The sequence below is a fragment of the Couchioplanes caeruleus genome (genome assembly GCF_003751945.1).
GTDB lineage: Bacteria > Actinomycetota > Actinomycetes > Mycobacteriales > Micromonosporaceae > Actinoplanes > Actinoplanes caeruleus.
In genome coordinates this window covers 4,909,587-4,965,855 of sequence record NZ_RJKL01000001.1, presented here as the reverse complement: position 1 = coordinate 4,965,855, position 56,269 = coordinate 4,909,587, and the positions used below count along the sequence as shown (strand labels likewise).

At 71.4% G+C, this 56,269-nt stretch carries 55 protein-coding genes (2 of these 55 only partly in view); 19 read left to right on the top strand and 36 right to left on the bottom strand.

Annotated features, from left to right (window positions below):
- Window positions 1–352, bottom strand: partial view of an acyl-CoA dehydrogenase family protein gene (locus EDD30_RS22035; RefSeq protein WP_071802754.1) — the start only. It extends 806 nt beyond the left edge of the window; only the first 352 of its 1,158 coding nucleotides appear in the window; the start codon lies at window positions 350–352; its stop codon lies beyond the left edge, outside the window.
- A complete protein-coding gene (locus EDD30_RS22030) occupies window positions 349–1,086 on the bottom strand; it encodes a methyltransferase domain-containing protein (RefSeq protein WP_123678845.1) in 738 nt (245 codons plus the stop codon). Before EDD30_RS22030 ends, EDD30_RS22035 begins: the two co-directional genes overlap by 4 nt.
- Window positions 1,087–1,132: 46 nt before the next feature.
- Here EDD30_RS22030 and EDD30_RS22025 point away from each other — a divergent pair, with 46 nt between their 5' ends.
- The 4 genes from EDD30_RS22025 (at window position 1,133) to disA (ending at window position 5,604) form a co-directional block, all read left to right on the top strand.
- On the top strand, window positions 1,133–1,969 hold the full coding sequence (locus EDD30_RS22025; RefSeq protein WP_071802836.1) for a UbiA family prenyltransferase: 837 nt from the start codon (window positions 1,133–1,135) through the stop codon (window positions 1,967–1,969).
- Window positions 1,970–2,068: 99 nt separating this feature from the next.
- Complete coding sequence (locus EDD30_RS22020; protein ID WP_123678457.1) at window positions 2,069–2,842, top strand: hypothetical protein; 774 nt, start codon at window positions 2,069–2,071, stop codon at window positions 2,840–2,842.
- A 37-nt stretch (window positions 2,843–2,879) separates the two neighbouring features.
- Complete coding sequence (radA, locus tag EDD30_RS22015) at window positions 2,880–4,289, top strand: DNA repair protein RadA (RefSeq protein WP_244945356.1); 1,410 nt, start codon at window positions 2,880–2,882, stop codon at window positions 4,287–4,289.
- A gap of 130 nt (window positions 4,290–4,419) precedes the next feature.
- Entirely contained in the window at window positions 4,420–5,604 is a 1,185-nt protein-coding gene (gene disA / locus EDD30_RS22010; protein ID WP_071807166.1) for a DNA integrity scanning diadenylate cyclase DisA, read from the top strand.
- Here disA and EDD30_RS22005 read toward each other — a convergent pair.
- From EDD30_RS22005 to EDD30_RS21985, 5 genes are all read right to left on the bottom strand, one after another.
- Window positions 5,581–6,288: an MOSC domain-containing protein gene (locus tag EDD30_RS22005; RefSeq protein ID WP_071807170.1), complete on the bottom strand. Its 708-nt coding sequence runs from the start codon at window positions 6,286–6,288 to the stop codon at window positions 5,581–5,583. The two genes, disA and EDD30_RS22005, sit on opposite strands and share 24 nt — an antisense overlap.
- Window positions 6,289–6,320: 32 nt before the next feature.
- Complete coding sequence (locus EDD30_RS22000) at window positions 6,321–7,208, bottom strand: phosphotransferase family protein (RefSeq protein WP_071807165.1); 888 nt, start codon at window positions 7,206–7,208, stop codon at window positions 6,321–6,323.
- Between the two features lie 19 nt (window positions 7,209–7,227).
- A complete protein-coding gene (locus EDD30_RS21995; RefSeq protein WP_071807164.1) occupies window positions 7,228–7,968 on the bottom strand; it encodes an RAD23 family protein in 741 nt (246 codons plus the stop codon).
- A gap of 81 nt (window positions 7,969–8,049) precedes the next feature.
- Window positions 8,050–8,601 carry a peptide deformylase gene (locus EDD30_RS21990; protein WP_071807163.1) on the bottom strand — a complete coding sequence of 184 codons (552 nt, stop codon included), beginning with the start codon at window positions 8,599–8,601 and terminating at the stop codon, window positions 8,050–8,052.
- A complete protein-coding gene (locus EDD30_RS21985) occupies window positions 8,598–9,101 on the bottom strand; it encodes a glycine cleavage system transcriptional repressor (RefSeq protein WP_071807162.1) in 504 nt (167 codons plus the stop codon). Before EDD30_RS21985 ends, EDD30_RS21990 begins: the two co-directional genes overlap by 4 nt.
- Window positions 9,102–9,126: 25 nt before the next feature.
- On the opposite strand from EDD30_RS21985, the gene EDD30_RS21980 reads away from it, so the two are divergent.
- The gene (locus EDD30_RS21980; protein ID WP_071807161.1) at window positions 9,127–10,029 is read left to right on the top strand and encodes an HhH-GPD family protein; all 903 of its coding nucleotides are present in this window, start codon (window positions 9,127–9,129) and stop codon (window positions 10,027–10,029) included.
- Here EDD30_RS21980 and EDD30_RS21975 read toward each other — a convergent pair.
- The 10 genes from EDD30_RS21975 to EDD30_RS21930 form a co-directional block, all read right to left on the bottom strand.
- Window positions 10,011–10,559, bottom strand: coding sequence for a DUF4291 domain-containing protein (locus tag EDD30_RS21975; protein WP_071807160.1), 549 nt, complete (start codon window positions 10,557–10,559; stop codon window positions 10,011–10,013). The two genes, EDD30_RS21980 and EDD30_RS21975, sit on opposite strands and share 19 nt — an antisense overlap.
- A gap of 104 nt (window positions 10,560–10,663) precedes the next feature.
- On the bottom strand, window positions 10,664–13,186 hold the full coding sequence (locus EDD30_RS21970; RefSeq protein ID WP_071807159.1) for an ATP-dependent Clp protease ATP-binding subunit: 2,523 nt from the start codon (window positions 13,184–13,186) through the stop codon (window positions 10,664–10,666).
- A gap of 464 nt (window positions 13,187–13,650) precedes the next feature.
- The gene (locus tag EDD30_RS21965) at window positions 13,651–14,004 is read right to left on the bottom strand and encodes a histone-like nucleoid-structuring protein Lsr2 (RefSeq protein ID WP_071807158.1); all 354 of its coding nucleotides are present in this window, start codon (window positions 14,002–14,004) and stop codon (window positions 13,651–13,653) included.
- Window positions 14,005–14,775: 771 nt separating this feature from the next.
- The gene (locus tag EDD30_RS21960; RefSeq protein WP_071807169.1) at window positions 14,776–15,537 is read right to left on the bottom strand and encodes a type III pantothenate kinase; all 762 of its coding nucleotides are present in this window, start codon (window positions 15,535–15,537) and stop codon (window positions 14,776–14,778) included.
- 378 nt (window positions 15,538–15,915) lie between these two features.
- Window positions 15,916–16,797, bottom strand: coding sequence for a carboxylating nicotinate-nucleotide diphosphorylase (gene nadC / locus EDD30_RS21955; RefSeq protein ID WP_071807157.1), 882 nt, complete (start codon window positions 16,795–16,797; stop codon window positions 15,916–15,918).
- Window positions 16,794–18,440, bottom strand: a complete 1,647-nt coding sequence (locus tag EDD30_RS21950) for an L-aspartate oxidase (RefSeq protein WP_071807156.1) — start codon at window positions 18,438–18,440, stop codon at window positions 16,794–16,796. The genes nadC and EDD30_RS21950 overlap by 4 nt, the downstream gene beginning before the upstream one ends.
- A 62-nt stretch (window positions 18,441–18,502) precedes the next feature.
- On the bottom strand, window positions 18,503–19,456 hold the full coding sequence (locus EDD30_RS21945; protein WP_084556627.1) for a septum formation family protein: 954 nt from the start codon (window positions 19,454–19,456) through the stop codon (window positions 18,503–18,505).
- A 279-nt stretch (window positions 19,457–19,735) separates the two neighbouring features.
- A complete protein-coding gene (panD, locus tag EDD30_RS21940) occupies window positions 19,736–20,164 on the bottom strand; it encodes an aspartate 1-decarboxylase (RefSeq protein ID WP_071807155.1) in 429 nt (142 codons plus the stop codon).
- Window positions 20,164–20,997, bottom strand: coding sequence for a pantoate--beta-alanine ligase (gene panC / locus EDD30_RS21935; protein ID WP_071807154.1), 834 nt, complete (start codon window positions 20,995–20,997; stop codon window positions 20,164–20,166). Before panC ends, panD begins: the two co-directional genes overlap by 1 nt.
- Window positions 20,994–21,887 carry a Rossmann-like and DUF2520 domain-containing protein gene (locus EDD30_RS21930; RefSeq protein WP_123678455.1) on the bottom strand — a complete coding sequence of 298 codons (894 nt, stop codon included), beginning with the start codon at window positions 21,885–21,887 and terminating at the stop codon, window positions 20,994–20,996. The genes panC and EDD30_RS21930 overlap by 4 nt, the downstream gene beginning before the upstream one ends.
- Window positions 21,888–22,025: 138 nt before the next feature.
- Between EDD30_RS21930 and EDD30_RS21925 the strand changes: the two genes are divergently transcribed.
- Together EDD30_RS21925 and EDD30_RS21920 are read left to right on the top strand one after the other, a co-directional pair.
- Window positions 22,026–22,988, top strand: a complete 963-nt coding sequence (locus EDD30_RS21925; RefSeq protein WP_071810238.1) for an SAM-dependent methyltransferase — start codon at window positions 22,026–22,028, stop codon at window positions 22,986–22,988.
- Window positions 22,989–23,117: 129 nt separating this feature from the next.
- Window positions 23,118–24,242: an NADH-quinone oxidoreductase subunit D gene (locus EDD30_RS21920; RefSeq protein WP_071810237.1), complete on the top strand. Its 1,125-nt coding sequence runs from the start codon at window positions 23,118–23,120 to the stop codon at window positions 24,240–24,242.
- A 13-nt stretch (window positions 24,243–24,255) separates the two neighbouring features.
- Here the strand turns inward: EDD30_RS21920 and EDD30_RS21915 are convergent, their stop codons facing one another.
- The 4 genes from EDD30_RS21915 to EDD30_RS21900 form a co-directional block, all read right to left on the bottom strand.
- Complete coding sequence (locus tag EDD30_RS21915; protein ID WP_148088157.1) at window positions 24,256–25,791, bottom strand: hypothetical protein; 1,536 nt, start codon at window positions 25,789–25,791, stop codon at window positions 24,256–24,258.
- Between the two features lie 115 nt (window positions 25,792–25,906).
- Window positions 25,907–26,905, bottom strand: coding sequence for a glycine betaine ABC transporter substrate-binding protein (locus tag EDD30_RS21910; RefSeq protein ID WP_071810235.1), 999 nt, complete (start codon window positions 26,903–26,905; stop codon window positions 25,907–25,909).
- A gap of 193 nt (window positions 26,906–27,098) precedes the next feature.
- The gene (locus tag EDD30_RS21905) at window positions 27,099–27,815 is read right to left on the bottom strand and encodes an ABC transporter permease (RefSeq protein WP_071810234.1); all 717 of its coding nucleotides are present in this window, start codon (window positions 27,813–27,815) and stop codon (window positions 27,099–27,101) included.
- Window positions 27,812–28,534, bottom strand: a complete 723-nt coding sequence (locus tag EDD30_RS21900) for an ABC transporter permease (protein WP_071810233.1) — start codon at window positions 28,532–28,534, stop codon at window positions 27,812–27,814. Before EDD30_RS21900 ends, EDD30_RS21905 begins: the two co-directional genes overlap by 4 nt.
- Window positions 28,535–28,536: 2 nt before the next feature.
- On the opposite strand from EDD30_RS21900, the gene EDD30_RS21895 reads away from it, so the two are divergent.
- Window positions 28,537–29,550: an ABC transporter ATP-binding protein gene (locus EDD30_RS21895; RefSeq protein WP_071810232.1), complete on the top strand. Its 1,014-nt coding sequence runs from the start codon at window positions 28,537–28,539 to the stop codon at window positions 29,548–29,550.
- Between the two features lie 175 nt (window positions 29,551–29,725).
- Here EDD30_RS21895 and EDD30_RS21890 read toward each other — a convergent pair whose 3' ends face one another.
- From EDD30_RS21890 to folP, 7 genes are all read right to left on the bottom strand, one after another.
- Window positions 29,726–30,217, bottom strand: coding sequence for a hypothetical protein (locus EDD30_RS21890; protein WP_071810231.1), 492 nt, complete (start codon window positions 30,215–30,217; stop codon window positions 29,726–29,728).
- Window positions 30,218–30,269: 52 nt separating this feature from the next.
- Window positions 30,270–30,554, bottom strand: coding sequence for a hypothetical protein (locus EDD30_RS21885; RefSeq protein ID WP_071810230.1), 285 nt, complete (start codon window positions 30,552–30,554; stop codon window positions 30,270–30,272).
- A 96-nt stretch (window positions 30,555–30,650) separates the two neighbouring features.
- Window positions 30,651–31,910 (bottom strand): ABC transporter permease, encoded by a 1,260-nt coding sequence (locus EDD30_RS21880; RefSeq protein ID WP_123678844.1) that lies wholly within the window; start codon window positions 31,908–31,910, stop codon window positions 30,651–30,653.
- A gap of 76 nt (window positions 31,911–31,986) precedes the next feature.
- Window positions 31,987–32,466, bottom strand: a complete 480-nt coding sequence (locus EDD30_RS21875; protein WP_071805453.1) for a DUF3180 domain-containing protein — start codon at window positions 32,464–32,466, stop codon at window positions 31,987–31,989.
- Window positions 32,467–32,501: 35 nt separating this feature from the next.
- On the bottom strand, window positions 32,502–33,029 hold the full coding sequence (gene folK, locus EDD30_RS21870; protein ID WP_071805416.1) for a 2-amino-4-hydroxy-6-hydroxymethyldihydropteridine diphosphokinase: 528 nt from the start codon (window positions 33,027–33,029) through the stop codon (window positions 32,502–32,504).
- A complete protein-coding gene (folB, locus tag EDD30_RS21865; protein WP_071805418.1) occupies window positions 33,026–33,385 on the bottom strand; it encodes a dihydroneopterin aldolase in 360 nt (119 codons plus the stop codon). Before folB ends, folK begins: the two co-directional genes overlap by 4 nt.
- Entirely contained in the window at window positions 33,382–34,197 is an 816-nt protein-coding gene (gene folP, locus EDD30_RS21860) for a dihydropteroate synthase (protein WP_211277784.1), read from the bottom strand. The genes folB and folP overlap by 4 nt, the downstream gene beginning before the upstream one ends.
- A gap of 393 nt (window positions 34,198–34,590) precedes the next feature.
- Between folP and EDD30_RS21855 the strand changes: the two genes are divergently transcribed.
- Complete coding sequence (locus EDD30_RS21855) at window positions 34,591–34,890, top strand: hypothetical protein (protein WP_071805422.1); 300 nt, start codon at window positions 34,591–34,593, stop codon at window positions 34,888–34,890.
- A 12-nt stretch (window positions 34,891–34,902) separates the two neighbouring features.
- Entirely contained in the window at window positions 34,903–35,265 is a 363-nt protein-coding gene (locus EDD30_RS21850; RefSeq protein WP_071805424.1) for a hypothetical protein, read from the top strand.
- Between the two features lie 300 nt (window positions 35,266–35,565).
- Here EDD30_RS21850 and EDD30_RS40770 read toward each other — a convergent pair whose 3' ends face one another.
- Window positions 35,566–35,868 (bottom strand): hypothetical protein, encoded by a 303-nt coding sequence (locus EDD30_RS40770; protein WP_084556392.1) that lies wholly within the window; start codon window positions 35,866–35,868, stop codon window positions 35,566–35,568.
- Window positions 35,869–36,172: 304 nt separating this feature from the next.
- Here EDD30_RS40770 and EDD30_RS21845 point away from each other — a divergent pair, with 304 nt between their 5' ends.
- Genes EDD30_RS21845 through EDD30_RS21825 form a run of 5 tightly spaced genes read left to right on the top strand, consistent with a single transcriptional unit; the run spans window position 36,173 to window position 43,588 of the window.
- Window positions 36,173–39,322 (top strand): ATP-binding protein, encoded by a 3,150-nt coding sequence (locus EDD30_RS21845; RefSeq protein WP_244945355.1) that lies wholly within the window; start codon window positions 36,173–36,175, stop codon window positions 39,320–39,322.
- 2 nt (window positions 39,323–39,324) lie between these two features.
- Window positions 39,325–41,292 (top strand): MFS transporter, encoded by a 1,968-nt coding sequence (locus EDD30_RS21840; RefSeq protein ID WP_071805429.1) that lies wholly within the window; start codon window positions 39,325–39,327, stop codon window positions 41,290–41,292.
- 6 nt (window positions 41,293–41,298) lie between these two features.
- Window positions 41,299–41,853 (top strand): hypothetical protein, encoded by a 555-nt coding sequence (locus EDD30_RS21835; protein WP_071805431.1) that lies wholly within the window; start codon window positions 41,299–41,301, stop codon window positions 41,851–41,853.
- On the top strand, window positions 41,850–42,986 hold the full coding sequence (locus EDD30_RS21830; protein WP_071805433.1) for a M23 family metallopeptidase: 1,137 nt from the start codon (window positions 41,850–41,852) through the stop codon (window positions 42,984–42,986). Before EDD30_RS21835 ends, EDD30_RS21830 begins: the two co-directional genes overlap by 4 nt.
- A complete protein-coding gene (locus EDD30_RS21825) occupies window positions 42,986–43,588 on the top strand; it encodes a hypothetical protein (protein ID WP_071805455.1) in 603 nt (200 codons plus the stop codon). Before EDD30_RS21830 ends, EDD30_RS21825 begins: the two co-directional genes overlap by 1 nt.
- 2 nt (window positions 43,589–43,590) lie before the next feature.
- On the opposite strand, the gene EDD30_RS21820 is transcribed toward EDD30_RS21825, so the two are convergent.
- Window positions 43,591–44,124 (bottom strand): hypothetical protein, encoded by a 534-nt coding sequence (locus EDD30_RS21820; RefSeq protein WP_071805434.1) that lies wholly within the window; start codon window positions 44,122–44,124, stop codon window positions 43,591–43,593.
- Window positions 44,125–44,440: 316 nt separating this feature from the next.
- Here EDD30_RS21820 and EDD30_RS21815 point away from each other — a divergent pair, with 316 nt between their 5' ends.
- From EDD30_RS21815 to EDD30_RS21805, 3 genes are read left to right on the top strand one after another with little or no spacing between them, the layout of a single operon-like run.
- Window positions 44,441–47,023: an FtsK/SpoIIIE domain-containing protein gene (locus tag EDD30_RS21815; protein ID WP_071805436.1), complete on the top strand. Its 2,583-nt coding sequence runs from the start codon at window positions 44,441–44,443 to the stop codon at window positions 47,021–47,023.
- A gap of 25 nt (window positions 47,024–47,048) precedes the next feature.
- On the top strand, window positions 47,049–47,687 hold the full coding sequence (locus tag EDD30_RS21810) for a hypothetical protein (RefSeq protein WP_123678453.1): 639 nt from the start codon (window positions 47,049–47,051) through the stop codon (window positions 47,685–47,687).
- Window positions 47,688–47,709: 22 nt separating this feature from the next.
- Entirely contained in the window at window positions 47,710–47,970 is a 261-nt protein-coding gene (locus EDD30_RS21805) for a hypothetical protein (RefSeq protein ID WP_071805439.1), read from the top strand.
- A gap of 70 nt (window positions 47,971–48,040) precedes the next feature.
- Here EDD30_RS21805 and folE read toward each other — a convergent pair whose 3' ends face one another.
- From folE to dacB, 6 genes are all read right to left on the bottom strand, one after another.
- Window positions 48,041–48,706: a GTP cyclohydrolase I FolE gene (gene folE / locus EDD30_RS21800; RefSeq protein WP_071805441.1), complete on the bottom strand. Its 666-nt coding sequence runs from the start codon at window positions 48,704–48,706 to the stop codon at window positions 48,041–48,043.
- A gap of 5 nt (window positions 48,707–48,711) precedes the next feature.
- Window positions 48,712–50,748 (bottom strand): ATP-dependent zinc metalloprotease FtsH, encoded by a 2,037-nt coding sequence (gene ftsH / locus EDD30_RS21795; protein WP_071805443.1) that lies wholly within the window; start codon window positions 50,746–50,748, stop codon window positions 48,712–48,714.
- A 381-nt stretch (window positions 50,749–51,129) separates the two neighbouring features.
- On the bottom strand, window positions 51,130–51,705 hold the full coding sequence (gene hpt / locus EDD30_RS21790; protein ID WP_071805445.1) for a hypoxanthine phosphoribosyltransferase: 576 nt from the start codon (window positions 51,703–51,705) through the stop codon (window positions 51,130–51,132).
- A 127-nt stretch (window positions 51,706–51,832) separates the two neighbouring features.
- Window positions 51,833–52,795, bottom strand: a complete 963-nt coding sequence (gene tilS / locus EDD30_RS21785; protein WP_071805447.1) for a tRNA lysidine(34) synthetase TilS — start codon at window positions 52,793–52,795, stop codon at window positions 51,833–51,835.
- Between the two features lie 10 nt (window positions 52,796–52,805).
- Window positions 52,806–53,864, bottom strand: a complete 1,059-nt coding sequence (locus tag EDD30_RS21780) for a zinc-dependent metalloprotease (protein ID WP_071805449.1) — start codon at window positions 53,862–53,864, stop codon at window positions 52,806–52,808.
- 49 nt (window positions 53,865–53,913) lie between these two features.
- On the bottom strand, window positions 53,914–55,317 hold the full coding sequence (dacB, locus tag EDD30_RS21775) for a D-alanyl-D-alanine carboxypeptidase/D-alanyl-D-alanine endopeptidase (RefSeq protein WP_280526165.1): 1,404 nt from the start codon (window positions 55,315–55,317) through the stop codon (window positions 53,914–53,916).
- Between the two features lie 462 nt (window positions 55,318–55,779).
- Here dacB and EDD30_RS21770 point away from each other — a divergent pair, with 462 nt between their 5' ends.
- A protein-coding gene (locus tag EDD30_RS21770; protein ID WP_071805768.1) for an inorganic diphosphatase crosses the window boundary here: on the top strand, window positions 55,780–56,269 show its 5' portion. It continues 11 nt past the right edge of the window; 490 of the gene's 501 nt are visible here — the first part of the coding sequence; the start codon lies at window positions 55,780–55,782; its stop codon lies beyond the right edge, outside the window.

Here is a 56,269-nt window from a genome sequence, read left to right as displayed (position 1 = left end):
TGCCCTCGGCGGCGGCGCGCAGATAGCTGTCCCGAGCCTCGAGGGCCTCCGGCGGTAGGCCCAGGGCGTCGGCGAGCTCGTCCGTCACGCCGCTGAGCGCGCCGGTGACCGAGGCGTGCATGTTGAAGACGAGAGCGGTGGCGCCGTTGCCGCGGGCCAGCTCGTACGCGACCGCCGCATAGTCGGCGAAGCCCGCGCCCATGCCGCCGAGGCGGGTCGGCACCATCAGGCCGAACAGCCCGGACCGGCGCAGGTCGGCGAAGTCCTCGACGGGAAAGGAACCGGTCCGGTCGTACTCGGTGGCCCGGGCCACGAACCGGGGTGCCAGTCGCCGAGCCTCGTCGGCGGTCACACCTGCACCTCCCCGCGCGAACCCTGTTTGCGGCCGATCCCCTGATAGAGCACCTGCGTGGAGCGGGTCGGCACCATCCGGCCCAGCCGACGCGGCGCGGTGCCGGTCGGCAGCGCCAGCCAGCGGATCAGGCCCGGAACGCTCGGCCGGACCCCACGGACCCGCAGTCGTACGCCGTGCTTGGCGCAGTGCATCGTCAGCTCTCCCGGGTCGACGAACAGCTCGGGATCGTGGATGCCCACCGGCGCGGCGCCGAACCGCTCGCCGAGTGTGATAGAGATCAATCGACCGAGCCGGGTGTCGTTGATCGTGTCCAGGACGAGCAGGCCGCCCGGACGTAGCACCCGGCACAGCTCCGCCACGGTGGCCGGCAGGTCGGGCACGTGCTCGAGGATCTCGCCCGCCACCACCACGTCCGCGGACTCGTCGGCCAGCGGCAGGGCGGCGACGTCGCCGGCGAGCACCGCCACGCCGCGGGACGCCGCCTGCTCCAGGCCCGAGCGCCGTAGGTCGACGCCGACATGGCGGTAGCCGAGGTGTTCCACGTGCGGGGCCAGCAGGCCGCCGCCGCAGCCGGCGTCCACCAGGACCGCGCCGGGCCGGGACGCGGCGGGCACGAGCGCCCCGCGCGCCGCCGCCAGCCAGTGCAGCAGCTCGAAGCCGCCGCCCGGGCGCCACCACTCGCCGGCGAGGTCGTCGTACTGGCGGGGGTCGTTGCGCGCGAGGCGGGACATGTGATCGAGCGTGGCACGTACGGAGCGCAACCACCACACTGCACTCATGGCCGATCTTGCCGCGCTCCTCAGGGCGTCCCACGCCGAACCGGGTGGCGCCGTCACGCTCGCCATGACCCTGCTCGCCGTCGGCGCCGGACATCGCGGGTGGGCGGTGGCCGGGGTCGCCGCGGCGATCGGCGCGACCCAGCTCTCGGTGGGATGGGTCAACGACTGGCTGGACGCGGACCGGGACCGGGCCACGGGACGCCGCGACAAGCCCGTGGTGTCGGGCGCGGTCTCCCGCCGTACGGTCGGCATCGCAGGGTTGATCGCTTCCCTGGCCATCCCGGTGCTGGGCCTGCCCTTCGGGCCCGCGGCGACGGCCTGCATCACGCTGGTCGGCGTCTTCGCGCTGCTCTACGACTGGCCGCTCAAGTCGACCCCTTTCTCGATCGTGCCGTACCTGGTGGCGTTCGGCCTGATGCCGGCCTTCGTGGTCCTGGCCCTGCCGGGTCACCCGTGGCCGCCGGCCTGGCTGGTCGCGGCGGGTGCGCTCCTCGGCGGCGGCGCGCACTTCGCCAACGTGCTGCCGGACCTGGCCGACGACGCCGCGACCGGCGTGGTGGGGCTGCCGCATCGCCTCGGCGCCGCCTGGTCGCAGGTCGCGGCCGGAGGACTGCTGCTGGCCGCGACGCTCACGCTGGTCTTCGGACCGCCCGGGCCGCCGTCGTGGCCGGGCATCGCGGCCGCCGCGGCCGCCGTCGTGGTCCTTCCGCTCGGTTGGTACGCGGGAAGGCGCGAACTCCGGCAAGGCGCTCGTCAGGTGGCCATGTTCCGCTCCGTCATCGTGGTGGCGCTGCTCGACGTCGCACTGCTGGTCTTCAGCGGAAATGTCGTCTGAGCCGGGCCCCGGGGCCGGATGGACGGGTCGGCGTACGCGCCGGATCTCGGCCCTCTAGGCTGATCGGCGGAGGATTCTCGATTATCTTGGAGGACTGTGATGCGCTCGCTGGGAACCCGCCGCGCCTTCCTGGCCACGGGTGTCGCCACGGTGGCCGCGATCGCGCTCACCGGCTGCAGCGCCGGTCAGGTCGCTGAGACCGCCCTCAAGAGGGCCTCCACTCCGGGCGTCAACATCGACAACTCCGACCGGACCGTCCTCATCCGCAACCTCTCGGTGCAGTATCCGGGCACCGCCGGCTACGCGGCGGGTGCGAACGCGCCGCTGGAGCTGGGCATCTACAACCAGACCAAGCAGCCCGTCACGGTGATGGTGAGCAGCCGGCCCAGCGACGACCAGGCGAACCGCAAGGACCTCGTCGCCGCCCGGCAGATGGGTCTCGTCGGCGGCGGCGCCGCGAAGCCGGCCGCGCCGTCCACCGCGATCCCGGAGCCGTCGGGCAGCCGCCCGCCGGCGGACGCGCACGAGGGCGAGCAGGTCCCGTCGGCGCACGCGAGCGCGCCGGCAGCCGGCCAGGCGCCCAGCACCGCACCGGCGGCGCCCGCCGCGGCGGCCCGCCCGGCGCGCATCGAGATCGGCCCGCTCGGTTCGGTGACCTTCCGGCCGGGCGACGCGGAGCAGCTCACCGCCCTCGGCCTCACCGGCAAGCTCATGCCGGGCAACGCGCTCAACCTGGTGTTCGAGTTCAGCAACGGCGCGCAGCCGCTCGTCGTCCAGGCTCCGATCAGCGTCCCGCTCACGCCTGCCTCCCGGGGACCGGCCGTCCCGGGCGAGCACGCCGAGAGTGAGGAGCAGGACAACACCCACGGATAGTCCGGGATTGTCATACGGTCGGGCTAGCGTGGCGCCTGTGACGACTTCCCGCACCCGTTCGGAACCGCGCCCGGCCTACCAGTGCGATGCGTGCGGCCACCAGCCGCCGAAGTGGCTGGGGCGCTGCCCGGAGTGCAACGAGTGGGGCTCGATCATCGAGTCCACGATGACCGGTCCGGTGGTATCGGGCCGGGTGGTCAGCTCGCGGCTGCCGTCCGAGCCGGCGCGTCCGATCGCGACGATCAGCGCCGCCCCCGCCAAGGCCGTGCCCAGCGGCGTCACGGAGCTGGACCGGGTGCTCGGCGGCGGCCTGGTGCCGGGGGCGGTGGTGCTGCTCGCGGGCGAGCCGGGGGTCGGCAAGTCCACCCTGCTGCTCGATGTGGCCCAGCAGTGGGCGGCGGGCGCCGGCACCCCCTCCCTCGTGGTCAGCGGCGAGGAGTCGGTCAGCCAGGTGCGGCTGCGCGCCGAGCGGCTCGGCGCCCTGCACGACCGGCTCTACCTCGCCTCGGAGAGCGATCTCGGCGCGGTGATCGGGCACCTCGACGCGGTCAAGCCCGGCTTGCTCATCATCGACTCGGTGCAGACGATCTCGGCGCCGGGCACCGAGGGCGTGCCCGGCGGTGTCACCCAGGTGCGCGCGGTCACGGCCGCCCTCGTCAGCGTCGCCAAGGAGCGGGGCGTCGCCACCGTCCTCGTCGGCCACGTCACCAAGGACGGCTCGGTCGCCGGTCCCCGCGTGCTGGAGCACCTCGTCGACGTCGTGCTGCACTTCGAGGGCGACAAACATTCGTCGCTGCGCCTGGTGCGCGGCGTGAAGAACCGCTTCGGCGCGGCCGACGAGGTGGGGTGCTTCGAGATGCACGAGAGCGGCATCGTCAGCCTCGCCGACCCCTCGGGGCTGTTCCTGACCCGATACAACGAGCCGGTGCCCGGCACCTGCGTCACGGTCGCGATGGAGGGCCGCCGGGCGATGGTGACCGAGGTGCAGGCGCTGATCGGGGCCCAGGTGCAGGGCTCGCCGCGGCGCACGGTCTCCGGCCTCGACAGCGCCCGGCTGGCCATGGTGCTGGCCGTGCTCCAGCGCAGGATGGAGAAGATCAAACTCCACGATCGCGAGGTCTTCGCCGCGACGGTCGGCGGCATCCGCGTCACCGAGCCGTCGGCCGACCTGGCGATGGCCCTGGCGGTGGCCTCCGGCGCGCTCAACCTGGCGATGGCACCGCATCTCGTCGCCATCGGCGAGGTCGGCCTGACCGGCGAGGTGCGGCGGGTCGGCGCGGTCGGTCGGCGGCTCGCCGAGGCGGCCCGGCTGGGCTTCCGTTTCGCGCTGGTCCCGCCCGGCTGCGGTCCCGGCGAGGGCGACAGCCCGCCCAAAGGAATGCGCGTCGTCGAGGTGGGCGACCTGCAGACGGCGGTGCAGTGGGCGGCCCGGGCGTCGGCGGAATGACGATCCCCGGGCCCCGCGCCGCCACGGCAGGGACGCAGCATCAATCACCGAGAGTGAGCACCGATCACGCTATGGAGCATCGGCCGAACCGCGGGTCGTTGAGCTGGATGACGGTCCGTAGAATGTACAGGTGCCGCTCGACCGCGATGCCTCCACCAACCGTCATGCCAACGGGGCTGCCCCGGGCGTCAACGGATCGGCAGCCCGTCCGATGACCCCCACCGCGCCCGGCCTGACCGGCGGCGGGCTCAGCGGCGACCCGCTCCGCGCCAACCTCGCCCTGATGGCCCCGGGCACCGCGTTGCGCGACGGCCTCGAGCGCATCCTGCGCGGCCGGACCGGCGCCCTCATCGTGCTGGGCCACGACGAGGTCGTGGAGCGCATCTGCACCGGCGGCTTTCCGCTCGACGTCGAGTTCTCGGCCACCCGTCTGCGCGAGCTGTGCAAGATGGACGGCGCCGTGGTCCTCTCCAGCGACGGCACCCGCATCGTCCGCGCGGCCGTGCACCTCATGCCCGATCCCGGCATCCCCTCGGAGGAATCGGGCACCCGGCACCGCACCGCGGAACGGGTCGCCAAGCAGTCCGGCTTCCCGGTGATCTCGGTGAGCCAGTCGATGCGGATCATCGGCCTCTACGTCAACGGCCAGCGTCACGTCCTCGACGACTCGGCCGCCATCCTCTCCCGCGCCAACCAGGCCCTCGCCACGCTCGAGCGTTACAAGCTGCGCCTCGACGAGGTGTCGGGCACGCTGTCGGCGCTGGAGATAGAAGATCTCGTGACCGTCCGTGACGCGGTGGCCGTCGTGCAGCGCCTCGAGATGGTGCGCCGCATCGCCGACGAGATCTCCGGATATGTGGTGGAGCTCGGCACCGACGGCCGGCTGCTGGCGCTGCAGCTCGACGAGCTGATGGCCGGCGTCGACTCCGACCGCACCCTGGTCATCCGCGACTACCTGCCCACCGGCCGCAAGGCGCGCACCCTCGACGAGGCCCTGGTCGAGCTCGACCTGCTCACCGCGACCGAGATGATCGACCTGGTCGCCGTCGCCAAGGCCATCGGCTACGCCGGCGCCTCCGACGCGCTGGACGCGGCGGTCAGCCCCCGCGGCTTCCGGCTGCTGGCCAAGGTGCCCCGGCTTCCCGCCCAGATCGTCGAGCGGCTCGTCGACCACTTCGGCAGCCTGCAACGCCTGTTGGGCGCCACGGTCGAGGACCTGCAGGCGGTCGAGGGCGTGGGCGACGCCCGGGCCCGCGGGGTCCGCGAGGGCCTGTCCCGCCTCGCCGAGGCGTCAATCCTCGAACGCTACGTCTGATCCGACGGCGACCCGGCCGGGCCGTTCCACGGTGGCGAACACGCCGAAAGTCATCTCTCGCCGCTCCGCCAGTGCCTTGAGCAGGTCGTTCCGGCCGACAGCGGGAGCCTGCGCCATATCGATCATCACGCACCGGGTGAGCGGCCGGACCACCCGCAGCACGACATCGCGGCCGACGCGCAGCCGGCGCCCGAACCAGTCGTCCTCCGGAAACCCGCTCCCGGGGACGTCGACGAGAAAGTTGGCCCGGAACCGCAGCGGGTCGACGTCCCCGCCGCCCGGCTCGCCGCCGCACATCCCGGTCAGCGCGCGGAGCGCGGCCGTGGAGATCAGGCTGACCGGCCCCTCGTCGTGATGCGGAATCGTCGTCTCCGCGACGAGCGTCACCGGGCGGCCCAGCACCTCGCTGACGGCCCGGTGCCCCGCGGACTCGTCGGCGGCGAAGCACCGGCCGTCGGGCAACTCCACGATGGGTACCGGCTCGCCCGCGTGGGCCCGGAGCCGGAACAGGCCCGGCATCCGCCGGAACCGCCGGGTGTTCTTGCCGCTGCCGAGCTTGCCGTCCGCGTCGCACACCGCCCACAACCGGTCGCCCACCAGGCCGCGGTGATCGACCCAGGCGTCCGGCACCGCGTCGCCGAGCATGGATTTCACCGGAAAACGACGGACTTCGGCGATCTGCACGAACCGACAGTAGTAGGTGGGCGCAGCCGCCATCACCGCTCTCGATGCTGCTCGAGACGGTCGCGGGTCCACGCCGTGTGACGTGCACGCAGGTCGGTGGCGGTCAGGTCGGTGCGGCCGAGGCCGTGGTAGTTGTCCCGCCAGCTCTCGACGGTGTGATGGGAATTCGTCAACGCGAACAGGTCCCACAGGACGACGTCCGGCACCGCTTCTCCGGCCGCCCGCTGATAGGCGGCCAGAAAGACGTCTGCCGTCGCCGGGCCGTACAGAAGAACCAGATCCAGCCGACACCAGCTCACGTCGAGGCCACGCGGTGCCCGGGACGCCCCGGACCAGTCGACGATGCCGGTGATCGACCGCCGCTGCCACAGCACGTTGCCGGACCAGTAGTCGAAGTGCGTCAGGACCGATTCCTCGGCGCGAAGACGATGACCGTCGGCCGCCAGGACCGCCGCTCCCGGGGCGTACCGCGTGGCCGGTGACGATGTCGCTGCCATGCCGTCGCGTAGCCCGTCGAACCGGGCGAGCGGCACGGCATGAATGCGCGCCAGAACTCGTCCGAGCTGTTCCGCCGCGTCGTCCGGCGGCACCGAGGTGATGTCGGCACGACCGGGAAGACGAGTGATCAGCACTGCGGGCTCACCGAACCGCCTTCCGATGGCATCGACGTCCACAAGGCGCGGCGCCCACCCGTCCAGGCCGTCCAGTGCCTTCAGGACGGCTGCCTCCCGCTCGGCCGCGTTGTCGCCGGGCGGATATCGCCGCAGCACGATCTGCCTTGTCGGCTGCCCGGTCTCCAGCAGGTGGGTGACGGCGTGCGTGCCACCGGCGAGGCGCTGGACGACACGCGCCGACGCCTCGGGGCCGGCGTTTCCCGCGGCCCACCGTAAGGCCGCGGGAGGCGGGTCGGTCGGGATCATGGGCACCGGGCCCACGGGGTCACGGGGTGAGGGTCAGGATGACCGGGGCGCTGACCTTGGCGCCGAGGCGGCCGCGGACCTGGTACTGACCCGCGGGAGGGGCCGTACCCGCGGCCAGGCCGGCCGCGCACTTGTTCGACTGGCGGCCGTTCCAGGTCACGTTGTATTCGCGTTCGCCGTTCGACGGGAACTCGCGGACGTCGGAGCCCTTCGCGTTGCTGCACGTGTCCGACGACCAGACCTTCTGCGCGCCCGACTCGATGTAAAGCTCCTGGAGGTCCGCGCCCACATCGCGCGAGCACGTACGGGCCGACACGTTCTTGATCTTCAGGCGAATCTCGATCGGGACGCCGCGGCGTGCGGTGGTGCCGGCCGGGATCGGGGTCACCGAGATCTCCTGGTCGGTGCAGGAGCCGTCGGCCGGCACGGTCACGTTCGTGTCCGTCCCGGGCTGCGCGCCGTCGCCCGTATCCGGCTCACCGGCCGGGGCTTCGGACCGCAGCTCCTCCGGGCTCGGCCGGGAGGGGGTGCCCGCGCCGGGAGGCGCGTCCTCGAAGGACGGCTCGGTCTCCGGCGTCGCGGAGGCCGGCGTCGAAGCGGGGCCCCGGGCGGCGCCGGTGGCCTGCTTGCCGCCGCTGTCGTCGCCGCCGCCGAAGCAGGAGACGAAGAGCACGATGACGCCGAGCAGCAGTGCACCCAGCACCACAGCTCGACGCCGCCAGTACACGGCGGCGGGAAGCGGACCAACCGTCGTACGCATGATGGGAGCACCGTATCGTCGTCCGCGCGCCGACGGGGCCGCGACGCGCCGGTTATGCGACACCGACTCGTTTACTGATCGTTAGAGATACACCTTGCGCTGGTAGACGGCGTGCGCACCGGCCACCCGATCGAGAAAGAGTTTTCCCGCGCAGTGGTCGATCTCGTGTTGCAGGGCGCGGGCCTCGAAGGCGTCGGTGGCCAGGCGGACGGCTTCGCCCGTACCCGGAAGGACGGCCTCGACCACGACGCGGCCGGCGCGTTTCACGTCGCCGGTCAGGTCCGGCACGGACATGCAGCCCTCCCGGCCGGGCCGCCAACGGCTGGCCTCCACCACCCGGGCGTTGCACAGCACGAACGTGCCGTGCGAGGTGGCGGTCTTGGGATGCTCGGTGACGTCCACGACGAAGACCTGGGCACCCACCCCGACCTGGGGCGCGGCGAGACCCACGCAGCCGGGCGACACCCGCATCGTGGCGACCAGGTCCGCCGCGAGCTGGACCACCTCCGGGTCCGCGGGGTCCACCTCGGCACCCGGGCGGCTCAGCACCTCGGCCGGGGCGGTGACGACCGGCAACACCCGGCCGTCGACGCCGAGCAGGTCGGGCTTCCAGCCGGCCAGAGCGTCGCTCACAGGACGTCCGTCTCGGCGCGGCGCAGGGTCACGTCGACGCCCAGCTCGTCGGCCGCGGTGGCGAGCCGTACGGCCAGGTCCTCGGCGCTGCCCCGGGGCAGGTCCACCTCGGCGATCAGCACATACAGCGGGCCGCTGAGCCGGGTCGTCAGGTCGGTGATGTTGCCGCCTGCCGCCGCCACCACCCGGGTGACCGCGGCGACGATGCCGAGCCGGTCCGCGCCGTGCACGCTCACCAGGTAGGGCTCGCCGGCCGCGTCCGCCTCCGCCTCCGGCTCGACCGCCCGTACCGTGGCCAGCAGCCCGCTGAGCGGCTCCAGCGCCTTCTCCACGTCCTCCGCGGACGGTCCTGTGCAGATCAGCGTCATGGCGAAGTGTCCGCGAAGCCGGGTCATCGTGGAGTCGGAGAGGTTGGCTCCGACTCCGGCGAGGGCCTCGGAGACGTCGGCGATGATGCCGGTGCGGTCCGGGCCTATGACGGTGATGGCGAGCTCGTTCATCCCGGCATCTTAAGCTTGCCCGGTTATGACGCTCGCCGACTCAGCCATCCAGTGGTACGACCGCAACGCCCGCGACCTGCCCTGGCGCGTCCCCGGCACCAGCGCCTGGGCGGTGCTGGTCAGCGAGGTGATGCTGCAGCAGACCCCGGTCATCCGCGTGGAGCCCGCCTGGCACGCCTGGATGAACCGCTGGCCCACCCCCGCCGACCTGGCCCAGGACCCGCCGTCCGAGGCGATCCGGATGTGGGGCCGGCTGGGATACCCGCGCCGGGCGATGCGGCTGCACGCGTGCGCGGTCGCGCTCGTCGAGCGGCATGACGGGCGGGTGCCGGACGACCTCGACCAGTTGCTCGCGCTACCGGGCGTCGGGACCTACACCGCGCGGGCCGTGGCCACCTTCGCGTACGGGCAGCGTCACCCGGTCGTGGACACCAACGTGCGCCGCGTCGTCTCCCGGGCGGTGGCCGGGGACCCGGACGCCGGCCCGGCCACCACGGCCGCCGACCTCACCGCCATGGCCGAGTTGCTGCCCGAGGAGCCGGCCCGCGCCGCCCGGGCCAGCATCGCCTTCATGGAGCTCGGTGCCATCGTCTGCACGGCCCGGTCGCCGCGGTGCACCGAGTGCCCCTTCGAGCAGGTCTGCGCGTGGCGCCTGAGCGGTGCCCCGGCGCCGTCCGGCCCGACGCGCCGGCCGCAGCGGTACGCGGGCACCGACCGCCAGGTCCGCGGCCTGATCCTCGAGGTGCTGCGCCACGCCACCGGGCCGGTGCCGCGGCAGCGCATCGACGTCGTCTGGGCGGACGACGTGCAGCGCGCCCGCGCCCTCGCCGGACTGGTCACGGACGGTCTGGTGGAGCCCCTGGACTCCGACGCGGACCGCTTCGTGCTGGCAGGTGACCACCCGCCTCGCTATCCGGCGCTGGAATAGGGGCGTTCCACCGGCAGCAGGGCCGGGTCCCGCTTCGCGGCGATCTCCCTGACCATCGGCGTCACGTCCGTGATCGACACCGTCCAGTCGTCGACGTATCGCCGGACCGCGTCTGCGCCGATGCCGAGCTGCAAGGACCGGTACGGCAGGGCGTTCAGCGCCAGCGACCGTTCGGGGTCCCACTGCACCCGTACGGGGCTGGTGCGCAGCCGCCGCGCCCACTCCTCCCGGCTTTCCCCGCTCGCCCGGTCGTGGTGGCTCGAGCAGGCGTGGGCGAGCGCCCAGTCGAAGCCCGCACGGGTGATCCGCACGGCGAGGACGCGTTCCTGGCCGGGCTTGGTGGCCCATCCGCAGCGGTACATCATCCACAGGAAGGACGGCTTGATCCAGGTCATCCGCTCGCGCTTGAACGGGTCCACGAACCGTCCGGCGCGCACGGCAGGACCGGCGATCGCCTCCGGGTACGCCTGGTAGACGGTGATGGTGTGCTCGTCGTACACGGCTCGGATCTGCCGCTGGGGAACTTCCATGAGCCGATGATCGAGGGTGGCGCGGAATGCCGCGACCGAGTTATCCCGCGGAACAGCACAACGGCCCGGCGCTTTCCGCGCCGGGCCGTGGTGTTTGTGCTCGATTACTCGTCGGCAGCGGCCGCACCGAGGTCGGCGGGCACCGCGTCCGGAACCACGGATCCGCGGTCGGCTCCCTTGAACACCAGCTTGGACTTGTCGGTGTTCTCCGGGTCGCCTTCGCAGTCCACGACGACGATCTGGCCGGGGCGCAGTTCGTTGAACAGGATCTGCTCGCTGAGGGTGTCCTCCAGGTCCCGCTGGATCGTGCGGCGCAGCGGCCGGGCGCCCAGGACCGGGTCGAAGCCCTTCTTCGCCAGGTACTTCTTGGCGTTGTCGGTCAGCTCGAGGCCCATGTCCTTGTTCCTGAGCTGGGACTCGATCCGCGCCGTGAAGATGTCGACGATCTCGAGGATCTCGTTCTGGCGCAGTTGGTGGAAGACGATCGTGTCGTCGATACGGTTGAGGAACTCCGGGCGGAAGTGCTGCTTCAGCTCGTCGTTGACCTTGACCTTCATCCGCTCGTAGTTGGACTCCTCGGCCTCGGAGGCCTGGAAGCCCAGCGACACCGCCTTGGCCACGTCACGCGTGCCCAGGTTGGTGGTCAGGATGATCACCGTGTTCTTGAAGTCCACGATGCGGCCCTGACCGTCGGTGAGGCGGCCGTCCTCGAGGATCTGCAGCAGCGTGTTGAAGACGTCCGGGTGGGCCTTCTCGATCTCGTCGAACAGCACCACCGAGAACGGCTTGCGGCGCACCTTCTCGGTCAACTGGCCACCCTCGTCGTAGCCGACGTATCCGGGAGGCGCACCGACCAGGCGCGACACCGTGTACCGGTCGTGGAACTCCGACATGTCGAGCTGGATCAGCGCGTCCTCGGAGCCGAACAGGAACTCGGCGAGGGCCTTGGACAGCTCGGTCTTACCGACACCCGAGGGGCCGGCGAAGATGAACGAGCCCGAGGGCCGCTTCGGGTCCTTCAGGCCGGCGCGGGTACGCCGGATCGCCTTCGAGACCGCCTTGACCGCGTCCTCCTGGCCGATGACCCGCTTGTGGAGCTCGTCCTCCATGCGCAGCAGCCGGGAGGTCTCCTCCTCGGTGAGCTTGTAGACCGGGATGCCGGTCCAGTTGCCCAGCACCTCGGCGATCTGCTCGTCGTCGACCTCGGACACGACGTCGAGGTCGCCGGCCTTCCACTCCTTCTCCCGCTGCGCCTTCTGGCCCAGGAGCTGCTTCTCCTTGTCGCGCAACTGCGCGGCCCGCTCGAAGTCCTGCGCGTCGATCGCGGACTCCTTGTCCCGGCGGACCTGGGCGATGCGCTCGTCGAAGTCCCGCAGGTCCGGCGGCGCGGTCATCCGGCGGATGCGCATCCGCGCACCGGCCTCGTCGATGAGATCGATCGCCTTGTCCGGCAGGAACCGATCCGAGATGTACCGGTCGGCCAGCGTCGCCGCCGCCACCAGGGCGGCGTCGGTGATGCTGATCCGGTGGTGCGCCTCGTAACGGTCGCGCAGGCCCTTGAGGATCTCGATGGTGTGCGCCAGCGACGGCTCGCCCACCTGAATCGGCTGGAAGCGGCGCTCGAGCGCGGCGTCCTTCTCGAGGTGCTTGCGGTACTCGTCCAGGGTGGTCGCGCCGATGGTCTGGAGCTCGCCACGCGCCAGCATGGGCTTCAGGATGGACGCGGCGTCGATCGCGCCCTCGGCCGCACCGGCACCGACCAGGGTGTGGATCTCGTCGATGAACAGGATGATGTCGCCCCGGGTGCGGATCTCCTTGAGCACCTTCTTGAGGCGCTCCTCGAAGTCACCGCGGTAACGGGAACCGGCGACCAGCGCGCCGAGGTCGAGGGTGTAGAGCTGCTTGTCCTTCAACGTCTCGGGCACCTCACCCTTGACGATGGACTGCGACAGCCCCTCCACGACCGCGGTCTTGCCGACACCCGGCTCGCCGATGAGCACCGGGTTGTTCTTGGTCCGGCGCGAGAGCACCTGCATGACCCGCTCGATTTCCTTCTCCCGGCCGATGACCGGGTCGAGCTTGCCCTCCCGGGCGGCCTGGGTCAGGTTGCGACCGAACTGGTCGAGCACCAGCGACGTCGACGGCGCGGCCTCGCCCGCCGCCGCACCGGCCGCGGCCGGCTCCTTGCCCTGGTAGCCCGAGAGCAGTTGGATGACCTGCTGGCGAACCCGGTTGAGGTCGGCGCCGAGCTTGACCAGCACCTGGGCGGCGACGCCCTCACCCTCACGGATCAGCCCGAGCAGGATGTGCTCCGTGCCGATGTAGTTGTGGCCGAGCTGCAGCGCCTCGCGCAGCGAGAGCTCCAGCACCTTCTTGGCCCGCGGCGTGAACGGGATGTGCCCGCTCGGCGCCTGCTGGCCCTGGCCGATGATCTCCTCGACCTGCTGGCGGACACCCTCGAGGGAGATGCCGAGGCTCTCCAGAGCCTTGGCGGCGACGCCTTCGCCCTCGTGGATCAGGCCGAGCAGGATGTGCTCCGTCCCGATGTAGTTGTGGTTGAGCATCCGGGCCTCTTCTTGGGCCAGGACGACAACCCGTCGCGCTCGGTCGGTGAACCGCTCGAACATGCCCTCGTGCTCCTCACGTGCCGTGCGCCAATGAACTGGCGGGGCCAGCGCACGGGCATCGGTGATACCCGTGCTGTAACTCTATCGCCGCCGGGTGACTCTGCTGGGCCCTCGAGCCCTCTCGGGACGTCCTGCGCCGATGATTTCCCCAACTTCGCACGCTCAACGGCTGTTCCCCACCCCTGCGGAGTACGCGCACAGCGAAATCCAAGGCGCGATCATCAGCGGCGGCGACGCCGTCCACAGCCTGTGGACAACGCCGTACACCCCTGTGGATAACTTACGCACGCCGAGCACGGAAGGAGCGAAAAGCAGCAGGGTCCGCAGCGCCGAAGCGCTACGAACCCTGTGGAAACCCCAGTGTGCCGGGCGACAGCCCCGGCGGCCGGACCTATCTCGATGCGCTCGGACCCACCCCGATGGGTTCCGGCGGCCGAGCTGGACCCGGCCCGGAGCGGCGAGCCTCAGCGGCCCGGCCCCTTGGCGTGGAACTCGTCCACGATCTCCTGGGGGATGCGGCCCCGGTCGGAGATCTCCTTGCCGTTCTTCTTGGCCCACTCCCGGATGGCCTTGTTCTGCTCCCGGTCGGCGGTGGCACCGCCCCGGCCCCGGGCAGCCCGGCCGCCCACGACCACCCCGCCACGGGCGACCTTCGATCCGGCGGCGACGTACTGCGCGAAGACTTCCCGCAATTTCGTCGCGTTCTTGTCGGACAGGTCGATCTCATACTGAATGCCGTCGAGGGCGAACTTGACGGTCTCGTCGGCATCACCGCCGTCGAGATCGTCGACCAGCTTGTGAATGATCTGCTTGGCCACGCGCCGTTATCCTTCCGAACACAGGTTCTCAGACAAAGCCCTGCGGAGAACAATAACGCTATGCCCGCGTGTTCCGTCAATGCGGGCCTCGATATCGACTTGAACGCGTACCGGCATCGAACGGAGTGTTTCGTGGAATGCCCGCCCCGGTGACGGGCACGTTTCCCCATTCCGGCGGGGCCCGGAGCGCCGATTCCCAAGCGGAACCACGGAAATCGCGCCGAGTGCGACCCGGACGGGCCGGCTCATCGGCGAGCGCCGCACGCCGCCCATCCCACCGCGTTGCCACCGGCTTTCGGCCCGGCGCCGTCGCTACCGGCAGACTGCTTTCGACCATCCGCTCACGACCGCGCGATGCTGCCGACCAGCCACCGTGCGGCGCTGCCGACCAGCCACCGTGCGGCGAGTAGCGGGCCGCGACCGAGGTAAACGGCCTGGTCCTAATCCGCCGAAGTCACCGGCGCTGCCCGCGGGCCCCGGCGAAAGCAGGTGGCCGGCGTAGGCCCGATCCCGCGCCGGGAAATCGGCAAGTCGCCGACCGGCGATCCGCGCCCGCCATGCCGCAGGTAGCGGAATTGCAACGATGATCAACCGGGCGGCCGCCAAGCCCGGAAAAGATAGAGATCCGTGAACAAAGCGTCGCTGTGCGTCACAAACGCAGGCTGGAGGATCTGTTCCGGACCGCAATTAATACACCGCGCGGTCGGGCCCCGCCGGGTGACCGGGGCCGCCGATCGGGACGATCAACGCGATCGCGTGCGGAACAGCCGATCAACCGACATTGCGCTCATAGACCATGCGCAGACCGATGAGTGTGATCATCGGTTCGTGCGCGGTGATGGTCCGGCACTCGTCCTTGACGAGCCAGGCCAGTCCGCCGGTGGCGATGACCGACCGCACGGTGCCCAGTTCGGCCGTCATCAGCTCGACGATGCGGTCGACCTGCCCGGCGACGCCGTAGTAGAGGCCGGACTGCAGGCATTCGACCGTGTTCTTGCCGATGACCGACCGCGGCTTGGTCGGCTCCACCTTGCGCAACTGCGCCGCCCGCGCGGCGAGGGCGTCGAAGGAGATCTCGATCCCGGGCGCGAACGCACCGCCGAGGAACTCCCCCTTGGCGCTGATCACGTCGAAGTTGGTGGTCGTGCCGAAGTCCACGACGATCGAGGGCCCGCCGTAGAGGGCGTGCGCGGCCAGGGTGTTCACCACCCGGTCGGCGCCGACCTCCTTGGGGTTGTCGATCGCGAGCTGCACGCCGGTCTTCACGCCGGGCTCGACGATCACATTCGGCAGATCGCCGTAGTAGCGCGCCAGCATCGTCCGCAACGACCGCAGCGCGGCGGGCACGGTCGAGCAGGCCGCCACCCCGGTGATCTCCACCGCGTCGCCGGCCAGCAGCCCGCGAAACATCAGACCGAGCTCGTCGGCGGTCGACCGCGCGTCGGTCTTGATCCGCCAACTGTGCACCAGCTTGTCGCCGTCGAAGGTGGCGAGGACGGTGTTGGTGTTACCGATGTCGATGCAGAGAAGCACGATCAACCTTAGGTGGGACGATCAGTCGATGCGGGGACGATCAAAACCTTAAACCGTTTCCGGGTACGGGCGTTGGCGCCCACAACCGCAACACCGCCCCAGCAACACACGGGACCGAGCCCCCGAGCCACCCACCCCGCTGCCGGGCCCCAGCTCCGTGCCACTGCCGAAGAAACCCCGCCGCCGAGGCCTCGCCGAGGCCGCACAACCGCCCCCAGCCCGAGCCGCCCCGACGCGCCCGCCGCAAGGCTCGACCGACGTCCGGCCGCGACCGCGCCGGGCGCCGGCAGCCGGCGAACATGGGCGCCGCCGCCCTCGCGGTGGCCGCCGCGCCACGAGCCGGGCATCGTCGGCCCGGCGACCCGACCGAGCGGTCGGTCAGTTCACCCGCAGGTCCAGCGCGATGTCGAGGATCGGGGAGGAATGGGTCAAACCACCCACCGAGAGGTAATCCACCCCGGTCGCCGCGTAGGCGGTCGCCGTTTCGAGGGTCAGGTTGCCGGTCGCCTCCAGCTCGGCGCGTTCGCCGACGCGGTCCACGACCGAGCGGAGCAGCTCCGGCGTCATATTGTCGCAGAGCAGGAAGTCGGCGCCGGCCTCGACGGCCTCCTCCGCCTCGGCGAGGGTCGTCACCTCGACCTGCACCGGGACGTCCGGGAACCGCTCGCGGACCAGCCGGTACGCCGCCGAGATGCTGCCCGCCGCCAGCTTGTGGTTGTCCTTGATCATCGCGACGTCGTAGAGGCCCATGCGCTTGTTGGTGCCGCCGGCGACCCGGACCGCGTACTTCTCCAGGGCGCGCAGGCCCGGGGTCGTCTTGCGGGTGTCCAGGACGGTCGCCGTCGTCCCGGCGAGGGCGTCGGCCCACCGGCGGGTGTGCGTGGCCACGCCGGACATGCGGCACAGCAGGTTCAGGGCCGTACGCTCCGCCGTCAGCAGCGAGCGGGTCGGCCCGGTGACCACCGCGAGCACGTCGCCGCGGGTGACGCGGGCACCCTCGGGCACCCGCTGGTCGAAGATCGCCGTGCCGCCCGAGGTCACCGCGAAGACCTCGGCGGCGACCGGCAGCCCGGCCACGACCCCGGCGGCGCGGGCCACCAGCTCGGCCGTGCTGGTCTGCTCCGCGCCGATGGTGGCCTCGCTGGTCACGTCCCGCGGCGGATCGCCGAGGTCCTCCGCGAGCGCCGTGTAGACGACGCGCTCCACCTCGGCGAGGTTGAGCCCCTCGATCGCCTGCACCTGCGGGGTTTCGTCTGTCATGCCATCTCCTCGAAGGTCTGGGCCAGCATGCCGTGCCGGTCCATCGAGTCCAGCAGGTGCCCGCGCCACTCGTCGGCGGCGTTCGGGTGGTCCTCACGCCAGTGGCAGCCCCGGGTCTCGCGACGGGCGTGCGCCGAGGCCACCAGGGCGGTGGCCACGGTCAGCAGGTTGGTCGACTCCCACGCGGCGTTGCGGGGCTCGCCGCGCTGCTCACCGAGGCGGCCGAGCTCTTGCGCCGTGCTCTCCAGGGACTCCGCCGAACGCAGCACGCCCGCACCGCGGGTCATCGCGCGCCGGAGCTGGGCGCGGATCTCCGGAGCGGCCACCCAGCCCGGCTCGCCGGTCCGCGGGGCCGGGTCGGCCTGCGCCGGCAGGTCGCGGGCGATGTCGTCGGCGATGCGGCGGGAGAAGACCAGCCCCTCGAGGAGGGAGTTGCTGGCCAGCCGGTTGGCACCGTGCACGCCGGTGCAGGCGACCTCGCCGCAGGCGTACAGGCCCGGGATGGAGGTGCGGCCGTGGAGGTCGGTGCGGACGCCGCCGGAGGCGTAGTGGGCCGCGGGCGCCACCGGGATGAGCTCGGTGGCCGGGTCGACGCCGGCCGCGCGGGTCGACGCCACGATGGTCGGGAAGCGCCGCTCGAGGAAGTCCTTGCCGAGATGGCGCGCGTCCAGATAGACGTGGTCGTCGCCGGTGGCGCGCAGTACGCGGTGGATGCCCTTGGCGACGACGTCGCGGGGTGCGAGCTCGGCCAGTTCGTGCTGGCCGACCATGAACCGCTTGCCGGCGTCGTCGACGAGGTGGGCGCCCTCGCCCCGCAGGGCCTCGGAGATCAGCGGCCGCTGCACCGAGGTCACGCTCGCGGTGACGAAGGAGGTCGGGTGGAACTGGACGAACTCCACGTCGGTGACGCTCGCCCCGGCGCGCAGCGCGAGCGCGACGCCGTCGCCGGTGGAGACGGCCGGGTTGGTGGTGGACGCGAAGATCTGGCCCATGCCACCGGTGGCCAGCACGACCGCGCGCGCCAGGATCGCGCCGACGCCGTCCTCGCTGCCCTCGCCGAGCACGTGCAGGGTGAGGCCGCAGGCCCGGCCGTCGGCGGAGCGCAGCAGGTCGAGCACGAGGGCGTGCTCGACCAGGCGGATCCACGGATCGCGGCGCACGGCCGCGTGCAGGGCCCGCTGGACCTCGGCCCCGGTCGCGTCGCCGCCGGCGTGCACGATGCGGTCGGCGCGGTGGCCGCCCTCGCGGGTCAGCATGAGCGAGCCGTCGGCGTTGCGGTCGAACTCCGCACCCAGCCGCATCAGCTCCTTGATCCGGGTGGGACCCTCCTCGACCAGCACCCGCACCGCCGCGGGGTCGCAGAGGCCCACGCCGGCGATCTCGGTGTCGAAGGCGTGCGCCTCGGGGGTGTCGAGGGGGTCCAGCACGGCGGCGATGCCGCCCTGCGCCCAGCGGGTCGAGCCGTCGTCGATGTTGACCTTCGTGACCACCGTGACGTGCAGGCCCTGCTCCCGCAGGTGCAGCGCGGCGGTCAGACCCGCGATTCCCGAGCCGACCACCAGCACGTCGGTGGATTCGCTCCAGCCCGGCTCGGGGGCGGCCAGGCGGCGGGGTAGCGCCGGCAGGCCGGCGAGATGCGACATGTGATCAGTCAACCGCGCCGGTACGACGAAATCACGGCCGGGGCGCCAAGAAGTGCTCAGCGTTACTGGTACTGGACCGGCAGCGCCTTCTGGCCCTTGCCCTTCAGCGAACCCTTCAGCTTGTTGGTGTCCACCCACAGGTAGCAGCGCACGCCCCGGTCGCCGAGCTCCCACACGTCATCTCCGCCCGGCAGCGACACCACGCCGGCCCGGTACTGCAGGTCGGCATCGTCGGGTACGCCGACGTACGAGGCGATCAGGCCGCGGCACCCGTCGTGGTACGCGTCCCACTGCTTGGTGGTCTTCGGGTACGCCCGGTCGCCGGCGTCCCAGACCCCGACGAACTCGGCGTTGTGCGGGGCGGAGCACGGCGCGGCGGGCATCGTGCCGATCTCGCCGTCCTTGTCGAGCAGCACCCTGTAGCAGGTGAGCAGCAGCGGCGACGCGGCCTCCTGCAACGCCCCCCGCAGGGTCCCGACCCGCTGGACGAGCCCGCCGTCGTCCTCGACCGAGCTGCTGACCACGACCTCGCAGCGGAACCAGCGGGCACCCCCGGCCCAGGCGGCCCGGGTCGGCTGGGTCACCCCGATCCACAGGCGGGCTGTGCGCCAGGGTCCGCCGACGTACTCGGTGGTCTTCTTGTCGCAGGTCGCGTACGCCGCGCGCGCCGCCGCGGACGCGTTCGCCGGAGGCTCGGGCGCCTCGGCCGCCGGGCTCGGGTATTCGCCGACGTGGACGGTTTCGGTGCGGTGCACGAGCTGGCAGTCGACCTCTTCGTACGAGGCCCGCGGACCGAACTGGGAGAAGTTCGCGAGGTGGCAGGTCCCGGCCGTCGGGGTGAAACCGGTCGGCACGCCGAGCGCGGCCCACTGGTCGGTGAGGTCGCCGTCAACTCCACCGGGTTTGGCGCATCCGGCGAGGGATACGGCGACCAGCACGCTCAGCGCGGCGGCGACACCACAGCGGCTCAGCCGCCGGGAGTGCCGCCGGAGGAGCCGCCGGGAGAAGTGACGCATGAACCGAGCCCCCCGAGCGCCGCGCGATGTCCGATTTGCCGATGATATGGCAATCGACCCGGACCTCAGGCGTCGTTCGTCAGACCGGCCGGTCCCCCGGAGGAAGACTGGGACCGCCGGCCCCAGAGGGGGGATAAGACCGCCGGCCCCCAGAGCGGGATGAGACCGCCTGCCCCCACGCAGGGAGTAAGGACTCGCTGCCCCGCAGGGAGATGAGACCACTGGCCCCCGCAGAGAGTAGGGACTCGCTGACTCCCAGAAAGATGAGATCCATCGGCCTCAGCGCGCGGACAGCGTGAGATCACCCCGTACCAGATCGTCGGCCATGCCCTCGACGGCGGCCGCCGGGTCCGCGCCCAGCTCAATGATCTTGTTGTCCGCGTCCACGTGCACGATCCGGGGCTGGTACGAGCGCGCCTCGGCCGAGTCCATCTGCCCGTAGGAGATCAGGATGACCAGGTCGCCGGGGTGCACCAGGTGGGCCGCCGCGCCGTTGATGCCGATCACGCCGGTGCCGCGCTCGCCCGGGATCACGTACGTCTCCAGGCGCGCGCCGTTGGTCACGTCCACGATCGCGACCTGCTCGCCCGGCAGCAGGTCCGCCGCCTCCAGCAGGTCCAGGTCGACGGTCACCGACCCCACGTAGTGCAGGTCGGCCTGCGTCACGGTGGCCCGGTGGATCTTGGACTTGAGCATGGTGCGGAGCATCAGGCGACCTCTCCCAGGAGCAGCGGAACGTTGTCGATCAGGCGGGTGGTGCCGACCTTCGCCGCCACGAGCAGGCGGGCGGGGCCCGTCGTGGGCGCGGGCCCGAGCAGCGGGTCGGTGAGCGCAAGATAGTCGACCGCGACGCCCCGCTCGTCGTCGAGGATCTTCCTCGCCGCCTCCAGGACGCGAGCGCCGTCGTCCTGCAACGCCCCCTCGCGCAGCGCCTGCGAGAGCGCGAGAGCGGCCCCGCGCTGCTCGGCCGAGAGGTACCGGTTGCGGCTCGACATCGCCAGGCCGTCGGGCTCGCGTACGGTCGGCACGCCCACGATCTCGGCGCCGATCTCCAGGTCGGTGACCATGCGCTTGATCAGCGCGAGCTGCTGGTAGTCCTTCTCGCCGAAGAACGCGATGTCGGCGCGGGTGAGCTGGAGCAGCTTGGCGACCACGGTCAGCATGCCGGAGAAGTGGCCGGGCCGGCTGGCGCCCTCCAGGATCGTCCCGAGGGCACCCGCGTCGAGGGTCACCGACGGCGTGCCGCCCGGGTACATCTCGTCGCGGTCCGGGGCGAACACCAGGTCGGCCCGCTCGGCCGTGCACGCCTCGACGTCCGCGGCCAGCGTGCGCGGGTACTTGTCGAAGTCCTCGTTCGGGCCGAACTGCAGCGGGTTCACGAAGACCGTGACGATCACAAAGTCGGCCCGCTCGCGGGCTTCCCGCATGAGCCGGCGGTGCCCCTCGTGCAGGGCGCCCATGGTCATCACCACCGCGACCCGACCCGGTGCGGCGGCGCGGGCGGCGGCGAGCTCGGCCCGGGTGTGGACGAGAACGGTCATGAGGGGCTCCCAACGGTCGCGTGGGCGGAGGCCAGGACATCCAGCAACAGCGCCGCGTCCTGCGGGCGCAGGCGTCCGGCGGCGATGGCCCGGTCGGCGGTGCGCCGGGCCAGGGCGAGATAGGCCGGCGCAGACTCCGGCGCCAGCCGGTCGAGATGCTTGCGTACGGTGCCCGCATCGCCCCGCGACACCGGCCCGGTCAGCGCGGCGTCGCCGAGCTCCAGGGCGTTGCCGAGGGCCGCGTGCAACAGCGGCGAGAGCACGGTGGCCGGGCGCTGCACACCGGCGGCGCGCAGGAGGTCGGCCGCCTCGTTGACGAGCGTGACCAGGTGGTTGGCCCCGTGCGCCAGCGCCGCGTGGTACAGCGGCCGGGCATCCTCGGCGATCCACTCCGGGACGCCGCCGAGGTCGGTGACCAGGCGGGCGGCAAAGGCCCGGTCGCGGGCGGTCACGCCCCACGCGATGCCGGGCAGGCGGTCGAGGTCGCCGTCCGCGCCGGTGAAGGTCATCGCCGGGTGCAGCGCGATGCCGTCGACGTCCCCCAGGATCGCGAGGCCGTGGGCACCGGAGGTGTGGGCGACCACCGCGCCGTCGGCGAGCGCCCCGGTCGCGGCCAGCCCGGACACGACGCCGCCGAGCGCATCGTCGGGTACGGCGAGGAGCAGCAGATCGGTGGCGGCGCGGGCGACCTCGTCGGCGGGGAGGATCTCGGCCCGCGGCAGCAGTCGGCGGGCTCGTTCCCGGGAGGCGGCGGAGACGGCCGCGGCGGCGACCACGTCGTGCCCGGCCGCGGCGAGGGCGGCCCCGAGAACGGCACCCACCCGGCCCGCACCGACAACGCCGACGACCAGCGGGTACGCGCGCGAGGCGGCACGCGGCACTGCGCTCATATGCAGATCCAGTCCTCGACAAGGGGGTACCGGTCGAGGGAAAGTATGCGCCCCCGTAACACACCCGTGACAAGGGCGTGTGAACAACTGCACCGCCGTAGATTGCTTCCTGTGACGAGGGTGGGTTGGCGGTTCGCCATGCAACACGCGCTGTACGGCGCCGAGGGGTTCTTCACGAGCGCGGCCACAGGCCCGGCCGACCACTTCCGGACCAGCGTGCACGCCTCCCCGCTCTTCGCGGGCGCTCTGCTGCGGCTGATCGAGGCGGTGGACGCCCGGCTCGGCCGGCCGCCGGTCCTGCAGGTGGTGGACGTGGGCGCGGGACGCGGGGAACTGCTCGCCGCCCTGGCCGCCTCGGCCGCCGGGACGGCACTCGAGGGACGCCTCCGGTTCACCGGCGTCGAGCTGGCGCCCCGGCCCGGGGGACTGCCCGCCACGACGGCCTGGCGATCCGACATTCCGGCGGACATCGTGGGCGTGCTGCTCGCCACCGAGTGGCTGGACAACGTCCCGCTCGACGTGGCCGAGATCGACTCGGACGGGCGCGCCCGCCGGCTGCTCGTCGACCTCGCCACCGGCACGGAGTCGCTGGGCGCCGACGTGAACCCCGCCGACCGGTTCTGGATCGCCCGGTGGTGGCCACGGGCCGGGCTGGGCGACCGGATCGAGATCGGCTGGCCCCGCGACGTGGCCTGGGCCGACGCGGTCGCCTCGGTGCGCCGGGGCTGCGCCCTGGCGGTCGACTACGGGCATCTGCGCGGCGCCCGACCGGCGTTCGGCACGCTCACCGGATACCGGGGCGGGCGGCAGGTCGATCCCGTACCGGACGGGAGCTGTGATGTGACCGCGCACGTGGCCCTCGACTCGGCCGCGGCCGCCGGCGGGACGCCGTACCGGATCATGACGCAGCGGACGGCGCTCCACGCCCTGGGTGTGGACGGTGGCCGGCCACCGTTGGATCTTGCCCGCACGGACCCGACGGGCTATCTGCGCGCACTGGGCGCGGCGGGTGCGGCGGCGGAGCTGACCGACCCGGGCGGGCTCGGCGGTCACTGGTGGCTGCTGCACGAGGTGGGCGTCGAGCTTCGTGGGGCGATGTGAGCCGCTCGGCGGCCGCCGCACGAGGCCGGCGATGAGCTTCGTGGGGCGATGTGAGCCGCTCGGCGGCCGCCGCACGAGGCGGGCGTCGAGCTTCGTGGGACGATCTGAGCCGTGAGTGACTTGCGGGAGATGACGGTCGGGACCGGAGCCGGGCTCGACACCGCCGACATGGTGCTCAACATCGGTCCGCAGCACCCGTCCACCCACGGCGTGCTCCGGCTCAGGCTGAAGCTCGACGGCGAACGGGTCGTCGAATGCGAGCCGATCGTCGGCTATATGCACCGCGGCGCCGAAAAGCTTTTCGAGGTCCGTGACTACCGGCAGATCATCGTGCTCGCCAACCGGCACGACTGGCTGTCGGCGTTCTCCAGCGAGCTCGGCGTCGTCCTCGCCGTGGAACGGCTGATGGGCATCGAGGTGCCGGAGCGGGCGACCTGGCTGCGGACGGCGCTCGCCGAGCTCAACCGGGTGCTGAACCACCTGATGTTCCTCGGGTCCTACCCGCTGGAGATCGGGGCGATCACCCCGATGTTCTATGCCTTCCGCGAGCGGGAGACGCTGCAGGCCGTCATGGAGGAGGTGTCCGGCGGGCGCATCCATTACATGTTCAACCGGGTCGGCGGCCTCAAGGAGGAGGTGCCTGCCGGCTGGACGCGCCGGGCCCGGGAGGCCATCGCGCTGGTTCGCAGCCGGATGCCCGACATCGACCGCCTGATCCGCAGGAACGACATCTTTCTGGCGCGTACGGTCGGCGTCGGCGTGCTGACCGCCGAGCAGGCGGCGGCGTACGGCGCCTCGGGACCCGTCGCCCGAGCCAGCGGCCTGGACCTCGACCTGCGGCGCGACGAGCCGTACCTGGCGTACGGCGAGCTCGACGTGCCCGTGGTGACCCGGAGCGCGGGCGACTGCCATGCCCGGTTCGAGGTGCTGCTGGAGCAGGTCTACGTGTCGCTGGACCTGGCCGAGCAGTGCCTGGACCGGGTGGACGGTATCGGCGGACCGGTCAACGTGCGACTGCCCAAGGTGGTCAAGGCTCCCGAGGGCCACACGTACGCCTGGACGGAGAACCCGCTCGGCATCAACGGGTACTACCTGGTGTCCCGCGGCGAGAAGACACCGTGGCGCCTCAAACTGCGCACGGCGTCGTACGCGAACGTCCAGGCGCTGGCGACGCTGATTCCCGGCTGTCTCGTGCCGGACCTGATCGCCATTCTCGGCTCGATGTTCTTCGTGGTCGGCGACATCGACAAGTAGGACCCGCGGCGGGTCACCAGCCGCGGCGGTGCCGATCCCGGTCCGGAGCGGGGCGCCGGTCGAGACCGTCGGCGCTACCGCGCACCCGACCCTGCCCCCGCCCATAGCCGTAGCCCGCCGCGCCGTTGCCCGCCACGCGGTTGCCTGCCGCGCGGTTGCCTGCCGCGCGGGAGCCCGCGCCACCACCCCGGTAGCCCGCGCCACCGTCATAGCCCGCGCCACCGTCATAGCCCGCGCCACCCTCGTAGCCCGCGCCACCGTCATAGCCCGCGCCACCGTCATAGCCCGCGCCACCGTCATAGCCCGCGCCACCGTCATAGCCCGCGCCACCCTCGTAGCCCGCGCCACCGTCATAGCCCGCGCCACCCTCGTAGCCCGTGCCACCGGCATAGCCCGCGCCACCGTCATAGCCCGCGCCACCGTCTCGGTAGCTCGCGCCGCCGTTGAAACCCGCGCCACCGTCGTAGCTCGCGTCGCCGTCGTAGCCGGTGCTGTCCTTGTGGCCCGCGCTGCGGTCGTCGTAGCCCGTGCCGTATTCCACGCCGCCGCCGTCGTAGCGTCCGGCCGGGTAGCCACCGTCGTAACCGTTCGACGCCCCGGCGGCGTCGTCTGCCGAGCCGCTGAGGGCACCGGTGGTGAGGCCGTAGGCAGCCTGCGCTTCGAAGCCGGCCGGCTCCGGAGTCGAGAAGCCGCCCGGCTCCGGAGTGGAATGGTCCGGCCACACCTGTCCGGAACGGGACCAGAGCGGGTCCGGCTCGAATCCGTCTCCGGCGGTGTGGGACCAGTCCGGCTCGGCGTCGGGCCCGTAGCCGGAGCCGGCGATGTCCGTGCCGGTGTCCGGGGCCGCATGCCTTCGCCGCCGTTCGGGAGCCGCGGCGTGCAGAAGATGGTCACGGTACGACCCCGCCCGAGGCGCCGGCACCGAGGCCGCACCCCGCTCCCGGGGAGATGCCGCAGGCCGGGTCGCCGCCGCCCTGACCGGCACCGAGGCGGGCTTCGGCGGGAGAGGCGCCACGCCGGGGACGGCAGCCGCGGCGAGAGGCGGACGAGGCGCAGCGCCAGCGACCGCGGACGAAGCGACAGACGAACGAGAAGCAGTACCGGCCACCGCGGCCGTGGCGAAAGGCGGAGGAGGCGCGGTGCCGGCGACGGCCGGGGACACCGAGGCGGAGGCGGTCACGCGTCGTGCCGACCCCATGGCCGCGCCGACGGGTGCACGACCCTCCACGCCGGGTCCTTCGGCCGTCCCGGCTGCGACGGCCGGGCGCGGACCGGCCTTGCGCACCTCGTCGCGCAGCTCACGGCGCAACGCTTCGACCTTTGTGGTCACCCGCTCGTCGACGTCCGTCGCCGGCTCGCGGCGGACCAGGAGAGACGTGCCGATCAGCAGCACGCACAGCGCGACCAGCAGGACCGCGAACTTCACCGAGCCACCGGCGCCGCCGGTCAGCACCACGACAGCCGCCAGCGGGGCCAGGCCGATGCCGGCCCAGATCAGCGCGCGAGGAAGATGGTCGCTGTGCCGCATATCGGGATCCCGGTCAGGCATGGTCGCAGATGCTACCGAGAGCGGCGTCCGTCGCGGAACGGGCAGGCGCCGCTCCGCACCGAAAGTGGCGGCGTCCCGCCCACCGGGCGCAAGGCTCGGCGGGCGGGACCACAGATCAGCCGGCCGCCAGGGCACCGTCCGAACTGAACACCAGGCCGACGCTGATCGTGCCCTGCTTGAGACCGGTCTTGGTCAGCGGGCCGCCCGCGTCCAGAGAGCTGAACTTGCCCGCCTGGAAGCCGTACTTTTCGACGAGGCCCTGCTGGCACTTCGGCCGCTGCGGGCACTCCGGCGGACCACCGAGGACAGTGGCCGCACCCGAGCACTTGGCGGCGAGGTCGGACAGGGTCTTGACGCCGTACTTGGTCGCGAAGGCGTCGGTGACGGCGAAGGCGTTCTGGTTCTGTGCCGGCGACGGCGTGCCGAGGACGAGGCCGGACTTCTCGCCCAGCGCCGTCAGGTTGGTCATCGTCGTGGTGAGGTCCGGCGAGGACGGGTCCTTGGCGTCCTTGCCCTCCACCTTGCCGGCGAGGAAGGTGGCCAGGGTGGCCGCGTACTCCGGGACCACGTCGATCTCGCCCTTCTCGAGGGCGGGCTCGTACAGCTCGCGGTTGCCGATCTGCTGGACCTCGACGGTGTAGCCGGCGGCGGTCAGCACGATGTTGTAGAGCTCGCCGAGCGTCTTGCTCTCGGCGAAGTTCGCGGCGCCGACGGTCAGGTCGCCGCCGGGGCCCTTGGCGATGCCGGCCGTGAGGTTGCCGGCCGTGGCGAACTCCTGCGCCACCGCCTTGGACGACTTGCGGTCGATGTCGACGGCCTTGTTCAGCTCGATGAGCTTGGCGGTGTCGAGGGCCGCGGAAACCTTGTCCAGCGCCGCGACGAGCTGCGGCGAGGAGGACTTCTTGTTGATCGCCGGGACGATGTTGTCGGTGTTCTGCAGGTTCTTGTCGTCGGTGAGCACGACGAGCGTGTCACCCGCGACCGGGGCGCACCCGGCGCCGGAGGCGGAACTGGGCGGGGCCGCGGTGCCCGACGAGCCGGATTCGCCGCAGCCGGTGAGGATGACGGCGGCGGTCATGAGGGTGCCGGCCGTCAGGAGCAGGTGTCGATGCATACTGCCGCCTTCTGTGTCCCGGCACGACCGGTCGGCCGCGCCGCGTGTCCGACGGGCAGTCGAAGTTCCGATGCCCGCATCTTCGGTTGTGCACGCCGCCCTGGCGCAGGAACGGCACCTCCGTTCCTAACCTGGGGGTACGACAACCTATGCCGCTCGCGGTCCTACGTTGCCCATTCGTTACCTGTGACCATCACCCGGCCGGAGCCGCGGCGGTCGGCCGGCGTCGCCGCTGCCCGCGCAGGGCCGGCGGGGTGACCAGACGCTGCACACCCGCCAGCAGAGCCTCCACGAGCAGTGCCAGCAGCGCGACGACGATGCCGCCCGCGACGATCTGTCCACCGCCGCCGTTGCTCATCCCGACGCCGAAACCCGCGGCGATGATCTGGCCCAGCCCGCCGCCGTTGACGAACGCCGCCAGCGCGGCCGTGGCGACGACCTGCAGTGCCGCCGTACGCAATCCGGCCGCGAGATAGGGCACGGCCAGTGGCAACTCCACCCGCCGCAGCAACTGACCGCCGGACAGGCCCATCCCCCGGGCCGCGTCGCGGGTCTCCGGGTCGATCTGCCGCAGCCCGGTGTACGCGTTGGCCAGCAACGGCGGCACGGCGAAGACGGCGAGTGCCACCACCACCGGCGGCTTGCCGAAGCCGAGCGGGGTCAGCGGCAGGATGGTCAGCAGGGCCAGCGTCGGGATGGCCAGGGTGAGGTTGGCGACGGTGACGACCGCTCCCCCGCCGCGGCCGCGATGGCCGAGCCAGATGCCGAGCGGCCAGCCGACGACGCAGCCCAGCAGCACCGCCCAGCCGCTGATGAGCAGGTGCTCCTCGAGCCGCTCCAGCAGGCCACCGGGGTTGGTCCAGTTCAGCGGGTCGTTGAGCCAGATGAAGCCCTCGCGGAAGTAGTTCACGCGCGCCGCTCCCTGCTCCAGGGCGTCAGCAAGCGACCCAGCCCGGCCAGCGCGAGGTCGAGGACGAGGGCGAGGGCGACGCAGAGGATCGCGCCGGTCATGATCTTGGCCTTGTAGAAGTTGTCCCCGAAGCCGCCGAGGATCAGATCGCCGAGGCCACCCTTGCCGATCATCGCACCGACCGTCACCAGCGCCACGGTCGAGACCGTGGCCAGGCGCAGGCCGGTGAGGATGCCCGGCAGGGCCAGGGGCAGCTCGATCCGCAGCAGGAGCCCGAGCCGGCCGTAGCCCATGCCGGAGGCGGCGTCGCGAACCTCGGCCGGCACCTGGGTCAGCCCGGCGAGGGTGTTGCGGACCAGCACGAGCAGGGCGTACAGGACCAGGGCGATCAGGACCGACGCATCGCTCGTGGTGCCCACGGCCGGAGCGACCATGGCGAGAAGCGCGAGCGACGGAATCGTGTAGAGGACGCCCGAGAGTGCAAGAATCGGCCCGGTCAGCGGTCGCCACCAGTAGGCGACGATCGCCAGCGGCAGGGCGACGACCAACGCGATGATCACCGCGCGCGCGGTGAGACTCGAGTGGAACTGCACGGCGGAGAGGATGTCGTCCGCGTTGTCGTGGACATAGCGCCAGGAGAACCACGGATTGCCCGGACCCTCGTCAGCGGGGGCGGCCAGGGGCCACGCGGGCGCCGGGGCCCTCGACAGGAAGGACATACGTGGACGCTACCGCGATCAACGACTCCGGTGCTGGCCGGACCGCGGCGTCTATCACGCTCGAGAACGTGGGAAAGGTCTATCCCGACGGCACCGTGGCCGTCGGCGACATCAGCATGGAGGTGCGGGCCGGCGAGCTGGCCGTCCTCATCGGGCCGTCCGGCTGTGGCAAGTCGACCGTGCTCCGCATGCTCAACCGGCTGATCGAGCCGTCGAAGGGCCGGATCCTCATCGACGGTGAGGACATCGCGGCGCAGGACCCCGTCGAGCTGCGCCGGCACATCGGGTACGTGATTCAGAATGTGGGACTCTTCCCGCACCAGACGATCCGCGCCAACGTCGGCACCGTCCCCCGGCTGCTCGGCTGGAACCGGAAGAAGACCCGGGCACGCGCGGAGGAACTGCTCGAGCTCGTCGGCCTGGACCCCGCCCGGTACGGCGGCCGCTACCCGCACGAGCTCTCGGGCGGGCAGCGTCAGCGGGTCGGTGTGGCCCGGGCGCTCGCCGCGGACCCGCTGGTGCTGCTCATGGACGAGCCGTTCTCGGCGGTCGACCCGATCGTCCGCGGCCGCCTCCAGGAGGAATTCCTCCGGCTCCAGGCCGCGGTCCGCAAGACCATCGTGCTGGTCACCCACGACATCGACGAGGCCGTACGGCTCGGCGACCGGATCGCGGTCCTCGCCGAAGGCGGCCGGCTGCTGCAGTACGCCTCCCCGGCCGACCTGCTGAGCGAGCCGGCGTCGGCGGCGGTCGGCGAGTTCGTCGGCAACGACCGGGGCGTCCGCCGGCTCACGGTCACCAAGGTGCGCGACGCGATGCGCCCGATGGGACAGATCGAGGACATCGAGCGGCTGCCGACGGTCGACGCGGGCGGCACGCTCTACGACGCCCTGTCGGTGATGCTGACCAGCGATGCGCTGAACGTGGTGGCCATGCAGGACGGGAAGCCGGTCGGGACCATCTCGCGGTCGCTGCTCTTCGACGTACCGAATCGTCAGGCCGCGGCCCGGACCTGAGCGGGCACCGCACCGCGGACCTGAGCGGGCACCGCAGCCCGGACCCGGCACGGTCCGGGCTGCCGCCCACCGGGCGGGGGAGCGGCGGGCGCTTCGGCGACCTGGGACATTGTCGGTCGCCTAGGGATGTCTCGACCGCCTGGCGATAGGCCTGGCGGTGGGTGGCCTCGGTCGTTCAGCGGGTGCCTCGGCGGCCGCCGAGGGTGGCCAGGCCGATGATCCAGCCGACGAAGAGGCCGTAGGCGGCGCCCTCGCCGGCCGCGCGGAACGCGCCGAGCAGCGACGGGTTCGCCAGCAACAGGGCGGTGAGCAGGGCGGCGAAGCCACCCGCGAAGACGTAGGACGCCCAGCCGGCGAAGAGCTGGCTGATCGTCCCGCGGGCCCGGGCAAGCTGCGAGCCGGGCAGCAGGTAGAGGAAGAGCAGGGTCAGCACCACGACCAGGATCGCTCTGAGGTCGGCGAGAATGATCGAGCGCAGGGAGTCGTCGGAGTCGAAGCGCCAGTGCGGCCACGCCAGCAGGCGCAGCCACCAGCCTCCGGCCGTGTCGGGGTCGGTGTTGTCGGCGGCCCAGTCGGCGTACCAGGGACTGCCGAAGATCAAGACCAGGATGAGTGCGGCCAGCGTGCCCGCACCCGGCGCGGATCTGTAGCGGTTGGTGAGAGCCATGACCCGCTAGTTCCCAGCGGGCGCTCAGTTTCAAACGACACGCGTGGATGCGCTAGTGCTTCTGCAGATAGTCGATGAACGCGGCCCGCAGCAGCGGCTCCTGCTCGCCGTACCCGTGACCGGTCAGCTCCCGCCACAACGCCACGGCCTCGTCGATCGTGGGGCCCACCGTGTGCGGCGCGCCGTCGAGGGCGGCGGCGTCGTCCGAGTCGGGCAGGTGCTTGAACACCGACCAGAAGAAGCCCAGGTCGCGACGTTCGCGCGCCCGCGCGAAGGCCCGCTCGCGCAGCTCCTCGGTGGTCAGGGCGTCCAGCTCGGCGAAGGTGGCATCGGTCATGACGTCAGCATAGGGCCGCAACCGGACGCCACCGTGCCGGTCACGCCATCAGCCTCCGCCGCTCCACGACCATCAGCCTCCGCCGCTCCACGACCATCAGCGTCCGCCGCCCCAGGGTCCGAGGTCCCACTGCTCGGACGAGCGGCTCTGCGCCGAGGTGGCCGACGACGACGACCAGGTCTCCGGCACGGCCGGCGACCACTCGCCGGTGTCCGGAGCGCCGTTCCAGTCCTCGTCGACGCCGGTCGGCGGCAGCGGCCGTCCGTACGTCTCCACCAGCCGCGTCACCAGCAGGCCCGCGCCGATCGCGGCGGCGCCGACCGCGAACAGGGCGATGTCGAAGTCGCGGCGGTCGGCGTAGTCGAGGAACAGCGTCAGCCCGGCCGTCGCGAGCAGGGTGCCGAAGATGCCGCCGCGGCGGCCGTACGCGCTCGTGCCCGCCAGCAGTGCCACGCCGAACGCGACCCCGGTCCACTCCAGCCCGGTGCCGGGCACGATCGGCGCCGTCGACCGGGCCGCCAGAAGGGTGCCGGCGCCGACCGCGAACACCGACGACAGCACGAGTGCGGCCACGACCGGCAGCACCGCCTGGCCGCCGCGCCGGTCGGCCGGGTCGCCGACCGGGCGCATCCGGCCGATCATCCGGCGGATCGGCTGGACCGTGCCCAGCGCGCCGCCGATCACGGCCACCAGAGCGAAGCCGCCGAAGAGGTAGAACGCCTGGTCGGAGAGGTCATAGGTGCGCTGGATCGGGGCCGGGGCGGTGCGCAACTGGTCGTACACGATGACGCCCATGGCCGCGGCCAGCGAGGTCAGCCAGCCCGGCACGTGCAGCACGAGCACGAGGACCGCGGCCACCAGGCCGCCGGCGGCGGCGACGATCAGCGCCGGGACCACCGCCCGGACCAGACCGTCGTCGCCGTTCTCGGCGAAGTGCAGCGCCGCGGCGAGGGCGATCGGGCCGACCGCGAGATTCGGTACGCCGGCGCGCAGCGTGAGCCCGGCGCCGAGGGCGAGCAGCCCGATCGCGGCACCCGAGGTGAGCAGCGTGTCCAGCGCGGGCCGGCGCAGGGCGGCGGGATCGAGCCGGTAGAGGAGGAAGGCGACGGCCGCGACGGCCAGCAGCAGCACGATCTCCCAGCCGATGTGGACGCCGAGCCGGTCGCGCCCGAGGTCGGCACGGCGGCCGGCGGCGGGCAACGGCTCGGTGATCCGGGTCCCGGCGTCGTCCGCCTCCGGATCACGGCGCCAGGAGCGGGGGTCGGTGGCCGCCGAGCCGGTCCGGTATGCCGCCGGGTCGGCCGGCGTCTGCGCGTCGCCGACGTTGCGACGGTACGGGGTCTCGTCGTAGGCCATCTCGTCCACCTCCTCCGGCGCGGCTCAGCATACGGAAGCGAGGGGGCCTGAGTTCAAGCCTTGAGGCGAGGTCAGCTCACGGATGTCCGGCGCGCCTGCCCGAATCGTCCCCATCCTTGCGGTCCGGCTCGTCGGGCACCCGGCAGGAGCGTTCCAGCCACAGCCCCGCGCCGACGAGCGCGAGCGACGCCACGACCCCTCCGATGGCGGCCGGCACGTCGTCGGTGGCGGCTTTTGTCGGCTCGAGGGCGAGCCAGGCCAGCAGGCCCGCGGAGAACCCGGCGAAGATCGCCCCGGCCAGCGAGGACGCCTTGGCGAGGACCGCGTAGCGGGCGACGGCGAGCGGGTCGACCCGCGGCGCGCCGGGCTTGCGCTCGATGCGGGCGCTGGTGTTCTGCGCCAGGACCGCCTCCGCGATCGCCAGCGTGGCCAGCACGATGATCGGCAGCCAGGGCAGCCGGGGCATCCGCGCGTAGAAGGAACTGAGCAGTAGCCAGCCGGCCGCGGCGGCCGCCAGCCCGGCGATCACCAGCGCGGAGAGGCTGGTCGGCCGCATCGACGGATCGGGCGCGGCGCCGCCGGGAACGCTACTCACCCTCCAGACTCTAACGTCAGATCCGGCCGGGGGGTCATCGCGTTCGCGTCGGCGGCGAGCGCCGGCAGGTTCAGCAGATCGGTCACCCATCCATGGCCGGGAAGCTGGGCGTACGGCTGGATGTCGAGCCACGGCTTGAGCACGAAGGCCCGCTCGTGCACACGCGGGTGCGGCAGCGTCAGCTCCGGGTCGTCGCTGATCACGGGATCGCCGTCGTCCGCCCAGACCGCGATGACGTCCACGTCGAGCGTGCGCGGGCCGAACCGGCGCCCGGGATCGCGGACCCGTCCGGCTCCGGCCTCCAGGTTCCGGGCCTTCTCCAGCCAGGCCCGGGCGTCGGCCGCCGGGTCGACGGCCAGCAGGACCGCGTTCAGGTACGCCGGCTGCGCGGTGTCACCCCAGGGTGGTGTCTCGTACACCCCCGAGACCAGCACGACGCTCTCGCCCAGTCCCTCGACGGCGCCCTTGAGATGGGCGTACCGGTCGCCGAGGTTGGCGCCGATCGACAGAACGGCCCGGGTCATCGGGTACGCCGCAGGGTGACGGCCACGTCGGCGAACTCCTGTGGAATGGGCGCCTGGGGCTTGTGCACGGTGACCGTGGCCGCGGCGACCCGCTCGTCGTCGAGGCACACCGCGACGAGCCGGTCGGCCAGGGTCTCGATCAGGTTCACCGGTTCACCGGCCACCACCTGGGCGAGGCGCTCGGCCAGTTCCCCGTAGTGCACGGTGTCGTCGACGTGGTCGCTGGCGGCCGCCGGGGCGAGGTCGAGCTCCAGCTCCACGTCGATCACGAAGTCCTGGCCGTCGCGGCGTTCGAAGTCGAAGACGCCGTGATTGCCGCGTACGCGAAGCCCGCGCAGCGAGATCCGGTCTGTCATGGGTGTGTCCTTTCCAAGCGGGGGCTTCCGGTGGCCCGCCAGACGGCCAGCGCGTCCACGGTGGCGCGGACGTCGTGCACCCGCACGCCCCACGCTCCCGCCGCCACCGCGAGGACGGACGTCGCGATCGTCGCCGGCTCCCGGCCGTCCACGGGGCGCGGCTCGCCGCCGGCGTCCGCGAGCAGCCGGCCGAGATAGGTCTTGCGCGACGCGGCGAACAGCACCGGATGGCCCAGGGCGATCAGTCGATCGAGATGGGCACTCAGGGCCCAGTTGTGTTCCGGCCGTTTGGCGAAGCCGAGGCCGGGGTCGAGGATCAGCCGGCCCGGATCCACTCCGGCGTCGACCGCGGCGTCCACGCGGTGCCGGAGCTCGTCACGGACCTCGGCGACGACGTCGGCGTACACGGCGAGGTCCTGCATGCGGCGCGAGTGGCCGCGCCAGTGCATCAAGATCCAGGGACAGCCGGCGTCGGCGACGACCGCGGCCATGCCGGGGTCGGCGAGTCCACCGGAGACGTCGTTCACGATCGCGGCGCCCGCCTCGAGCGCGGCGGCGGCGACAGCGGCCCGGGTGGTGTCCACGCTGAGCGGCACGCCCGCCGCGACCAACTCCCGGATCACCGGCAGCACCCGGGCGATCTCGGTCGGCGCATCGACCCGATCGGCGCCCGGACGGGTGGATTCCCCACCGATGTCGACGATGTCGGCTCCCGCGCGGTGCAGGGCGATCCCGTGGGCGACGGCAGCCTCGAGACCGGCGTACCGCCCGCCGTCGGAGAACGAGTCCGGCGTCACGTTGAGAACCCCCATCACGACCGGGTGATCTTGATGAAGCAGCAGGTCGCCCGCGACGTGCCGGGTCGTTGCGCTACCGGTCGGCTCACTCACGGGAAGACGGTACCCGGCAGACATCCTTCGAACACATGTACGATCGGGAATGAGTCACGTTCAGTCACGCCTTCATCTTGGGTAACGAATCAGTCAGCTTGTAGGTAGGAAGTACGGCCCGTACGCTTCGGAGCTAGGCATCATTAATGAACCGAAGAGAGCAGACGGGCGTGGGTAGGACAGCAGGGCCCTTAAGCATCGACTCCGCGCACTCGACGTGGTGAGCGGGAAGTAGCACCATATGGGCGTTGCCACCAGGCTTAACAACTGCAGCGTGTCCGGCACCCTCACGTCGGGCACCCGGGAGGTTTACCGATGATCGCCACAGAGCTCGCCGCGCGGGTCGCGACGGCAATGCACCATGGCGCCACCCTTGCTGCCCCCGACCAGCCCAAGGGCATCAACACCGAAGGCGTCGTCTCCTTCTTCGCCAGCAACATCGCCCCGATCCTGCTTGCCGTGCTCGGTGTCATCTTCATCGGCCGGGCCAGCCGCGGCGAGATCTCCAAAGTGCTGACCAGCAGCGCGATCGCGATCGTCGGCCTGGCCTTCATCGCCGGCGCCGCGACCCTGTTCTTCGTCGGCGACTACCTCATCAACCTCATCTTCAGCTGAGGCCGAGCTCCCATGCGGCTGCGCACCGACGACGACATCTACCGGGCCCGCCTGGTCTACCTGGGTCCGCCCGGATACACGCTGCCCATGCACCTTCCGTACGCGCAGTACGGGATGTTCGTCGTCCTCGTTCCGGTCTTCGTGTTCCTGCACTACCTCATCACGTGGGAGTTCGACGCGTTTCCCGCGTGGGAGATCGCGCTGGCCATGGTGACCACGTCCTACGTCTTCCGGCACGTCGACCCCGACCGGCCGGCCCGGATGGTCATCCGCACCGCGCTCACCGACTGGAAGCGCACCCGCGAACCGGCCGTCGAGCAGCGAGACCCGCGACTAGTCGCCACGCGCATCCGGGTACGGGAGGAGTTGGTATGACCAGTCTCGCCCCTCTTGCCGCATGCCCGAACGGGGTCGGCGCATGACCGCTTCCCCACCGCCCGGGCATCCCCGTGCGGAGTCGTCTCCGGCGGGCAGGCCGAGTAACGGTGCGCGACCGAAGGACTACTCTTCGGAGGACGCGGCGCCGGAGCAGGTGCCGGGGCCGGGACACGGCGCGGTAGCCGTCTTCCAGGCCCCTCAACCGATCCGCCCGCGCACCAACGGCACCCCGCCGCCGGTCGACCCGATGGACATCGACTCTCCGTTCCTCGACCTGTTCGGCGGCACGACGCCACGTCAGCCACCGACGGTCGAGCCCCCGCCGGACGACCCGGACGCCGACTTCGACTTCGGCTTCGACTTCGACGGCGAAGACGCCCGCCGTTCCTCCTCCCCGCCGCCCGCAGCCCACCCGACCTCCGCCCCGCCGATGTCCACACAGCCGGTCTCGGCCCAGCCGGTCTCGGCCCAGCCGGTCTCGGCCCAGCCGGTCTCGGCCCAGCCGGTCTCGGCCCAGCCGGTCTCGGCCGCACCGGCCCCGATTCCACCGGCCTCGGCGCCACCGGCCGTCGGGCCGGTCTCCGGAGCGCCTGCCGTCATATCCGAGCCGGTCTCGGGGCCGCCTGCCGACACCAGCCCCGTCTCCGGGCCGCCTGCCGCTGCCGTCCCGGTCTCCGGGGCGCCCGCCGCTGTCGACCCGGTGTCCGGACCACCTACCGTCCGACCGGTGTCGGGGCCGCCGCCGGTCCGGCCTGTGTCGGGCTCACCCTCGGCCGCGCCCGTATCGGGGCCTGCGACTCCGCCCGTCGCGCCACCGCCCATCGCGCCGCCGTCTGCCGCGCCACCGTCTGCCGCGCCGCTTTCAGAGGCGCTGCCGACCTCCGGGGGGCCGGCCGATCCGCCGGTGCCGCCCTTCACCCGGGCTCCGGTCGGGCCGCAGGCCGACTACTTCGACGAGCGCGAGCCATCCGACCTCGGCCTGGGCGACTGGCCGGACGACATCCGGTCCGGCGAAACGCCCGCACCTCAGACAACGCCCGCACCTCAGACGCCGCCGTTGTGGCAGCAGGCCGCCGGAGCTACCACGGCTCCCGGCGTGTACCCGGTCGGCCAACCCGATGGTCCACTGCCGACGACCATGCCCGGCGTGCACCCCGTCGGCGCCCCCGGACCGCACCCGGCCGAAGCCGCCACCACGCCGTATCCGATGAATTCGGCCGGCACGCCAGAACCTCACCCGACTGACGCGGTCGGCGCCGTGGGGGCGTACCCGATGAATGCGGCCGGTGCGCCGGGGACGTACCCGGTGAATGCGGGGGCCGAGCCGGAGCGGCACGCCGAGCTGGCGCCCATGCCGGAGAAGGCCCCCTCGCCGCGGCGCGAGAAGGCGCCCGCCAAGCGCAGGGGTCGCCGGAAGCGGGACGAGCCCGCCAACCTGCCGGCCGTCCGCAAGCCGGCCAAGGACGTCAAGCCGGCGCCGCTGCGCCCGCACAAGCTCAAGTTCAGCGACCGCGACCCGGCCATCGAGCTGGAGATCAGTGAGATCGCCGGGCACCTCACGTTCACCCAGAGCACCGTCACGGCGTGGTACTACCTGCCCGAGGTGCGCTGGGCCTTCCGCCCCGACGCCGAGCGCGAGGCACTGCTCTCCGCGATCTCCGAGCAGTACGCCGGCCTGGCCGGGTTCCGCCTGCACCTGCGCCGGACCAACCGGCCGTTCCCCGCGGACGAATGGGCCCGAACGGTCGACTCCCTGACCGCCAAGCCGCTGCCCGACGTCACCGGCGGGACGTCCTGGTCGGACCATCTGGTCGCCGCCCAGCGGCACCTGCTCTCGGTCAACCACGCCGAGGGACAGACCTACCTCGGCGTGACCTTCGCGCGGCGCTCGCTCGGCGACACGTTCTCCGAGCGCATCCTGCGCATGTTCGGCCGGGGCACCTCCGACAGCGAGCGGCGCAAGCTGGGCCGGACGGTCGAGCAGTTCGACGAGGTTCTCAACGCCTTCGGCATGCGCGGACGGCGGGTCACGCCGCAGGAGCTGGAATGGCTGCTGTTCCGCTCGGTCGCGCTCTGCATGGCACCGCCGGGACCGCTCTCCCCCGTCTCGCACGGGCACTGGGAACGCGGCGACCTGCTCGCGCTCACCGAGCAGGTGGAGCGCTACCGGACCCCGTACGGTTCCACCGTCAAGCTGGTCAACCGCATGACCGGCGAGGAACGGCACGTGGCGGTCCTCTCCGTCGGACGCATGGAACCGCTGGAGATCCCGGAAAAGCACGAACCGTGGATGCACTTCCACGAGCGCCTGCCGTGGCCGATGGAGCTCTCCTCACGCCTCGACATCCTCGGATCGAACAGCTCGTTCAAGAACCTCGAGCACCGGCTCCGCATGATCCGCTCCCAGCAGCTCGACTACGCCGAGCACGGCATCGACGCCCCGCCGGAGCTGGAACGCCTCGCCAAGCGCGCCCTGGTCATCGGCGACGAGATGACCACCGGCCTACCCGTCGAGTCCGCCCGGGCCCACGGCTGGCACCGCATCGCGGTCGGCGGCCGCACCCGCGAGGAATGCCTCGAACGCGCGCGCCGGCTCATCCAGCTTTACTCCCGCGAGCTGCGCATCTCGTTGCAGCACCCGAAGAACCAGGACCAGCTCGCCCGCGAGTTCATCCCGGGCGAACCCATCGCCAACACCGGCTACGTGCGCCGCATGCCGGTGAAACTGCTGGCCGCCGCGCTGCCCCAGGCCGCGTCGACGGTCGGTGACCGCCGGGGAGACCTCATCGGGCGTACGGCGGGAACCTGCCGCCGGCCGGTCTTCCTCGACCTGCACTTCCCCATGGAGGTCCGGGAACGCTCGGGCCTCGGCGTCTTCGTCGCGGAGCCCGGTGGCGGCAAGTCCACGTTGATGGGTGCGCTGGGCTACCTCAACGCCCGCCGAGGCGTCCAGGTGACCCTGCTCGACCCGTCCGGCCCCCTCGCCCGGCTGTGCCAGATGCCGGAGCTGCGGCCGTACTCGAGGGTCCTGAATCTGACCGGCTCCGAGCAGGGAACCCTCGCGCCATACGCGCTGATCCCGACCCCGGTCCGCACCGAGTTCGCGACCGGGCCGACCGGGGACCGCGAGTACGAGATCGCGGTCTCCAACGCCCGCGCCGAACGTCGCATGCTGGTCCAGGACATCTGCTCCATGCTGGTGCCGCCGCAGGTCGCCAAGGAGGCCTCGACGGCGACGCTGCTGCGCCACGCGGTACGCCGGGTCCCGGCCGAGGAGACCTCGACCCTGGATGACGTCGTGGCGACCCTCCAGGGCCTGGACGACGACGAAGGCAAGGAACTGGCCAACCTTCTGCTGGACACGGCGGAGATGCCGCTTGCCCTGCTCTTCTTCGGCCGCCCGCCGCAGCACCTGCTCGGCGCGGACGCGGCCCTGACGGTCATCACGATGGCCGGCCTGCGCCTGCCCGACCTGAAGATCGAGAGGGAATACTGGTCGGCCGAGGAATCCCTGGCCCTACCGATGCTGCACACCGCCCACCGCCTGGCGGTACGCCGCTGCTACGGCGGCTCGATGTCGTCGAGGAAAATGGTGGGCCTGGACGAGGCCCACTTCATGGAAGGCTGGCGCTCCGGCCGCTCATTCCTGGTCCGCCTCGCCCGCGACTCCCGCAAATGGAACCTCGCGGCCCTGGTCGCCTCCCAGAACCCCCGCGACATCCTCGGCCTCGACGTCCAGAACCTGGTCTCGACCGTGTTCGTGGGCCGCATCGCCGAAGACCAGGAAATCGCCTCGGAAGCCCTCCGCCTCCTCCGCGTCCCGGTCCACGACGGCTACGAGGCGACCCTGGCGTCGCTGTCGCAGGCGGACACGTCGTCATCGTCCCGCCTCGGCTTCCGAGAGTTCGTCATGCGAGACGTGGACGGCCGGGTGCAGAAGGTGAGAGTCGACGTCTCGTACGTCGAAGGCCTGCTGGAACACCTGGACACCACCCCGGCAGCGGCGAAGGCGGCACCAACAGCCATCCCGACCTTCTCCGACCTGGAGGCCTGACCATGCTCCGCCGGGTATGCGCCCTGCTGACAACCATGGCGGTAGTGGTCGTGGCAAGCATTGCCTGGGCAGTAGTAGTCCCGACCCCGGCAACAGCAGCCTCCCTCCAAGCCCCCGGCGGCGCATGCAGCACAGAAGAGTGGCAACAAGACTTCAGATCCTGCGTCAATCGCCTGGCTGATGTGACCGAAGACAGGGCGCAGTGCCTTATGCCACCGACGCCCAGTACACCCGATTCCGGGTTGGCCGGCTGGTTTGCCGAGCGGCCGAAGTCCTCCACGCTGAACGGCCCACAAGGGATCTACAGCCAATACGGCTACGCGGGCTACAGCTATACGACCTACGACCTAGAGGGTGGCTGCGCGTCGACTTTAATAGACCCCGAATATAAGATCGAGACGACCGTCGCCAACGGTGAATTCATGATCGCCACGGCAGTCATAGGCGCATCCAACGCGCTCCGCGAGCGCGCATGGGACCCCCAAGCATTGTGGGGTTGGGCTGATCCGCTTGTTGATAAAGCAACCAAGGCCGTCTACGAGAAGGTATTCAGCGTTTTCGGAGTCATCACTCTAGCAGTTGTCGGTCTCTATCTTCTGTGGCGATCACGCCAGGCCGACATGGGCGCGGCCACAACGACCGCAGGGTGGGCGATCCTCATCATGGTCGCTGTGACCGCCATCGCCGCGTGGCCCGTCCGCTCGGCAAACATCGCCGACCAGAGCCTCATCACCACGTTGGGCGTCGTGCACGATGCAGTAGGACCACGGGCACAGGACACACCTGAGTCGAAATGTGACGACAAGACGCCCGGAGCATGTACAGATAATCGCCCACCGGCGGTTCGGGCCAGCGACACCGCGACCGAGACGATGCTCTATCGCAACTGGCTGCGAGGACTACTTGGCTCAGCCGACAGCGAGACCGCGAAGAAGTATGGACGCGCCCTCTACGACGCACGCTCGCTGACTTGGCGCGATGCGGAGCGACTGAGGACGAACCCGAATGATCGCCAGGCGACGATCAAGGCCAAGAATGCCCAGTGGGAGAAGGTGGCCGAACAGATCAAGGTTGAGGATCCGGAAGCTTACGAGTACCTGCAGGGCATCAATGGGATGGAGCGGATTGGCGCCGGTTTTATCGCGGTGCTGGCGGCGATCATGTTTGCGATGTTTGATTTGACTGCTTCTCTGCTGGTGTTGCTGGGCTTCCTGATCTTTCGGTGGGCGGTTATTGCCGCGCCGATTCTTGGCACGGTTGGGTTGTTGCGGCCGGCTAGTTCGGGAATTCGGCGGCTTGGCAACGCCGTCATTGCGGCGATCTTCAATATTGCGATCTTCGGGACCGGGGCGGCGATCTATCTCTTCGCTGTGGATCTCATCATGAACACTGCAAGCCTGCCTGGATGGCTGCAGGTGGTTCTGGTGTGGCTGTGCGGGGTCGTGGGTTGGTTGCTTCTCCGCCCGTACCGGCGGATCACTCAGTTGGGCGGTAAGGACAGCACGGCGGCGATCACGTCGGCCGGGTCGTGGCATCGGAGGTTCTTCCGGGATATGCGGGAGGCTGCGAAGCTCGACGTCGCCGATGCCGGGGGGACGACCGAGCCGCGGATCGGCAAGGGGCGGACCGTCTTTGTCGAGCAGGGCAATCTTCGGCCCGAGGCTCGCCTCGAGGATCCGGCGCATGCTGCTGCGGCTCGCACCGAGACGACGTCCGGGGCGGTTCGGGATGCGACCGTGGTCGCCCCGCGGCCGGATGGTCAGGAGTCTTCTGGGGACGCCGCGGCGGTGGGGGATCCTCGGCCAGGTCCGGTGGGTGGCGCGGCTTCGCCGAACCGGCAGCGGAGGGCGGCGGGGTGGACCGAGCCCGATGTCGCCGAGCCGCCGGCTTCATACGCGATCTATCGTCCGGAGACCGGCGCGACCACGCGGGAACCGGCGCCGCCGCGGGTGCGTACCGAGGCCCGGTGAGCGATCATGCGCAGGGTGCTCGAACGCGGTCTCACCGGGTTGTTCCGGTCGCGGTGGGGTGTGGCGCTGGTGATCGCCGTGCTCGTACTCGCGGTGGTCGGTATCGGGCGGCTCTTCTCCGACGGCAGCGGCAACGAAGGGCGGCTGCTCGCCCCCGTGTCGCCGGCGCCGACCGTGAGTGTGGATCCCAGTTTCAATGACGACGGCGTGATCGTGGACGACGAGCCGCCGCCGTCGCCGCGGACGAGTCCGGGGACCGCGGCGCCCGAGGCTGTCGCGTACGCGTTTGCCTCGGCGTGGGTCGACCACAAGAACGTTTCCGCAAAGGCCTGGCACGATGGGATCGTCCCCAATGCCACCAAGAGCCTCTCCGACGAGCTGAACGGCGTCGACCCGGCCGACGTTCCCGCCGATCGGGTGATCGGGCGGCCGGCGCTCGTACCCATCGGCGACGGGCTGGTCAACGCCGTTGTCACCGTGGATTCCGGCAAGCTGACGCTTCAACTCGTCGCGCCGGACGGACGGTGGCTTGTCGACGGCGTCGACTGGGACAGGTCATGACCGCGCCACGTCCACGGCGGATCGCTCTGCTGGTGGCCCTCGTGGCCACGCTGGCGTTGCTGTGCTGCGGTGGCAGCATCAGCGCGCTCCTGCTGGGCGGGTTCGGCAGCGACGACGATCTGAGCCTGTACACGTCTGGCTGCGGCACCGGAGGGCCGGTCGATCCGGATTCCAAACTGCCGCGTCTGCCGCCGTACGGGCCAGCACACATGAAGAACGCCGCGATCATCATCAACGTCGGCGCGAAGCTGAAGATGCCGCCGCGAGCCTGGGTCATCGCTGTCGCGACCGCGATGCAGGAGTCCGGTCTGAGGAACCTCGGACATCTGGGCAAAGAGAACGACCACGACTCGCTCGGGCTGTTCCAACAGCGGCCGGAAACCGGGTGGGGCACTCCGGCGCAGGTCACCGATCCCACGTACGCTGCGACCAAGTTCTACGAAAAGCTCAAGACGATCGACGGCTGGGAGACCATGCCACTGACACGCGCCGCGCAAAGGGTGCAGATCAGTGCCTACCCGGATGCGTACGCAAAGCATGAACCCGTCGCCACCCGGATCGTTAATCTGCTCGCGGACGGCGCGGCCAACGCGGTGGGGAACTCGTTGTCAATGGTCTGTGCCTCGGGCGCGGATATCGCCGCCTCGGGGTGGACGAGTCCGTTCGCGGTCAAGGCCAAAGACGAGCACAGGTGGAGCGTCGGGTCCGGGTTCCGCACCGCACAGCGCCCGGACCACCATGGGGTCGACATCATCGCCGGCCTCAATACGCCGGTTCGATCGGTATCCAGCGGCGTCGTCTCGCGCGTCATGTGCGACGAGACGTTCAGTGGGGTGAAAGACTGCGACCGTGCGGGGTATCCGGGCAAGGGTGGGTGCGGCTGGATGGTCGAGATCCGGCATGCCGGCAACATCATGACCCGTTACTGCCACCTGGTGAAACGGCCGGATCTGAAGGTCGGCCAGCGAGTCGCTGCTGGCCAGGTCATCGCGTACTGCGGTTCGAGCGGGAACTCGTCCGGTCCTCACCTGCACTTCGAGGTGCACCGTAACAACGACACCTCCAGCGCCAGCGCGGAAGACCCGGTCGAGTTCATGGCCCAGCGTGGCGCCCCGCTGACCGGTTCACAGTGATGGGCGGCCCCCTGCCGGACCCGTTCGCGGGCAGTTCCGAGTGGGCGCCCGGGCCGCCGCGGCCGGTCGTACCGACCCCGGCCACCATGGGTGGCAGCCTGCGCGGCCGACGCGTCCTGATCGGCCTGCCGGGGCATGGGTGGCGCGCCGATCTGCGCGCCGACGAGAAGGTGGTGCAGGGCAGCCGGACGTACGTGCCGGTGATGCCGGAGGGCGAGTGGTATCGCGCGGAGGCGGAGCAGACGGAGGTGTTCGCGCCGCTCGTTCCGGTGGAGCGGGTGTGGGTGGAGGAACTGGGCATGGCGGATACGGCGAACAAGCGCGCCGACGTCATGTCCCGCCTGGTGTCGATGGACGAACCGCCGCGCCGCAACCCTGTGGCGGCACTGGACGCGGACGGCCTGACCGGTCGCCGAGTAGTCCAGATCCTCGAGGACGGCAGCGAACGACGAGACCTGCGAGCGGTAACCGAACTCCACACCAGCGACGAAGGCGACATCTGCGCCCGAGTAACCACCGAACTAGACTGGTACCGCTGGTCTTGGACTGGTAAAACGCCAAGGACACTTACAGTGGCCGTCCACCTGCTTTGGTTGGAATGACCTCAAGATACCTTGGCCGCCCCACAGACCCGCCATCCATCTTGGTCGACTACACCGAATCGCCAGGACTCCGTGCGCTGACTGATCGATTGACCATCAGCGGAGCCAGCAATGGTCAGCTCAGTGGAGACGTCACGCCGGTCGCCCTCGCCTGACACCGTCAAAGTTCCCCAATTGACGCTGACCGTCACATCAAAGACCCTTTCGCGATCCACCATCTCGGCGCGAAGAGCAGTCATGCCGCTCAGGTCGGAGGTCGTCTTACACATGAAGAGCGCCGCTTCCCCGTCATCGCGATTCACCAAGAAAGCGCGGAGATAGCTGGACACCACCGCGTCGGGGGCGGTTCTTTTGATTTGGGTGGCTTCGTCGTAGAGGGAGATGAAGACTCCGACTCCGCCTAGGCAGATGAGGGACAGGATGCCTGCCGCCATTGCCAGGATGAGCCTGGCGCGGCGGTTTCTCGGTTTCGGAGGCGCAGCGGCCTGGGCCGGGGGTGGGACCGCCGGCTGGCTGGGCGGGTTGGTGGGCTGCACCCCTACGAGATTAGTGGGTTCCCCTGTGGACTAGCTCTCGATACTCGGCAGCCGCCGGGGTTCGGTCGATAGAGTGCCGGCGTGACGAGCGGCTTCGATGGCTTGGTGGGTGCTGCCGCTCGGTGGAGCCCGCGCGTCACCCTGTGCATCGCCGGCTGGGAAGATTGACCCGGCTACGGACCTCGGATCGATGGCTGTCGCACGCGTGGCCGGGCGGGTTGAGGGCGGCGGGTCGCCGGGCTCGGCGGGCAGGCATCGGCGACGCGGCGGACAGCGAGCGGGGGTACGGTTTGTGCGCACACACGGAGGTGAGGCGGTGGATTCGACGGGGCGGATCGAGCAGGCCGCTGCCCTGCACCGCCAGGCGGAGGCCACCGTCGTGGCGGCTGCCGCCGCACTGGAGGGGCAGGTTGCGCCCACCGCCGATTCGCTGGAGCAGCATCGTCTTGCCGAGGAGTTGCGGGCCGCTGCCGGGGAGCTGGCTCCCGGGTGGCTCGGGTCGCCGCTTGATGCGTTGTCGGCGAATGCTCCGCTCGGCGGCGTTTCTCCTCCGCAGTTCGTCCGGCTGGGGGTCGCGCAGCCGCTCGATGATGCGCGGTTTCCCGCCGTCGTGCCGCTGCTCGGCAGCGGGCATCTGACCATCGATGCCGACGCCCGGGATCCCCGGGTCGCCGGGTTGTTGCGCTGCCTGCTGCTGCGGCTGCTGGCTGCCGCGCCCGCCGGGTCGTTGCTCGTGCGGGCCGTCGACGGCACGGGGGGAGGCACCGTCTTCGCACCCTTCGACGTCCTGGCCGACGCGGGTTTGATGTCGCCGCCGGCCATCGACCGCGCCGGGCTGCGGGAGGTGCTCACCGAGGCCGAGAAGTGGCTGCGTCCCGTGCGCGGTGGTGCCGTCCGTCGCGGCCGTCGCGACCGGATGATGTTGCTGGTCGTCGCGAGCCTGCCGGAGTTGACCGAGGGCGCCGACCTGGTGCGGATCGCCGCGTTGGCGCAGCAGGGGCCCGAGTCCGGCTTGCATCTCGTGGTGGCCGGGTGGCCGCCGCCGCCGCTGACCGCCGAGACCACGCAGCCGCCGCTGCCGCGCACCACTCAGGTGTCGGTGCGTAATCCGTACGCGGTGATCGGCAACCCGCCCGGCGCGACGTTCGGGTCGATCCCGGAGGCGGTCTGGCTCAACGCCCCGGTCTTCCTCGACGAGGATCCGCCGCCGCATCTCGTCGACGCCGTGTGCCGGGAGCTGGCCGCGCATTCCGCCGCCGCCTCGCGGGTGACGCTCGCGGACCTGTTGCCGGAGCCGGCCGACGGGGTCTGGCCCGGCGATGCCGCCGACGGGCTCGGCACCACGGTCGGCCACGACGGCGACACGCCCGTGGTCCTGCAGTTCAACGACTTGACTCCACACTGGATGGTCGGCGGGCGGTCCGGCGCGGGCAAGACGGCCTTCCTCATCAACGTTCTGTACGGCCTGGGCACCCGTTACAGCCCCGACGAGCTCAGCCTGTACCTGCTGGACTTCAAGGAAGGCGTCTCGTTCGCCGAGTTCGTGCCGACCGCCCGGGACCGCACCTGGTTGCCGCACGCGCGCGCCGTCGGTGTCGAGTCCGACCGGCAATACGGCCTGGCGGTGCTGCGCGAGCTCGACGCCGAGATGACCCGGCGGTCGGTGGCGTACAAGCGGGCCGGGGTGACCCGGTTCGCGGATCTGCGCGCGGTGGCGGCCGAGGAGGGCCGCGGCAAGCCGATGCCGCGCGTGCTCTGTGTCATCGACGAGTTCCAGGTGCTGCTCGCCGGCAACGATCCGATGGCCGGCGAGGCGGTGCAGTTGCTGGAGTCGCTCGCGCGCAAGGGCCGCTCGTACGGGATCCATCTGGTGCTGGCGAGCCAGACCGTCCTCGGTGTCGAGGCGCTGTACGCGAAGCGTGACTCGATCTTCGGTCAGTTCCCGGTCCGGATCGCGCTGCCCGGTGGCGGCGACGTCCTGGAGCCCACCAACGACTCGGCGGCCGGGCTGCCGCTCGGCACCGCCGTCGTCAACACCGCCGGCGGGCTGGGCGGCCCGCGGGGCGCGACCCGCGGCCACGAGCGCATCGTGCGCTTTCCCGATCCGCACGCCGACCGGGACGTGCTCAGCGACCTGCGGCACAAGCTGTGGGGCGCCCGGGATCCGGAGGCGCTGCCGCCGCGCATCTTCGCCGGGTACGCCCGTCAGCATCTCGCCGACGACCCCACCTACCGGGCCGCGCTGGCGGGCCGGGCGGGCCGTCCGTCGGCCCTGCTCGGCAGGGTCATCGACGTGAACTTGTCCACTGCGGCCTTCCCGCTCGACGCCTCGCCGGGACGGCATCTCGCGATCCTGGGCTCGCAGGCGGCCGGCGCAGAGGTGCTGGATGCGGCCGCCCGCGGTGTCGCCGCCTTCCACGCTCCCCGGACCGCGAGGTTCGTCATCTCCTCGCTCGTCGCGGAGGGTGACGAGCTCGCCCGGGAGCTGGCCGCCGAGATCGGCCACCGCCAGGAGGTCGTCGTCGTCGACGCCGCCGGGCTGGCCGCCGAGCTGGACCTCGAGCGGCCGGGATACCGCGTGGTCTTCGGCATGGACGCGGCGAGCCCGGGCACGCTGCCGACGCTCCGCAAGGTGCTGCGTGAGGGCCCGAGCCGTGGCGTGCACCTGCTGTCGTGGTGGCGCGGGCTGCGCCGGTTCAGCGAGGAGACCGGCGGCAGCGCGGGCCGCGAGGACGTGGCCGGCCTGGTCTTCCTCAACGTCCCGCAGCAGGACGTGTCCCTCATGCTGGGGCAGAGCCTGGACTGGCAGCCCCGGGAGAACAGGGCGCTGCTGCATGACAGGCACGCCGACCGTACGGTGACGATCGTGCCCTTCGCCCGACCCGAGGCTGAGCGATGAGCACCAAAAAACCCGAGGCTGAGCGATGAGTGACGGACCCGGCCCCTGGGACGACTATCTCGCCGCCGCGCAGCGCCTGGACGCGGTTCGCCGCGCCGCCAGCGCGGCGGCCGGGGAACAGGCGGCGACGGCGCAGGCCGCCCAGCAGGAGCTGACGGCGGTCCGGGCCCGGCTGGCGCCCCAGCGGGCGCGGCTGGTGCAGGACCTGGGCGTGCCGGAGGCGCGGCTGATCCCGCAGCCGGCGGAGCAGGCCCTCGCCGCGCAGGCCGTCGCGGGCGGCCCCACGGCCGTCCTCGCGGCGCTGCGACAGGCCCGCGCGACGGCCGACGCCGCGGACGCGGGCATGCTGGGCCCGGGCCCGGCGGGACCGCTGCGACCGTGGGCTCGCAACCTTCTCGTGTACGGGCCGTTCGCGGCGGCCGTCCTCATCGTGCAGATAGTCCTCTACCTGGTGGCACCGTCCGGCTCGCTGCCGACGTACGCGCTGCTGTGCGGCCTGAGCCTGCCGCTGCTCGCGTACGGGCTGGGCTGGCTGACGATCGGCTTCGTCTACGGCGGCGGACCGCAGAAGGTGGACCGCACGCCCGTCGTCGGTGCCGTCACGTGCCTGACGCCGGTGCTGCTCACCTGCATGGGCGTCGGCCTGCTGGCGTTCATCCGATAGCAAAGCCCGGAAGGGGTGCGGCATGGCCAGCGTCGAGGAGATCAAGGCGAACGTGGCGGCGTCGGTGGACGGCGCCCAGCGCGCGGTCACCGGGATTCAGCAGGTCAACGACCAGCTCGACGAGGCGTTGACCCGGCTGCGGATCACCGCGATCGGTTCGCTGCACCCGTCGGTCGCCGCGGCCATCGCGCAGCTCGAGCAGGCCCGTACCCGATTGGACGAGGCGGCGACGCTGACCCGCGCCGCCATGGACAGCGCGGACACCTACCGCACCGTCGTATAGCGAGCCACGGCCGGGCCGCGCAGGCCGACCCTAGCCGGCCCCCGGACCGGGAAGTCCCGAGGAGGCGGGGTCAGCGGGCGTTGATCAAGGCCATGGCCTCGGCGCGGACCTTGCCGTCGCGCTGGAAGGCGCCGCGGACCGCCGAGGTGACCGTGCGGGCGCCCACCTTGCGGATGCCGCGCATCTCCATGCAGAGGTGCTCGCATTCCAGCACGACGATGACGCCGCGGGGGTCGAGCCGCTCCATGAGCAGGTCGGCGATCTGGGAGGTGAGCCGCTCCTGCACCTGGGCGCGGCGGGCGAAGACCTCGACGAGGCGGGCGAGCTTGGACAGGCCGGTGATGCGGCCGTCGACGCCCGGGATGTAGCCGATGTGCGCGACGCCCTTGAACGGCAGGAGGTGGTGTTCGCAGAGGCTCATCACCTCGATGTCGCGCACGAGCACGAGCTCGTCGTGGTTCGCCTCGAACGAGGTGGTGAGCACCTTGGCGGGGTCGACCCGCAGGCCCGCGAAGAGCTCCGCATAGGCCCGGGCGACCCGGGCCGGGGTGCGCTCGAGGCCGTCGCGGTCGGGGTCCTCGCCGAGGGCGATGAGGATCTCCCGGACCGCCTTCTCGATGCGCGCCAAGTCGACGGCCTGCTCCACCGGTGCCCCGGTGAGCTTGCCGTCGACCAGCCGGGCGGCGAGGTAGTCGATCTCGTCGGAGTCGTCGGGCTCCGTCGAGCTCGAGTCGATCGTGCTCAGTGGGTGCCCTCCGATGTGCCGTTCGGGTTCGGTTCCGAGGGGCCCGCGTTGCCGCCACCGACCGCGACCTGGCCGTCGGCCTCGGCCTGAGCCTTGAGCTTGTCCCGCTCGGCCGGCGTCAGGACCGGCGGCGCCTCGGAGGGAAGCCGCTTGCCGAAGCCGTTGAACGGCGACATCGGCGCGCGCTTCTGCACCCGGGCGCAGATGCGGTCCATGTCCTGCTGGGTGATGGTCTCCTTCTCCATCAGCTCCAGCACCATGGCGTCGAGGACGTCGCGGTATTCGACCAGGATCTCCCAGGCCTCGTCGTGCGCCAGCTCGATGAGCGCGCGCACCTCCTGGTCGATCTCGGCGGCGACGGCGTCGGAGTAGTCCCGCTCGTGGCCCATGGAGCGGCCCAGGAACGGTTCGTCGTTGTTGGAGCCGTACTTGACGGCGCCCAGCTTGGAGCTCATGCCGTACTGGGTGACCATGGCGCGGGCCAGGCCGGATGCCTTCTCGATGTCGTTGCCGGCGCCGGTGGTGGGCTCGTGGAAGACGAGCTCCTCCGCGGCACGGCCGCCCAGCGCGTACGCCAGGGTGTCGATCATCTCGGCCCGGGTCTGGGTGTACTTGTCCTCGGTCGGCAGCACCAGCGTGTGGCCCAGGGAACGGCCGCGAGGCAGGATCGTCACCTTGTGCACCGGCGCGGAGTGCGGCAGCGCGTACGCGACCAGCGCGTGCCCACCCTCGTGGTACGCGGTGATCTTCTTCTCGTTGTCGCTCATCGCCCGGGTCCGCCGCTCGGGGCCGGCGATGACCCGGTCGATGGACTCCTCGAGGAACTCGTTGGAGATGGCCCGCTTGTCGTTGCGGGCGGTGAGCAGCGCCGCCTCGTTGATGACGTTGGCCAGGTCCGCACCCGAGAAGCCGGGCGTGCGCCGGGCGACCGAGTCGAGGTCGACGTCGGGCGTGAAGGGCTTGCCCTTGGCGTGCACCCGCAGGATCGCCTTGCGGCCCTCCATGTCGGGGTTGTCGACCGGGATCTGGCGGTCGAAGCGGCCCGGGCGCAGCAGCGCGGGGTCGAGGATGTCGGGCCGGTTGGTCGCGGCGATCAGGATGACGCCGCCCTTGGTGTCGAAGCCGTCCATCTCGACCAGCAGTTGGTTGAGGGTCTGCTCGCGCTCGTCGTGCCCGCCGCCCATGCCGGCGCCGCGGTGGCGGCCGACGGCGTCGATCTCGTCGACGAAGACGATCGCCGGGGCGTTGGCCTTGGCCTGCTCGAAGAGGTCGCGGACGCGGCTCGCGCCGACACCCACGAACATTTCGACGAAGTCCGAGCCGGAGATCGAGTAGAACGGCACGCCCGCCTCGCCCGCGACGGCGCGCGCCAGCAGGGTCTTACCCGTACCGGGCTGGCCGAAGAGCAGGACGCCCTTGGGGATCTTGGCACCGAGCGCCTGGTATTTCGCGGGGTTCTGCAGGAAGTCCTTGATCTCCTGGAGCTCCTCGACGGCCTCGTCGGCGCCCGCCACGTCGGCGAACGTCGTCTTGGGCATGTCCTTGGTCAGCATCTTGGCCTTGGACTTGCCGAAGTTGAGCACGCGGGAGCCGCCACCCTGCATCTGCGACATGAACAGCAGCAGCAGGATCACCAGGATCGCGATCGGCAGCAGGTTGACCAGCAGGGTCAGCAGGATGCTGTCACCGGAGACCTCGGCGTCGAAGGTGCCGGTGATCCGACCCGCCGCCTTCGCCTCCTTGACCTGGTTCCAGATCTGCTCGGACAGCTCGTACGGATACTGGGTCTCGATCTTGTCCGAGTTCTTCTCGCCGAAGCGCTCCGGACTGGCGAGCTCGAGCTGGAGCGTCTGCTCCTTGTCCTGCAGGACGACGTTCTTGATGTTGGGCTGACTGAGTCGATCGAGGACGACCGAAGTCTTGACTCGGTGGTAGCTCGGACCACTGGTGAAGAATGAGCTCAGCGCGATGGCGCCGAAGATCACCAGAATGATCCAGACCACCGGGCGGCGGAAGAAACGCGTACGTTCCATACTGTTGTCGGGCGGCGATCCGCCCGGACCCTCCTGATCGGCGTCCTGGTCACCTGGGTTGACGGGTCTCCGCCGTCGGCACCGACGCCGGCGTCCGAACCGCGGAGACGCTGCCGGTATCGATTACCTCCGGGCGATGAGGGCAAACCCCACCGGCCCGTCCGCTTCCGACCCGACCCGAGCGGCGCACGTGACACTGCGCCACCGGTCACTCGACGGTACACCGTGGGTGCCGCTCACGACTCCGTCAGCCCGGCTGACGGAGAGGTCCCCGTCCACCGCGGTTCATGTTCTCGGCAGCCGCGAACCGGCACAAAGACGGACAATACCCCCCGCGCCCACACCGGTCCGCCGATTTCTGAGAGTCGCCTGGGAGACCGTTCAGCTACGGGCGTAGACCTCGGGCTTCAGCACTCCCACGTATGGCACCTCGCGGTAACGCTCAGCGAAGTCCAGGCCGTATCCGACCACGAACTCGTTCGGGATGTCGAAGCCGACGTACTTGGTCGGCACCGGGACCTTGATCGCGTCGGGCTTGCGGAACAGGGCCACGACCTCGACGCTCTCCGGCTGGCGGGACCGCAGGTACTTCATCAGCCAGGACAGGGTCAGGCCGGAGTCGACGATGTCCTCGACGATCACCACGTGCCGGCCGGTGATGTCGCGGTCCAGGTCCTTGAGGATGCGCACCACCCCGGACGAGGTGGTGCCGGAGCCGTACGACGAGACGGCCATGAACTCCATCTCGGAGTAGGGACCCTGCCGTCCCAGCGCGCGGGCGAAGTCCGCCATGAACATGACCGCACCCTTGAGCACGCAGACCAGCAGAACGCCACCCTCGGCATCCGCATAGTCGGCGGCGACCTGCTTCGCCAGCTCTTCGGTCTTCTCGCGGATCTGCTCCTCGGAGATGATCACGCGGTCGATGTCGGCGTCGTACCAGGAGCCGTCTGCCATGCGTCTAGCCTGCCGTATGGGAAGGGCGTCGCGCCGCCGGGGGCAGCGGTCGTTGCCCGGACAAGCGCACGTTATGGGGCGAATCCGCCCGAGCGGTGCCGAGACGCGCCACTCTCGGTGACAACTGTCACAGCGATGCGCGGACGAGATCACCCGCTCGGCGGGCCACCAGGATGCCCTCCGGCAGCGCGGCCGGACCCTGGCCGTGCCACCCGGTGACCAGGGCGTCGAGGGCGGCGACGTGCCGGTGGGAGAGGGCGGCGCCCGGCGCGCCCAGCTCGGCGGCCCAGGCATGCAGCACGCGACCCCGGATCGCCTCCGGCAGCCGCGACAGGGCCGTGACGGAAAGACCCGCGGACGTGCGCGCGGTAGCCAGCGCCTCCGCGGCGACCTCGTCCAGGTAGGCGACGTCGGCGGCCAGCAGCGAGGCGGTCCGGGCGAGGTTGGCGACGACGGCGGGCCCGAGCGCGGCGGCCAGTGCCGGCAACGCGTCCGCGCGGACCCGGGCACGGGCGTACGCGGGGTCGGCGTTGTGCGGGTCCTCCCAGGCCGCGAGGCCGAGAGCGGCGCAGGCGCCACGGGTGTCGGCGCGCGAGACGTCCAGCAGCGGGCGGACGAAGAGCCCCTTTCGGCGCGGCATCCCGGCCAGCCCGCGGGGGCCGGCACCCCGGGCGAGCGCCAGCAGCACGGTCTCGGCCTGGTCGTCGCGGGTGTGCCCGAGCAGCACCACCGTGGCGCCGGAGCGTTGCGCGGCCGCGGAGAGCGCCTCGTAGCGGGCGTCGCGGGCGGCCGCCTCGGGTCCGCCCGGGCGTCCCGCCACGTCGACGGTGGCCACCTCGACGGGGTCGAACCCGGCCGCACGTCCCCACTGCGCGACGGAGGCCGCCCTCGCGGCCGAGCCGTCCTGCAGCCCGTGGTCGACCGTGACCAGGCCGGCGGCGATGCCGAGCCGGGGTGCCACGAACGCCGCCGCCGCGGCGAGGGCCAGCGAATCGGCACCGCCGGAGCAGGCGACGAGGACCGGCCCGGAGGTCAGCTCTCGCCGTACCGCCGCACGAACGGTCGCCACCGGTGGCGGGATGCGGGCCACGAGGACGAGGTTACGAGGCGAGCCCGACCGGTCCGTGCACCCGGGCCACCCACGCGTCCGGGTCGCTCAGTTCCTCCAGCCGGGGCAGGGTCAGCGGGGAGCTGAAGATCTTGTTGAAGCCGGCCATGCCGATCCGCTCGACGACGCCGTGCACGAACTTGCGGCCCTCGGCGTACTGACGCATCTTGACCTCGATGCCGAGCAGCCGCCGGATGGCCTTCTCCAGGGGGTTGCCGCTCTCGCGGCGCTGGTTGAACTTGGCGCGGATGGACTCGACCGAGCCGATCACCTCCGGGCCGACGCCGTCCATCACGAACTCGGCGTGTCCCTCCAGCAGCGTCATCAGGGCCGTCAGGCGATCGAGGACGGCCTTCTGCGCCGGGGTCTGCACGATGTCGAGCACCGAGGAGCGGCTCTCCGGGTCGCGCAGCGCGTCCGACAGCGTGGCGACCCCGCGGCGCAGGCGCTCGAGGATGTGCTCGCCGCTCTGCGAGGCGTCCACGAAGGCCTGCACCTCGCCGAGGAAGTAGCCGCGCATCCAGGGCACGGCCTGGAACTGGGTGAGGTGGGTGACCTCGTGCAGGCAGACCCACAGCCGGAAGTCCCGCGGGTCGGCGTCGAGCTTGCGCTCCACCTCGACGATGTTGGGCGCGTTGAGCAGCAACTGGCCCGGCTCGGCGGAGAAGACCTCGTACTGGCCGAGCACACGCCCGGACAGGTACGCCAGCACGGTGCCGGCCTGCACGCCGGTGACCCGGGAGCCGATCGCGTCGGTCAGCGCACCCGGCTGGCGGTTGCCGGACAGCCGGCTGACCAGCGGGATGATCACTTCCTTGAGGCCGGCGATGTTGATCGCCGCCCAGTCCTTGCGGTCGACGATCCGCACCGGCGGACCCTCCACCTGCGGGGTCAGCCCGGTGTACGCGGCGACGTGACCGCGCGCCTCGTCGGTCAGCTCGCGCAGCTGGGTGACCACCTGCATGGCTTCCTCGTAGGACACCGCGGGGCCGGATTTCGACAGCGCGCCCGCGGTGGCGGCGGCCAGATCCCAGTCAACGAACTGCGCCATGCTGACCACCGTACCCGTGGGGGACCAGCGCCAGACCCTGAGAAATCCCTTACTGGCAGCCGCAGGTCACGAGCTTGGCGGCGATCCGGTCGAGCGCCTGGCGCGCCGCGCCGGTCTCGCCGGTCGCGTCCGCCAGGACCGCGAAGACCAGCAGCCGGCCGTCCTTGGTGATCAGGTTGCCGGAGATGGCGTTCACCCCGGTGAGCGAGCCGGTCTTGGCCCGGACCAGACCCTGGCCCACCCGGTTGCTCGTGGGGTCGGTGAAACGCGACTTCAGGGTGCCGGACCAACCGGCCACCGGCAGGCCCCCGAACATGCCGCCCAGCGCGGGGTGCTTGCCGCTCGCGGCGAGGGACAGCAGATCGGTGAGCAGGCCGGGACTGATGCGGTTGTCCAGCGACAGGCCGCTCGCGTCGGACAGCTCGGCCTGGTCGGCGGGGAGCCCCAGCTCGGCCAGTTCGGCGCGCATGGCGGCGGACGCGCCCGCGAAGGACGCCTCCTTGCCGGTGGCCAGGGCGACCTGCCGGGCCAGGGCCTCGGCGAGGACGTTGTCGCTCTGCTCGAGCATCCAGTCGAGCACGTGCACGAGCGGCGGCGACTGCACCACACCCAGCTCGGTGCCGGGGCCGCCAGCGGCGGGGGCGGACGACGCCGCGGCAGCCGGGGCCTCGCCCTCGCGCACGGCCGTCTCGGGCAGACCGAGCTGCGCGGCGAAGGCCCGGCCGGCCGCGAGCGCCGGGTCGGCGAACCGCTCGTCGCCGCCGAATTCGTTGTGCACCGGCTCGACGCGCCCGCCGTTGGTCATCAACGCCTGGATCCGGGCCACCTGGCCGTCCTCGATGAGGCCGTCCTCCCAGCCTGGCCCGGTCTCCGGGCCGGTGAAGAGCGAGGTATCGATCACGACCCGGGTCGGCTTCCGGGCACCGAGGGCCTTCTTGACCTTCTCGGCGAGCTTGTCGAGGCGGGCCGCGCCCGGGAACAGATCGTCGCCGTCGACCGCGAGCGAGGGATCGCCGCCGCCGATCAGGACGACCTCGCCCGGCTCGGCGCCGGCCACGGCGCGGGTGCTCAGCCGGTAGGCCGGGCCGCGGGTGGCCAGCACGGTCGCCGCGGTGAGCAGCTTGGTGGTGGAGGCGGGGGTCGTCTTCGTCTCGGCGTTCTTCTCGTACAACGCCTCGCCGGTCGCCGCGTCCACGATCGAGACGTTGACCCGGGAGCCGAGGGCCGGGGCGTCGACCAGCGGGCCGATGGCCGCCTCGATGCCGGCGGCGGTGGGTGCGGTGCCGCCGGTGCCGGCCGCGACCAGCACGGGCGACGGGGCCGGCTCGGGGGCGCGTGCGGCCACCGACGGCTTCGCCGGGTCGCCCGACAACCAGTCGTCGACCGGTCCGGGCCGGACCAGGACGACCGTTCCCGCGGTCAGCACCACCAAGATCAAGATCGCGAGGGACACCACTACCGGACGCCGGGCCGGACCGGTTGCCGGCTTCGCCGCTGGCGCATCCCCGCGCGACGGGTGGTCCGGGCCGGTGACGGACGTGCCGGGCGAAGTGGGGGGTCCGTCGATGGGTGGGAAGTTTTGCGCCGTCTGCGGGACCTGGCCGACGTTCGGGGGAATCACGGCTCGGCCATACGTCGTACCCGAAGGGCGGGGAACGGCCGGCACCCCAGGAGGCACACTGGCCCGCCCTATCCCAGAAGTGCCGTCCTGTGGCCTCGACACGCCGTTGTGGTCAGGACCATTCTGTGAATCTTGCCTCCCCACACGCCCCTCCCCCGTACGTAGCGTCAGACTTAGGGGAGACTACAAACATCCGGCACACCGGCGCGCACGGATCCTGCGGGGCTCATGACTGTCCTGCTCCGGCGCTGGAACCACGGCCGGTCCAAGTCGGGGCGAACAAGGGAGCGAACGATGGATTTCGACGTACTGGTTGAGATCCCCAAGGGCCAGCGGAACAAGTACGAGGTCGACCACAAGACCGGCCGGATCCGTCTTGACCGGACGCTCTTCACCGCGACGCAGTATCCGGCCGACTACGGATACATCGAGGGGACCCTCGGGCAGGACGGTGACCCGCTCGACGCCCTGGTGCTGATCCAGGAGCCGACCTTCCCCGGTTGCCTCGTGCGGGCCCGGGCGATCGGCATGTACCGCATGACGGACGAGAAGGGCCGCGACGACAAGGTCCTCTGCGTGCCCTTCGAGGACCCGCGCCAGGAGCACCTGCGCGACATCCACCACCTGGGCGAGTTCGACCGGATGGAGATCCAGCACTTCTTCACGGTCTACAAGGACCTGGAGCCGGGCAAGTCGGTCGAGGGCGCGACCTGGTCCGGCCGGGTCGAGGCCGAGGAGGAGATCCGCGCCTCCTTCAAGCGTGCCGAGGCTGCCGAGCACGACG

Coding starts and splice junctions, on each gene's coding strand:
- EDD30_RS21890 (WP_071810231.1), bottom strand. CDS start 30,217: ATGGCTCTCACCAACCGCTACAGATCCGCGCCGGGTGCGGGCACGCTG.
- EDD30_RS21995 (WP_071807164.1), bottom strand. CDS start 7,968: ATGCGTACGACGGTTGGTCCGCTTCCCGCCGCCGTGTACTGGCGGCGT.
- EDD30_RS21850 (WP_071805424.1), top strand. CDS start 34,903: ATGCGGCTGCGCACCGACGACGACATCTACCGGGCCCGCCTGGTCTAC.
- EDD30_RS21975 (WP_071807160.1), bottom strand. CDS start 10,559: ATGGAAGTTCCCCAGCGGCAGATCCGAGCCGTGTACGACGAGCACACC.
- EDD30_RS22000 (WP_071807165.1), bottom strand. CDS start 7,208: ATGATCCCGACCGACCCGCCTCCCGCGGCCTTACGGTGGGCCGCGGGA.
- folB (WP_071805418.1), bottom strand. CDS start 33,385: ATGACAGACCGGATCTCGCTGCGCGGGCTTCGCGTACGCGGCAATCAC.
- EDD30_RS21880 (WP_123678844.1), bottom strand. CDS start 31,910: ATGGCCTACGACGAGACCCCGTACCGTCGCAACGTCGGCGACGCGCAG.
- EDD30_RS21810 (WP_123678453.1), top strand. CDS start 47,049: ATGAGTGACGGACCCGGCCCCTGGGACGACTATCTCGCCGCCGCGCAG.
- EDD30_RS22025 (WP_071802836.1), top strand. CDS start 1,133: ATGGCCGATCTTGCCGCGCTCCTCAGGGCGTCCCACGCCGAACCGGGT.
- EDD30_RS21780 (WP_071805449.1), bottom strand. CDS start 53,864: ATGGCGCAGTTCGTTGACTGGGATCTGGCCGCCGCCACCGCGGGCGCG.
- EDD30_RS21980 (WP_071807161.1), top strand. CDS start 9,127: ATGACGCTCGCCGACTCAGCCATCCAGTGGTACGACCGCAACGCCCGC.
- EDD30_RS21910 (WP_071810235.1), bottom strand. CDS start 26,905: ATGCATCGACACCTGCTCCTGACGGCCGGCACCCTCATGACCGCCGCC.
- EDD30_RS21855 (WP_071805422.1), top strand. CDS start 34,591: ATGATCGCCACAGAGCTCGCCGCGCGGGTCGCGACGGCAATGCACCAT.
- EDD30_RS21885 (WP_071810230.1), bottom strand. CDS start 30,554: ATGACCGATGCCACCTTCGCCGAGCTGGACGCCCTGACCACCGAGGAG.
- hpt (WP_071805445.1), bottom strand. CDS start 51,705: ATGGCAGACGGCTCCTGGTACGACGCCGACATCGACCGCGTGATCATC.
- nadC (WP_071807157.1), bottom strand. CDS start 16,797: ATGACAGACGAAACCCCGCAGGTGCAGGCGATCGAGGGGCTCAACCTC.
- EDD30_RS22020 (WP_123678457.1), top strand. CDS start 2,069: ATGCGCTCGCTGGGAACCCGCCGCGCCTTCCTGGCCACGGGTGTCGCC.
- EDD30_RS21920 (WP_071810237.1), top strand. CDS start 23,118: ATGACGGTCGGGACCGGAGCCGGGCTCGACACCGCCGACATGGTGCTC.
- ftsH (WP_071805443.1), bottom strand. CDS start 50,748: ATGGAACGTACGCGTTTCTTCCGCCGCCCGGTGGTCTGGATCATTCTG.
- EDD30_RS21915 (WP_148088157.1), bottom strand. CDS start 25,791: ATGCCTGACCGGGATCCCGATATGCGGCACAGCGACCATCTTCCTCGC.
- EDD30_RS22030 (WP_123678845.1), bottom strand. CDS start 1,086: ATGTCCCGCCTCGCGCGCAACGACCCCCGCCAGTACGACGACCTCGCC.
- EDD30_RS21835 (WP_071805431.1), top strand. CDS start 41,299: ATGCGCAGGGTGCTCGAACGCGGTCTCACCGGGTTGTTCCGGTCGCGG.
- EDD30_RS21950 (WP_071807156.1), bottom strand. CDS start 18,440: ATGTCGCATCTCGCCGGCCTGCCGGCGCTACCCCGCCGCCTGGCCGCC.
- EDD30_RS21945 (WP_084556627.1), bottom strand. CDS start 19,456: ATGCGTCACTTCTCCCGGCGGCTCCTCCGGCGGCACTCCCGGCGGCTG.
- folP (WP_211277784.1), bottom strand. CDS start 34,197: ATGGGGGTTCTCAACGTGACGCCGGACTCGTTCTCCGACGGCGGGCGG.
- folK (WP_071805416.1), bottom strand. CDS start 33,029: ATGACCCGGGCCGTTCTGTCGATCGGCGCCAACCTCGGCGACCGGTAC.
- panD (WP_071807155.1), bottom strand. CDS start 20,164: ATGCTCCGCACCATGCTCAAGTCCAAGATCCACCGGGCCACCGTGACG.
- EDD30_RS21875 (WP_071805453.1), bottom strand. CDS start 32,466: ATGCGGCCGACCAGCCTCTCCGCGCTGGTGATCGCCGGGCTGGCGGCC.
- EDD30_RS21970 (WP_071807159.1), bottom strand. CDS start 13,186: ATGTTCGAGCGGTTCACCGACCGAGCGCGACGGGTTGTCGTCCTGGCC.
- EDD30_RS21830 (WP_071805433.1), top strand. CDS start 41,850: ATGACCGCGCCACGTCCACGGCGGATCGCTCTGCTGGTGGCCCTCGTG.
- panC (WP_071807154.1), bottom strand. CDS start 20,997: ATGACCGTTCTCGTCCACACCCGGGCCGAGCTCGCCGCCGCCCGCGCC.
- EDD30_RS21900 (WP_071810233.1), bottom strand. CDS start 28,534: ATGTCCTTCCTGTCGAGGGCCCCGGCGCCCGCGTGGCCCCTGGCCGCC.
- EDD30_RS21840 (WP_071805429.1), top strand. CDS start 39,325: ATGCTCCGCCGGGTATGCGCCCTGCTGACAACCATGGCGGTAGTGGTC.
- EDD30_RS21930 (WP_123678455.1), bottom strand. CDS start 21,887: ATGAGCGCAGTGCCGCGTGCCGCCTCGCGCGCGTACCCGCTGGTCGTC.
- EDD30_RS21925 (WP_071810238.1), top strand. CDS start 22,026: ATGCAACACGCGCTGTACGGCGCCGAGGGGTTCTTCACGAGCGCGGCC.
- EDD30_RS40770 (WP_084556392.1), bottom strand. CDS start 35,868: ATGACGGCAGGCGCTCCGGAGACCGGCCCGACGGCCGGTGGCGCCGAG.
- EDD30_RS21805 (WP_071805439.1), top strand. CDS start 47,710: ATGGCCAGCGTCGAGGAGATCAAGGCGAACGTGGCGGCGTCGGTGGAC.
- EDD30_RS21825 (WP_071805455.1), top strand. CDS start 42,986: ATGGGCGGCCCCCTGCCGGACCCGTTCGCGGGCAGTTCCGAGTGGGCG.
- EDD30_RS21985 (WP_071807162.1), bottom strand. CDS start 9,101: ATGAACGAGCTCGCCATCACCGTCATAGGCCCGGACCGCACCGGCATC.